Below are 57,671 nucleotides of genomic sequence, written 5' to 3'. Positions count from 1 at the left end.
CAACATCGCACAGGTTTTCCAGTTCCCGGTGATTTACGACACCATGACTGTGTATGAAAACCTTGCCTTCCCGTTGCGCAATCGCGGTGTCGATGAAAAACGCGTTGATGCCCGTGTACGCGAAATCGCCGGGATGCTTGATCTGACTGGTAAGCTTAAGCAAAAGGCACGCGGTCTGGGTGCGGATGAAAAACAGACGATCTCGCTGGGCCGTGGTCTGGTGCGGGATGATGTTTCGGCCATCCTGTTTGACGAACCGCTGACCGTGATTGACCCACATCTGAAATGGGTTCTGCGCCGCAAGCTTAAAGAAATTCACAACAAGCTGCGCCCGACGATGGTGTATGTCACCCACGATCAGGTCGAAGCACTTACTTTCGCTGACAAAGTCGTTGTCATGTATGGCGGCAAGGTCGTGCAGTTGGGCACCCCGCAGGAATTGTTTGAAAATCCGGCCCATACTTTTGTTGGGTACTTCATCGGAAGTCCGGGCATGAACATCATGGATTGCAACATCGATGATGGTGCTGCCTGGATTGACGGGCAGCGTATCGGTCTTTCCGATCGTCACCTTGAAGCGGTTTCCAAACAAAGCGGGAAGATCGAACTTGGTATTCGACCGGAATTCCTGAAACTTGAAACCGGCGACGTTGCCAAAGGCGATGGTGTTGAAGTCAACATCATCAAGGTCGAGGACCTTGGCCAATACAAAATCGCAACCACCCGCTTTGGCGCATCGGAAATCAAGGTCAAGCTTGGCGAAGATGCACAAATCATCGGCCAGTCCGGAATTCTGCGCTTTGCGCCGGAATGGACCAAGCTTTACGCCGACAGTCAGTTGGTCGCGTAGGGGGGAATGGGGAAATGAACAAAATCACCAACAACAAGGCCTGGTTCCTCGTCCTGCCGGTCTTCTTTATCGTCGCCATCAGCGCGATCATTCCGCTGATGACCGTTGTGAACTATTCGGTTCAGGACATTTTCGATCCACAGACCCGTTTCTTTGTAGGGACCGAATGGTTCGAACAGGTTCTGGCAGACAGCCGCCTGCATGATGCGCTGGTGCGTCAGATCATCTTTACACTCAGCGTGCTGTTCATCGAAATTCCACTGGGCATTGCGGTGGCATTGACCTTGCCACGCAAGGGCTGGGGTGTTTCGGCATCAATGGTCTTGCTTGCCCTGCCCCTGCTTATTCCATGGAATGTGGTTGGCACCATCTGGCAGATTTTCGGTCGTGCCGACATCGGTCTTGGTGGCTATGTCATCAATCTGATGGGCATTGATTATAACTATTCCCAAAATCCGATGGATGCGTGGGTCACGGTTCTGGTCATGGATGTCTGGCACTGGACCAGTTTGATTGTTCTTCTGTGCTATGCCGGTTTGCGCTCCATCCCGGATGCCTATTATCAGGCTGCCAAGATTGACGGTGCATCGCGCTGGGCCATTTTCCGCTTTATCCAACTTCCGAAAATGCAATCGGTTCTCGTGATTGGTGTGCTGCTGCGCTTTATGGACAGCTTCATGATCTATACCGAACCATTTGTCCTGACAGGTGGCGGGCCGGGAACAGCCACAACATTCCTGAGCCAGTTCTTGGTCACCATTGCCGTTGGTCAGTTTGACCTTGGTCCTGCAGCTGCATTCTCGCTGATCTACTTCCTGATCATTCTGCTGGTTTGCTGGGTTTTCTATACCGTCGTGATGAACGCCGGAAAGCGGGAGGAACAATAAAATGCAGTTCCAGAAACGTCATATCGGACTTCTACTTTATATCGTGTTCCTGTTGCTGCCGATTTACTGGCTGTTCAACATGTCGATCAAAACCAATACGGAAATTCTGGGCTCTATGACCTTGTTCCCGGACAATCCGACATTGGCAAACTATGCAACGATCCTGACCGATCCGGCCTGGTATTCGGGCTATATCAACTCGATGATCTATGTCGGGATCAATGTGGTCATTTCATTGGTTGTCGCTTTGCCTGCGGCTTATGCCTTCTCGCGGTTTAACTTTACCGGCGACAAGCATCTGTTCTTCTGGCTTCTGACCAACCGTATGGCACCGCCTGCTGTGTTCTTGCTGCCGTTTTTCCAGCTGTATTCAAGTGTCGGACTGTTTGACACCCATATTGCTGTGGCCCTTGCACATTGCCTGTTTAACGTGCCGCTTGCGGTCTGGATTTTGGAAGGCTTCATGTCTGGCATTCCAAAGGAAATCGATGAAACCGCCTATATCGACGGCTATTCGTTCCCGCGCTTCTTTACCACAATCTTCATTCCGTTGATCCGTTCAGGCATCGGGGTTACCGCCTTCTTCTGCTTTATGTTCAGCTGGGTGGAACTTCTTTTGGCCAGAACGCTGACCTCGGTCGATGCAAAACCGATCGTGGCCACCATGACCCGTACGGTTTCGGCTTCGGGACTGGATTGGGGTGTGCTTGCCGCAGCGGGTATTTTGACAATCGTTCCCGGCGCCTTGGTGATTTGGTTCGTTCGTAACTACATCGCCAAAGGTTTCGCGATGGGTCGCGTGTAATCGGAAAACAGGAGGAATATCAACATGACCTGGATGGCCTGGACCCCGATTACTGCAGCATTCTTTAGCTGCATCATCCTGACCTTGATCGGAATGGGAATTTGGCAGGCGGTTTCACCGACCGTTCCGCGCCGTGGCTTTTTGCCACTCGAAACAACGCGCGGGGATCGCCTGTTTATCAGTTTGCTTGGTGCAGCCTATATCCATCTGGGATGGCTGGCATTTACCGATGCCGCCCTTTGGATTGGGTCCATCATCGCCCTTGTATGGCTGCTTGTTGTCATGCGCTGGGGCTAAGACATCAGGAACGGTGCCGTGTCCTACAGCGGTTCCGTTCCTTCTGCACTCATATGCGGTGGGTACCCGTCTTCCCCCACTGCTCATGACCGGATCGACCGGACGCGAAAAAAGGAAGACGACCAGGGAGAAAACGACATGATCGTTAAAGCCAAAGGCGCCTCTAGCATTGTTAAAGGCAGTGCCGTTGCAGTCGCTCTTGGTCTTGCTGTGCTGGCAAACCCGGCCATGGCAGACCAATATACCGATGCAGCCAAGAAGTGGATCGACAGCGAGTTCCAGCCATCCAGCATTGATAAAGATGCCCAGATGGCAGAACTTGAATGGTTCATCAAGGCTGCTGAACCGTTTCGTGGCATGGACATCAATGTGGTGTCCGAAACCATCACCACGCATGAATATGAGTCAAAAGTTCTGGCAAAGGCTTTCTCGGAAATCACCGGGATTAACCTGACCCATGACCTGATTGGCGAAGGCGATGTTATCGAAAAACTGCAAACGCAAATGCAGTCAAACCGCAACATCTATGACGCGTATATCAATGACTCGGACCTGATCGGCACCCATTCGCGTTATGACGCAGTTGTGCCGCTGACCGATTTCATGGCTGGCGAAGGTAAAGACGTTACCTCTCCGACCCTTGATCTGGACGACTTCATCGGTCTTTCCTTCACCACGGGCCCGGATGGCAAGCTTTATCAGCTTCCTGATCAGCAGTTCGCGAACCTTTACTGGTTCCGGTATGACTGGTTCCAGCGTGAAGACCTGCAAAAGCAGTTCAAAGACAAATTCGGCTATGACCTTGGCGTTCCGGTAAACTGGTCTGCCTATGAAGACATCGCTGAATTCTTCACCAATGACGTGAAGGAAATCGACGGCAAAAAAGTCTATGGCCACATGGATTACGGTAAAAAAGACCCATCACTGGGTTGGCGCTTTACCGATGCGTGGCTGTCGATGGCTGGTGCTGGCGACAAGGGCATCCCGAACGGCCTTCCGGTTGATGAATGGGGTATCCGTGTAGAAGGTTGTGCACCGGCTGGTTCCAGTGTCACCCGTGGTGGTGCCGCAAACGGCCCGGCGGCTGTTTACGCGCTGACCAAATACATTGACTGGCTCAAAGCTTATGCTCCGCCAGAAGCCGCTGGCATGACGTTCGGCGAAGCTGGTCCGGTTCCGGCCCAGGGCCAGATTGCGCAGCAGATCTTCTGGTACACTGCCTTTACTGCCGATATGGCCAAAGCAGGCACGCCGGTTGTGAATGCCGATGGTACGCCGAAATGGCGTATGGCGCCGTCACCGCATGGCCCGTATTGGGAAGAAGGCATGAAGCTTGGTTATCAGGATGTGGGTTCCTGGACGCTGATGAAGTCCACCCCGCTTGAGCGCCGCAAAGCTGCATGGCTTTATGCACAGTTCGTAACCGCAAAATCGATCACGCTGAAAAAGACCCTGACCGGCCTGACGCCAATCCGTCAGTCTGATCTTGATACCCAGGCGATGACCGATATCGCACCAAACTGGGGTGGTCTGGTTGAATTCTATCGCTCACCTGCCCGTGTTCAGTGGTCGCCGACCGGCACCAACGTTCCGGATTATCCGAAACTGGCTCAGCTCTGGTGGCAGAACGTTGCCGAAGCTGTCACCGGGGAACGGACCCCGCAGGAAGCAATGGATAACCTTGCAACTGCAATGGACAGCGTCTTGCAGCGTCTGGAACGTGCAGGCATCGGTGGCGAATGTGCACCGAAGCTGAACGAAGAACGTGACGCCCAGTACTGGTTCGACCAGCCGGGTGCGCCAAAGGCACTTCTTGCCAATGAAAAACCGCAGGGTGAGACCGTTAAATATGACGATCTGATCGCGGAATGGAGTGCTGCCCAGTAATTCGGGCTTCACTACTGGGGGTGCCGGGGGTGATTTATCATCCCCGGCCATCCCACCAGAATTTCAAAATGCTTTTGTTTATCCATTTTCAAAACCAACCGATTTATTGCCAAGACAGAATGCTCAAAACCGTTATTACCTCCCTGCCATGAGCAACCTTCCGGGGCTGACACATCCCCTTATTTCTTCGTCAGTCCCGGCATTTTTTGCCCCGAACACAACAAGATGTCAGACAGAGTTTCATGAAAGATCCGGTTGTTTCAGTCACCAATTCACCAAAGGCCAAACAGCGCAGCAAGCTTGTGCATATTGCATCAATGACACTTGCGCTTGGCCTGATCGTTACGGGGCCTGCACACAGCGCATCCATGATGGATGATGCGATTGCCGCCTATCGCCATGGTGAATTTGAAAAATCAGCCGAAACGTTCAGCACCCTTGCCACCCAAGGGGACGCCACCGCGCAATATCTTCTGTCCTGCCAAATGATCAATGGGGCGGGCATGGATGCCAATGAAGATGCAGGCTGGGACATGATGAAACAGGCGGCAGGCAATCAAAACCCTGATGCCAGCGTTGTCATGGCCCGCAAACTTGAAGCCGAACAGGCGCCGCGTGATCTGGTGCGCGGCCTTTATCATCAGGCCGCCGATCAGAACCAGACTCAGGCCATGCTGTGGCTGGCCCTTGATGCCGTCGATCAGGGCAACAACGATGCCGCCAAATCCATGCTTGAACAGGCATGGGAACTTGGCGATCCGCGTGCCGCCACCCTTCTGGCCAACCGTTTTACCAAATCCGATAGCGGACGGTATCAGTATCTGCGTGCTGCTGCCCAGCGCGGTGAAATGCGTGCCGCGGCCTATCTCGCCGAAGAAGCCCGGTCAGTTAATGACACGGCCGAAGCGGTTGGATGGTGTGCGATTGCCACCGGACTTCCCGGCCATAACGAAGATGTCGACTGGAAAACCATTGGCGATGCGGTTGAAAAGAATTGCGGCGCATATGACAAGGATCTTGAACCCGCCGCCCGTGCGGAAAACCGCGAGAAGGTTGATCAGTTCCTCGCCCGGTTCTTTGAAGGTTATGAGCCTTGGACGCCTTGGCGGGCATGCAGCATTAACTAACGCGATCTCTATTTTCGCGATGGCACGCCTACAAAACTGGCAAGTGCTGCGGTAACGGTTTTAAGCTCGTCAGGTGTGTTGATGTTGGTAAACGGCGCAAGCCCGGAAACCAGATCGTCAAATACGACCTTTGGCGCATCAAGCGCCTGTAACGGTCCCCGCACCCGCCGATCATCAGCAGCAAGCTTTTCACCAATCACTTTGACGGCATCCCGGTGCCAGATGCTGGACAGATAATGATCGCGGTCCGCGTGGCTGGCGAAGGCGGCTTTAACGTTGGTGTTTTGGACAGCATTAAGTAATCGCTTGACCATATCGACCGGCACAATCGGGCAATCAACCGGGAAGGTCACAAGCCAAGCGGTATCTTCTGGCAACGCATCAAGCCCGCCCAAAATGCCGCCCAATGGTCCCTGCCCGGCTTGTGGTTTGTCGGCAACGACCGGCAAGCCGTAAGCTTTAAAAACATCCGCATCCTCGTTCGAGGAAATCATCACATCATCACATTGCACTTGGGCGACGTCGATCACGCGCGTCAGCAACGTTTTGCCACCAACCTCGCGGAACGGTTTGTTCCCGCCCATGCGCCTGCCTTCACCACCGGCAAGGATCAGTGCGGCGGTTTTTGGTTGCTTTGTTTTGTCGGTGAGGGCGGATGATGCCGTCATGATGTCGTCGCGATCCAAACCGTTCTGATTAATGACGAAAAGTCATAGCCATGTTGCCTTTATCGCAATTGCCTGTGTGATATTTGTCGCCTATAAATTTCACAAGCACAATGGCAACGTCGCGTAAAACGTTTGCCCGAAACCGGACGACCGGATTTCGTCATCAGACCATCGGGGACGGCCCCTTATACCAAGGAGGCCCCTAATGGCCTGGATTGCATTGATCATTGCCGGTGTTCTGGAAGTTTGCTGGGCATCCGGCCTGAAATATTCCGAAGGTTTCACCAAACCCGTTCCGACCATTTTCACCCTTGTCACCATGGCGGGCAGTTTCTGGCTGCTCGCACTTGCCATGCGGACCATTCCGCTGGGCACGGCCTATGCCATCTGGACCGGGATTGGTGCCGTTGGCGCGGTGATTTTCGGCATCATGGTTCTGGGTGAATCTGCCAATATCGGGCGCTTGATCGCCATCTGCCTGATCCTGTCTGGCATCGTGATGTTGAAGCTGTTTAGTCCGAGTTAAGCTAACGACCTACATACTTCAAATTACAAAACGGGGCAGCGATTGGCTGCCCCGTTTTCATTTTCAGACCGCCAAACGTGTTAGACGCCCGCAGGAATACCGCTGCGTTCAACTTTACGCGGCGAGGTAATTTCTTTCCATTTGGAAAGCGCCTTGTTCACGGCGGGATAGGGTTCGCGGCGGATGAACTCGCCGTCACCACATTTGGCAATGACAACGCCTTCTTCCGCGGCAATGCGGCCACGGCTGAGGGTATAGCGCGGAAGACCGGTGACTTCGTGGCCTTCAAACACGTTGTAATCAATTGCTGATTGCTGATGTTTGGCGGTGATGGTTTTCGAAACCTTCGGATCCCAGACCACAATATCTGCATCCGCCCCGACAAGGATTGCCCCTTTGCGCGGATAGACATTCAGGATCTTGGCAATATTGGTCGAAGTCACCGCGACGAATTCATTCATCGTCAAACGGCCGGTATTCACCCCATAGGTCCACAAAAGCGGCATGCGGTCTTCAAGGCCACCCGTCCCGTTCGGGATTTTGGTGAAATCGCCGACACCCATGCGTTTTTGTTCGGTGGTGAACGCACAATGGTCGGTGGCAACAACCTGAAGGCTGCCCGATGCCAGACCGTTCCACAAGCCATCCTGATGCAGCTTGCTGCGGAATGGCGGGGACATGACGCGGCGTGCGGCATGATCCCAATCGGCATTGGCATATTCGCTGTCATCAAGCACAAGATGCTGGATCAAAGGTTCACCAAAGACGCGCTTGCCGTTGGCGCGCGCACGACGGATGGCTTCGTGGGCCGGTTCACACGATACATGAACGATATAAAGCGGCACATTGGCCATATCGGCAATCATGATCGCACGGTTGCACGCCTCGCCTTCAACATCGACCGGGCGGGAATAGGCATGTGCTTCGGGCCCGTTATTGCCTTCGGCAAGCAATTTCTGCTGCAAGGTCGCAACCACATCGCCGTTTTCAGCATGAACAAGCGGCATCGCACCGAGTTCCGAACAGCGCGAGAAGGATGCAAACATTTCATCATCATCGACCATAAGCGCGCCCTTATAGGCCATGAAATGCTTGAATGTGTTGATGCCTTTTTCTTCGACGACAATTTTCATTTCGTCAAAGACCTGTTCGCTCCACCAGGTCACAGCCATGTGGAAAGAATAGTCACAAACCGCCTTGGACGATTTGTTATCCCATGCCTGTAATGCTTCAAGCAGCGACTGGTTCGGGGCCGGAAGACAGAAATCAACCACCATGGTCGTGCCACCGGCAACCGCGGCCTTGGTGCCGCTTTCAAAATCGTCTTCGGAATAGGTGCCCATAAAGGGCATTTCCATATGGGTGTGCGGATCAATCCCGCCGGGCATCACATAGCAGCCGTCGGCGTCAATCACCTTGTCCCCGGTCAGGTTGTCCCCGATGGCGGCAATCTTGCCGTCTTCGACCAAAATGTCGGATTTATATGTCAGATCGGCGGTAACAATGGTTCCGCCACGAATAACCATGGACATCGGTGGCTCCTTGTCTGTCTTTGGGGCGAAAAGTTGCGGGCAGTCCCGGCATTCCGCCAATTTCCCCGACATCGTCAGGGCGTAAATTCAAACGTCGGCTTTAAGGTAGATCCGTCCGGCGAACAGATGCCCGCCGGACGGTTCAAGATCGGATTACATCGCGCTCTTGTCGGTTACAGCATGGGTCCAGGCACCTTCCGGCTCCTTGGAGATCACCGGATCGGAACCACCAGACAGCAGGCTGTCAACGGTACGCTGATAGGCTGCTTCGTCCAGTTTGCCGCTGTCACCCAGCAGCTTGGCGATTTCCTGCATCATGCGAACCTGATGCTTTTCGGTCTGGGCACCGGTGGCATCGTTATCAAGAACGATCATTGCCGCGTCTTCCGGGTTTTCTTTTGCCCACATCCAGCCCTTCATGCTGGCATCGACAAAGCGTGCCATCTTGTCAACGAAAGCCGGATCTTTCAGCTTGTCTTCAAGAACATAAAGGCCGTCTTCAAGGGTTGCGACACCCTGATCTTCATATTTGAAGACCTTAAGGTCGTCGGCCGAAATACCGGCATCAATCACCTGCCAGTATTCGTTATAGGTCATGGTCGAAATGCAATCGGCCTGTTTCTGGATCAACGGATCAACGTTAAAGCCCTGTTTCAGGACGGTAACGCCTTTGTCCCCACCATCGGTCGGAATGCCAAGTTTCGACATCCAGCTTAAGAAAGGATATTCGTTGCCAAAGAACCAGACGCCAAGCGTCCGGCCCGGGAAGTCATCCGGGCTTTCAACACCGGTTTCCTTCAAGCAGGTCAGCATCATGCCCGATTTGGCAAATGGCTGTGCGATATTGACCAACGGAACGCCTTTTTCGCGCGATGCCAGAGCAGACGGCATCCAGTCAACAACCACATCTGCACCACCACCGGCAATAACCTGTGGCGGGGCAACATCCGGGCCACCCGGATTGATCGTTACGTCAAGATCAGCTTCTTCGTAGAAGCCTTTGTCGAGTGCCACATAATAGCCCGCAAACTGGGCCTGTGTGACCCATTTAAGCTGCAAGGTTACTTCATCTGCTGCCATCGCCGAAAACGATGAAAGCCCGAAACCCAACCCCAATGCAGTCGCAAATAATTTATTCATTCGTCGATGTCTCCTCAGGTTGTAGTCAAGTCCTCCCGGTGGGCCGTCTTTGATTGTGCCTTTAATGGCGACGTACCCTAAAAGACGGATGCCATGACGTTGCTTTTCTCTCGATATAAGCCACGGCTCCGTAGAAGGCAGTCCCCGCAAGGGCTGCCAATGCGATTTCCGCCCACACCATGTCGATATTCATCCTGCCCACCTCGGTCGAGATGCGGAAACCCATACCAACAATCGGGGTGCCGAAAAATTCGGCGACGATTGCACCAATCAGCGCAAGCGTGGAATTGATTTTAAGTGCGTTGAACACAAACGGCATCGCCGCTGGCAACCGCAGTCGGAAAAGCGTCGACCAATAGCCCGATGCATAGGTCGCCATCAGGTCCTTTTCCAGTTTCCCTGCCGCGTTCAATCCGGTCACGGTATTCACCAGCATCGGGAAAAAGGTCATGATCACGATAACTGCGGCCTTTGATTGCCAGTCAAAGCCAAACCACATCACCATGATCGGTGCGACGCCAATGATCGGCAAGGCCGAGACCATATTGCCAAGCGGCAAAAGACCGCGTTTCAGGAACGGCACACGGTCAACCGCAATCGCGACGATAAAGGCCGATCCGCAGCCCATGACATAGCCGCTGAGAACCGCCTTCACAAAGGTCTGATAGAAATCAGCCGCCATGATGTCGGTCGAGGTCACAAACCGAACGCCAATCATGCTGGGCGGTGGCAACAGAACCTGTGGCACGCCAAATCCGGCAACGACGACTTCCCAGACAAACAGCAACCAGACGCCGAATGCGACGGGCACAAAGATATTGGCTGATTGCTGTTTGGCCGTTTCAAGACTGCGGTAATTGGCAATCACATCAATCCCGCGCCAGACAAAGGCCCAAAGCGAGATGATAAACAACCAGAACCCCGTGCTGGCATAGCCAGCCACACCGTATTCATAAAGTGCGTCAATTGCCTGCCAGGCACCAAAGACCGCAACCGCCAGAACGATTACCGCATGCCAAACCGTGCGCACACCAATCCATGTGAATGCCGCCCCGGTGATCACGCAAAGCGCCATCGCACTGGCAAGACCGGTGATATCACCCACAAAGGCAACCTGTTTGCCGGTATCAAGATCAACACCCGCCAGCGGGAAGATCAGGGCCAGCAGGGCTGCAATTGCCGCGACCAGACAAAATCGATCAAGTTTTATCTGTGTCATGCGCCAACTCCCATGCGGGCCAGAACGCGCCGTTCGCACCAACCGACAATCATTACCATCATTGCCGCGACAAAGGCCGCGGTAAACAGGGCCGACCAGATTTGAATGGTTTGACCATAATAGGACCCTGCCAGAAGACGCGCGCCAAGGCCGGCCTGCGCACCGGTTGGCAATTCGCCAATGATCGCACCGACCAGACTGATCGCAATTGCGACTTTCAGGCTGGCAAACAGATAGGGCATGGCAGATGGCAAACGAAGCTGCCAGAAGGTCTGCCATTTCGAGGCATTATAGGTCCGCATCAGATCAAGCTGGATGACCTGCGGGGACCTGAGCCCCTTGACCATGCTGATCGTGATCGGGAAAAAACAAAGATAGGTCGAAATAACCGCCTTCGGGATCAGTCCCTTGATCCCGATTGCGCCCAGAACAACAATCACCATCGGCGCAATCGCAAGGATCGGAATGGTTTGCGATGAAATCACCCACGGCATCAGGCTTTTTTCAAGCGTCGTGACATGGACAATGCCGACCGCCAACAGAATGCCCAACAACGTTCCGCTGGCAAAGCCAAGCAGGGTCGAGGAAAGCGTCACCCAGCTGTGATAGACCAAGGACCGCTTTGACGTGATGTTGGTGGCAAAGATGGTCTTATACATTTCCTGAACGACTTGATGGGGGGCTGGCAGGATCGGGCGTTCCTGTGCCAGCGTATCTTCGATCAGCTGCGTCGTAGTCCAGGTTTGATCGGCCCGGTTATAGCGGTCAATCTGGGTCGGGGCATTCATGAAAATCGCCCCGACATACCACATGACCAGAAGCGCAATCATAATGACACACACCGGCCCCGTCTGGCCCGACATCATACGGGTCCAAAGCGACGGTCCGGCAATCGATCCGGTCAGGCTGGCTGTGTTACTCGTCATTGCCATGCCCCGCACGTAGCCCTTCACGAACACGATGGGCAATTTCAAGAAATTCCGGGGTTTCACGGATATCGAGAGTCCGGTCTTTGGGGAAGTTGGTTTCGATCACATCAATGATCCGGCCCGGACGCGGTGACATCACGACGATTTTGCTTGAAAGATACACCGCCTCGGGGATCGAGTGGGTGACAAATGCAACCGTCTTGTTGGTGCGCGCCCACAGCTTCAAAAGCTGTTCATTCAAATGGTCACGGACAATTTCATCAAGGGCCCCGAACGGTTCATCCATCAACAACAAATCGGCATCGAATGACAGCGCACGCGCAATGGAGGCCCGTTGCTGCATGCCGCCAGACAACTGCCATGGGAACTTCTTTTCAAACCCGTTCAGCTCAACAAGTTTCAAGGCGTCATGGGCACGTTTGATGCGCTCTTCCTTGGAAAGCTCCATGATTTCAAGCGGCAAGGTCACGTTGCGTTCAATGGAGCGCCACGGCAAAAGGGCGGGTGCCTGAAACACATAGCCATACGCACGGTTTTCACGTGCGGCTTCGGGCGAAACGCCATTGATCGAAATATCGCCGTCCGTTGCCTTTTCCAGATCGGCAATCACACGCAAAAGCGTTGTTTTCCCGCAGCCCGACGGGCCGATAAAGGAAACAAAATCGCCTTCGTCAATCGTCAGATCAACTTCGGAAAGCGCATAAACAGGTCCGTCAGCCGTCTGAAAAGTCAGCGACAGGTTTTTAATATCAACAACTGCTTTCTTTGATGCGGGCATCGCAGCAACATTATTGACGACTTCTTTTAGCGTCATGGGGTATCCCCTGATCGTATGTCTCTCTCGGAACCAAAAGTGTCTCTTTTGGCGCACTCAATGGAAGCTTCCCTCAGGGACGTTGCCCTGAACCTTGCCGACATTTACCCGGTCGTTGCCGGAATTGCGGAATAAACCCGCGTGTCGGTCAAAGCAAAACGGCAAACAGGTTTACCCGCTTGCCGGTCGTATGAAATCAATTCCCGTCCGTCAGGCGCGTATAGGTCGAAGGCCTGCGGTCGCGGAAGAACTGCCAATTATTGCGGATTTCGCGCACCATCGACATATCCATGTCATGGACCAGCAGTTCATCATTATCACGCGATGCCTGTGCTTCGATCTCGCCGCGTGGATTGACGAAATAGCTTTGGCCATAAAACTCGCCGATATCCCATGGGGCTTCGCGCCCGACCCGGTTGATCGCACCGATAAAGCAACCATTGGCTACCGCCGATGCGGGCTGTTCAAGTTTCCAGATATATTCCGAAACCCCGGCAACGGTCGCCGACGGATTGACGATATATTCCGCACCATTGAGTGCTAGCGCACGCCAACCTTCCGGGAAGTGGCGGTCATAGCAAATGTAAACACCAAGCTTGCAATACTGGGTTTCAAACACCGGCCAGTTCGATGCACCGGGTTTGAAGAAGAACTTCTCCCAGAAACCGGCAACATGGGGGATATGGGTTTTGCGGTATTTCCCAAGATAAGTCCCATCGGCGTCAATCACGGCAGCGGTGTTGTAATAAACCCCGGTAATGTCTTCCTCATAGATCGGAACGACAATGACCATTTTGTATTTGGCCGCCAGTTCGCACATCAGTTGCGTGGTTGGGCCATCGGGGATTTTTTCGGCTGCGGCATACCATTTCTTGTCCTGACTGGGACAGAAATACGGTTGCGTGAAAACTTCCTGAAAACACAGAACCTGCACACCTTTTTTACCCGCCTCTTCGATATAAGGCAGGTGTGCTTCAATCATGGCCTTGCGGATTTCTTCGGGCGTCTGATCTGTTGAGCCTTTCAGGCTCATTTGAATCAGGCCCCCTCTCAGCTTTGACATCCGAGATACCTCCTTGATCTGATATTTTATGCCCTTGCCGCTTATGCGGTCTGACGGACTTATGCCCAAGCGCGCCCCAAAGACCCTTTGTTTTTTTGGGTCATTTCCCAGATGGGACGCGATCAGAAAATCGCGAAACAGATGTTTCCTCAGAAGCGTTGCAGAACCGTTTTGTTTTTATCGGAACTGCAAGCAAGCACCCTTTGCCCATCCAAGGGCAAAGGGTTCAATGTCTTTGATCCTAGTCGATCTCTTTAAGCACTTCGCGCAGTGTTCCAAACAGCTCATCAATATGTGATTTCTCAATGATCAGCGGCGGAGACAGCGCAATGATATCGCCGGTGGTCCGGATCAGGATGCCTTTTTCAAATGCCTTGAGGAAGGCATTGAAAGCACGCTTGGTCGGGAATCCTTCGATCCCTTCAAGCTCGATCGCACCGATCAGGCCAAGGTTACGAACATCTTTGACCAATGGCAGGTCGATCAGGCTATGCACCGCATCTTCCCAATACTGGCCAAGTTCCTTGCCCTTGCCATACAGACCTTCTTCTTCATAGGTCTCAAGCGTTGCCATGGCCGCCGCACAGGCAACAGGATTGCCCGAATAGGTGTAACCGTGGAACAGCTCGATCATGTTTTCAGCACCGGTCATGAAGGCATCATGAATGGCATCCGTGGCAAACACGGCCCCCATCGGAATCGTCCCGTTGGTAAGACCTTTTGCGGTTGTGACCAGATCCGGCTGAACACCGAAATAATCCACGGCAAACGGCGCGCCAAGGCGACCAAAACCTGTAATGACTTCATCAAAGATCAACAAGATGCCATGCTTGGTGCAAATCTCGCGCAGGCGTTCAAGATAACCCTTTGGCGGGATCAGAACGCCGGTCGACCCTGCAACCGGTTCAACAATGACCGCCGCAATCGTTGACGGATCATGCAGCGCGCAAATGCGTTCAAGATCATCGGCAAGGAACGCACCATGTTCAGGCATTCCGCGTGTGACACCGTTTTCTTCGGGCAGATAGGTATGACGGATATGGTCAACACCACCCAGCATCTGGCCAAAGGTTTTGCGGTTACCCGAAATGCCGCCAACCGAAATGCCGCCAAAGTTCACACCGTGATAGCCGCGTTCGCGCCCGATCAGGCGGGTCCGCTGTCCATCACCACGTGCGCGGTGATAGGCCAGTGCGATCTTAAGCGCCGTCTCAACCGATTCAGAACCAGAGTTGGTATAGAAAACATGGTTGAGGTCGCCCGGCATCAACTGTGCCAAACGATTGGCCAGTTCGAACGCCTTGGGGTGGCCCATCTGGAAAGCAGGCGCATAGTCCAGCTCGTCCATCTGTGCTTTGACGGCTTCGACGATTTTTGGACGTTTGTGACCGGCGTTACAGCACCAAAGGCCTGCGGTCCCGTCCAGAATCTGGCGGTTATCGTCGGTCGTGTAATACATGCCATCGGCAGCGACCAGCATACGCGGCGTCTGCTTGAACTGGCGGTTGGCCGTAAACGGCATCCAGAATGCCGAAAGGTCATTCGGTCGGCTGATTTTCGTGGTGGCTGTCATAAAAGGTCTCCCGTACCTTTTTATTGCTTCCCTGATACCGGATCGGATGCGGGCATCTGACGTCCGATATCTGATATTTTGTCCCGACCTTAAATGTTCGATTTGGCGTGGTGACCAATATGTCGCACATTCACTGTCTGAGACGGCCTGCCAAGCAGGCAGGCAAAAATCGTTAGCATGAGACACGCCCATGCACTAGAGCTTTAACACGACCGGAGAATTGTTTCGAATATTCGACCGTCAAACACCATTTCAGCGACCCTGTTTTTTGTTTACGGCGTCTATTTTCTGTTTATCTTTCATCGGTGCTGTTCGATATTTCGGACAAAACCGACTCTTGACCTTGATCAAGAACGACGCGCATAAAAAAGTTTCTTTTGCATATTTACGGTAGAGGTTATTTTAACCTGACCAAACGGTCAAGATAAATGACGCAAATCAGAGAGCATGGATGACCTCATTTAAAACCGGCGCTAAACAGGACCATCAACCTGGCGTAAAACCCGCAGTAAACGGCGCGCATAAGGCTGCAATTCGTCAAGAAAACGAAGAGCAAATTCTTGCCGCTGCCGAACAGGTTTTTGCCGATTATGGCTTCAAGGGTGCGACCACCGCCCGCATCGCCGAAATGGCCAAAGTTCCGAAGGCCAATGTGCATTATTATTTCAGCACCAAGGAAGTGATCTATCGCCGGATCATGGAAGATGTCTGTGATCACTGGCTCCAGGCTGCCATGACGTTTGATAACAGTGCCGACCCGGCCGTCATCCTGCGCGGATATATCGAAGCCAAGATGGATTTATCGCGTGCCCGGCCCTATGGATCGCGTCTTTGGGCCCATGAAATCATCCGTGGTGCAAAGTTTTCATCTGATTATATCTCGACCACAGTCAAGAACTGGCTTGATAGCCGCGTTGTCGTGATCAAGGGCTGGATTGCCGAAGGCAAGATGGATGACATCGAACCCTATTCATTGATGTATATGATCTTTGCCACCACCCAGCATTACGCCGATTTCGGACGTCAGATTGAAATCTTCAACGATGACCAGCCACTAAGCGAAGAACAATTCGCCGAGGCAAAAGAAAACGTCGTTAGAATTATCCTTAAAGGCGTTGGGCTTAGCTGAAAAACCAACCAAACCTTTTCTAAAAGATAGCACACCCACCACTTCCGGATAGTTGTGCAATCATGCGCACGGACAAATCTTTAATGGCAGCCTTAGCTTCTATTGTCCGAGGTCCAGAATGGCGCGCCCGACCTTTTCCAAGTGCGCCGCCGGAATGTGTTTTGCTGTTTTAATCTCTGGCGGCCTGATTGCCGCGCTTGCCCCCACGGCACGCGCAGAGTCCCCTGTTATCCAATTGACTGAAAACACAACGGCCAACACCGGCTGTCGTGCCATGTCTGTCGGTGGTGCCAGTGGTTGGGAGCCGATTTCCTACATTGATCCGGAAGGTCGGCAAGGCGGCGTTGCGATTGATATCCTGAAACAATACAGCATGGATCACGGCATCCGGCTTGATCTGCTTTTGGACATTCCCTGGTCCCGGTCGATCCAGATGCTCGATAAGGGCGAAATTGACGTCATTTCAGGTGCGTATTTCACCGCCGAGCGCGACAGGATTTACACCTATAGCGAACCCTACATCTCCGACGATGTCATGGTTTTCCAGCATCGCGAAAATCAGTTTGAAGTCACCGGAATGCATGACCTGATCGGCTATCGCGGTGCCCGTCCGCAAGGTGGAAGCTACGGCGATTACATCGACAAATATGCCGAACACCGTCTGGATATGATGTTTTCACCGACCGGCGACCGCATTTTCAATGTGCTGCTTAGCGGGCGGGCCGACTATGTCATGCTGGGCCGATATGACGGCATGGCCAATATTTCCCGCGACAAACTGGCAAATGAAATCAAACCGGTCGAACCACCGATTGTCCGAAACGAAGTCCGTTTTCTGTTTTCGCGCAACAGCCCCTGTGCCCGCCATGTCGAAAACATCAATATTCTGATCGAAACACTTGATGAAGATGGCACGCTGCAAAGATGGACCGAAAGCCATCTGAGCGCTTCCACAGACAGCGGCAGTTGACCTAGCCCCAGAAGAAGCCCCCACACCCCCGCGCCCACCAGCCGGATAATGAAAAGCGGGGCGGGTTAAACCCGCCCCGCCCTGGGTGGCTGCATGGTCAGCCACGGGAGGTCCATTTAGCTGCGATCAATCGGACTTTGCCATCACCGTTTCATCGGCCTTGGCCAAAACAGCACTTAGAAGAACCTGGCCACCGGCATCGGACCAGTGTTTGTGAACTTCTTCGATTTCGTTGTGCGAAATGCCGTCGACACACGGGATAAAGATCATGGCAGTTGGGCAAACTTGCGCCAGATAACAGGCATCATGACCGGCACCCGATACGATTTCACGTGACGAGAACCCGCCAAGTTCGGCCCCCTTACGCACCGCATCGACGCAAGACGCATCAAACGGAACCGGGGCGTAGTAGAAAATTTGCTCGAACTCGGTTTCAAGGCCGATATCGCTGGCAATTTTTTCCACACCTTCGCGCAACGCCTTGTCCATATCGGCCAGAACCGCATCATCAGGATGACGGAAATCGACCGTGAAGAATACTTCGCCGGGGATCACGTTGCGTGAATTGGGATGGATTTGCATCATGCCCACCGTGGCACAGGCCAAGGGGGATCGATCCAGACCAATCTTGTTGACCAGATCGACAACACGTGCGGCACCAAGCAGCGCATCCTTGCGGGTTTTCATCGGGGTCGGTCCGGCATGGGCTTCGACACCGGTGAATTTGATTTCATACCACCGCTGTCCCTGGGCATCGGTGACAATACCAACGTCCTTGCCTTCGTCTTCAAGGATCGGGCCCTGTTCGATATGGGCTTCGAAATAGGCCCCCATCGGATGGGCATCAATGGTTGGCTCATCCGGGCCCATATAGCCAATGCGCTTCAGTTCTTCGCCCATGGTTTTGCCGTCAATATCGGCGCGTCCATGACCGTATTCCAGGTCAAAGACCTTGGCAAAAACGCCAGATGACACCATTGCCGGGGCAAAGCGTGATCCTTCTTCATTGGTCCATGACACCACCTCAATCGGGGCTTCGGTGTCGTATTTGGCTTCATTCAGAGTTCGGATCACTTCAAGCCCGGACAATACGCCATATACACCATCATATTTACCGCCGGTTGGCTGGCTATCAAGGTGGCTACCGATAACAATTGGCGGCAGATCGGGGTTCTTGCCTTCGCGACGGGCAAAGATATTGCCCATCTTGTCAATGCGGATCGAACAGCCTTCGGCCTCGCACCATTTGATGAACAGATCGCGGCTTTCACGGTCAAGATCGGTCAGGGCCAAACGGCAAACGCCGTCCTTTGGCGTTTTACCGATTTTGGCCATTTCCATCAGGCTATCCCAAAGGCGATCCCCGTCAATCGACAGATTACGTACACTGGGTTGAACAGTCATAAATTCGTCCTTCTTCCTTGGTGGCGCTGATGGCTTATTCTGCAGCCTGACTCATCGGATTGAGCGGATGTTCCGGCCATGTCATGGGTGGCTTGTCGGTTTTGACCGGCTCCATGGTGATACAATCAGGCACCGGGCAAATGTGATAGCAAAGGTTACAGCCAACGCATTCCTCATCGACCACTTCAAACACACGCCCGCCTTCGGGCTTGTTGGTCATGGTGATGGCCTGATGGGATGTATCTTCGCAGGCGATATGGCAACGGCCGCACTCAATGCAGTTATCAGGGTTGATCACTGCCTTGGTATCGTAATTCATGTTCAGCTCGTTCCAGTCAGCAACCTGTGGAACAGCCGCACGGGTGAATTGATCGACACTGGTATAGCCTTTGTCATCCATCCACTGGCTCATGCCATCGATCAGATCGTCCACCACGCGGAAACCATAGATCATCGCAGCGGTACAAACCTGAACCGCATTTGATCCCAGCGCCATGAACTCGACCGCGTCTTTCCACGTGGTGATGCCACCAATGCCGGAAATATCAAGGTTCCGGGTTTCTGGCGTGCGGGCGATTTCAGCCACCATGTTCAGGGCAATCGGTTTAACCGCCGATCCGCAATACCCGCCATGTGTGCCTTTGCCATCGACAACCGGTTCGGGGATCATGTTGTCGATATCAACCGAAATGATCGAGTTAACGGTGTTAATCAATGACACCGCATCCGCCCCGCCCTTATAGGCGGCCTCGGCCGACCACAGGATGTTGGTGATGTTTGGCGTCAGTTTGGTAAAGACCGGAATATCGACCGCTTCCTTGACCCAGCGGGTGACCTGTTCGACCATTTCCGGGACCTGCCCGATGGCCGATCCCATGCCGCGTTCGCACATGCCGTGCGGGCAGCCAAGGTTAAGCTCGATCCCGTGCACACCGCTTTCGGCGATCTGCTGGGCAAGATCTTTCCAGATTTTTTCTTCGATCGGGGCCATCATTGATCCGATGATGACGTGATCAGGATATTCTTTTCGGCATTCGCGGATTTCCTGAAGATTGACCGCCAATGGCCGATCAGAAATCAGTTCGATATTGTTGATGCCCAAAAGACGGCGATTCTGATCATGGTGCGCGCCATAGCGCGAGGACACGTTGATCACGGGCGGATCAATGCCAAGGGTTTTCCAGACAACCCCGCCCCAGCCTGCCTCAAAGGCACGCACGACGTTGTATTTTTTGTCCGTCGGCGGTGCGGATGCCAGCCAGAACGGGTTTAGTGAATCGATCCCGGCAATTTTGCAGCTTAGATCAGCCATTTTCTCTCTCCCTCTGACTGGTGCTCAGGCGCTGGTGGATTTAAGGAACGCATCAATGGCGATGGCGGCCTGTTTGCCGTCTTCAACCGATTGCACGGTCAAATCTTCACCACTTTTGATGCAGTCACCACCGGCAAACACACCGGCCGCAGTCGTTTGATAGGTTTTATCGACAACGATTTTGCCGCCGGTGATCTCCATCCCGGCAAGGTCATCGGTTTTGATTTTTTGTCCGATGGCCTTCAAAATCTGATCGGCACGCACTTCAAAGGTCTCACCCGTTCCAACCAGTTTGCCACTGGCATCAAGTTCGGTTTTTTCGAACTCCATACCCATCAGCTTGCCATTGGCCTTGATCGCAACCGGCTTGGCCCAATAGCGCACAACAACACCATTGGTTTTGGCCAGATCCTGTTCGAACTCGGTCGCGGACATGTTTTCCGCACCACGACGATAGACAAGGGTGACTTCTTCTGCCCCCAGACGTTTGGCCTGAACCGCGGCATCAATTGCGGTATTGCCACCACCAATGACGATCACGTTATTGCCCACCGGCATGTCGGATTTCGGTTCGGTCTGACGCAGTTGTTCGATGAATTTGATCGCGTCATCAACACCGGGGAATTCTTCGCCTTTAAGGCCAAGATTATTGGTCGATCCAAGACCGACACCAACAAACACCGCATCATAGGAATCCTGCAAGGCCGCGATGGAGATGTCTTTGCCAAGGGCTTTGTTATATTCGATGCGAATACCGCCAATTCCCAACAGGAATTCAACCTCGCGCTGGGCGAAATCATTGGTCATCTTATAGGCGGCCAAACCATATTCGTTTAAACCGCCCGGCTTTGCCTTGGCTTCAAACACCGTCACATTGTGACCAAGCATCGCCGCACGGTGCGCGCACGATAATCCGGCAGGCCCGGCACCGATCACGGCAATGCTTTTGCCGGTTTCGGCTGCACGTTTGAACGGATGGGGCAGATCGCGCGCCATCAGATGGTCAACGGCGAAACGCTGCAGGCTGCCGATTTCAACGGCGGTATCTTCGGCGACATTGCGCACACAGGCCTGTTCGCACAACACTTCGGTCGGGCATGCACGGGCACAGGTGCCGCCCATGATGTTGGCCGACAAAATGGTTTTTGCCGCGCCATCCGGGTTGCTTGTGCTGATCTTGCGGATGAAGCCTGGAATATCGATGGATGTCGGGCATGCGGTAACGCACGGCGCATCATAGCAATACAGGCAACGATTGCTTTCTGCCATTGCCTGTAGCGTGGAATAAGCCGGGTGCAGATCGGAAAACCCGTCATCTGCGTCATTATGGCCGATAGCACCATGGGCGGCACCGGACTTCTGAGCTTGCTTGGCCTGCAAGTTGGTCATGTGTTTTGTCTCCCTGCCAAAAAGGCGTCCTCTCCTGACGTCATCGAGAGACAAAACAAGAATGCAAATACGGATCGACCAACGGCCTGCATTTGACCCCACGGCGGGATCAGAATGGATTTATGGCGTTACGTGGACGGGCGCGGGCCCGACCAACCTTGGGTCTTCTCGTATCGACATTCTTGGCGTATCCGTCCGGCTTATGCCGGTTCCCAGTATTTAATCTGCCGTGCATTTATAGTTTCGGGGTTATCCCCGGTTGATTACACGTGCAGATGCCTCTCTCTGACGTAAACAGCATGTCCAATCCTGATCATTTGGTCAAGATTAAAAATTCACCGCTGAACCGAAAATCGTATTTCTTGGAATTTCGTTCTGAAAACCGCAGAAAACGGCCCTTGAAAAAGGTGTTCCCTTATCGTCATTGGACCCATAATTCCCCAGGCTGAGGGTATTTTTCACAAAATAATGATCTGTTTTGATCGATCAGCCTGATTTGAATATAGGCAAATGATGCAACCCGCCAGACAGTGCCCATTGATTAACCAGTCCTCATGAAATGCCGATCAATCCAACCGGGCAAGAAGGCAACACAGCCGGTTGCATGTACTTTTTTTCGATGTAATCACAAAATTTTTCCCAATACAGACATGTCTTTCAGCGGGATTTATGTTGTTTCGCGGCGAAAAACACCTATCAAACAGATAAGTGAAATCTACTATATTCAACTTTTTAGCGAAAATATTTCATTTTTATGTATCCTTTATCTGTGTCGCCTCAACTGGCGGCGGGGAATGCATATCGGGGAAACCGTCGTACCGCCGTCATTGACCATCGCGATCAGGTGCAAGTGAAATCATTGCATCACGTGCCGTGGGAGAATCACCTGACAACCCAGTCTCTGATCAGGAGAAGCACATGACAGATCAGCCGATACTCGTGGGCTATGACGGAACTGATGCAGCACAGCGTGCCGCAGAATTTGCCGGTCAACGCGCAGCAGCCGTGGGCTGTGCCGTTCATCTGGTTTTCGTTCTCGAATGGTCCCCTTACAGCTTCCTTTCAACAAAGGAACTGGAAGAACGACATCAAAGACGCACAGAAGAATTATCGCGGGCAGAGGAAACCCTCAAGCCTGCGTTGGAGGCTCTCGCTAAACTCAAAGTTCCGGTTACTTCGGAGGTCCGTTACGGCCATTCCGGCGAGTTGATCTGCTCGATAGCCATAGAAAAAAAGGCATCGCAGATCATTCTTGGCCGTAAGGGCGGCTCCGCCTTGGGTGCGCGGTTGCTGGGCAGCTTGCCCCTGACACTGGTTCAGGCATCGCCTGTTCCGGTCACGGTCGTTCCGTAAGGTAATCACCATAAACCGATAAACCGGAGAAACTTCATGTTCTGGAAAAAGACAGCAATGGCCAGCGCCGTTGCAGTGATGTCGGCCATTCTGCCGCATGTCGCCACCGCGCAGGAAGCCAGTTTCGACGAAAAAATCAACCAAGCCATCGCCCCCATTTCCAACGTTATCGCCGGGACAATATTCTATTCAATCCCGGTGGCTGGCACCGCCTTTCCGCTGATTGTCGGTTGGTTGGTGGTTGCTGCGACCATTTTCACCCTGTATTTCGGATTTGTGCAATTCCGCAAATTCGGCCACGCCATTTCACTGGTCAAAGGCGATTATTCCCACCCCGAAGATGCCGGGGAGGTTTCGCACTTTCAGGCCCTTGCCACCGCCCTTTCAGGCACGGTCGGGCTTGGCAATATTGCCGGTGTGGCCGTGGCGGTTTCCATCGGGGGGGCCGGCGCGACATTCTGGATGATCCTTGCCGGTTTGCTTGGCATGGCATCGAAATTCACCGAATGTACGCTCGGCGTTAAATACCGCAACGAATATGAAGATGGCCGGGTATCGGGTGGTCCGATGTATTACCTGTCCAAGGGGCTGGCCGAACAGGGTAAACCGGGACTGGGCAAGGTATTGGCCATTCTGTTTTCGATATGCTGCATCGGGGGTGCTGTTGGCGGAGGCAATATGTTCCAGGCCAATCAGGCCTTCCAGCAGGTCGTCAATGTCACCGGTGGTGAAAACAGCTTTTTGGCCGGATCGGGTTGGCTGTTTGGTCTTGTCATGGCGATCATTGTCGGTGTCGTGATCATTGGCGGGATCAAATCCATCGCCAAAGTGACCGAAAAAATCGTGCCTTTGATGGCGATCATTTATGTTACCGCCGGGCTGATCATTATCATCAGCAATATCTCGATGGTCGGCGATGCCTTTGCTCAAATCTTTGTCGGCGCCTTTACCGGTGCGGGTGTTGCCGGTGGTGTGGTTGGTGCGCTGATCCAGGGCTTTAAACGTGCAGCGTTCTCCAACGAAGCCGGTATTGGTTCGGCCGCAATTGCCCATGCGGCTGTCCGGACCAAAGAACCAATCACCGAGGGCTATGTCGCCCTTCTGGAACCGTTCATTGATACGGTGGTGATCTGCACCATGACCGCCCTTGTGATCACCATCAGTGGTGAATTGAATTCCGGTCTGACCGGTGTTGAGCTGACCTCGGCTGCCTTCGCATCGGCCTTTACGTGGTTCCCCTTGATCCTTGCATTGGCCGTGGTTCTATTTGCATTTTCGACCATGCTGTCATGGTCCTATTACGGGCTGAAAGGCTGGACCTATCTGGTGGGTGAAGGCAAAGGCAAGGAGATCATTTTCAAACTGTTCTTCTGCCTGTGCGTCATCGTCGGGGCATCCATGAGCCTGGGTCCGGTGATTGATTTCTCGGATTCCATGATCTTTGCCATGGCGATCCCCAACATCATCGGCCTGTATTTACTGATGCCGGTCGTACGTGGTGAGGCCAAACAATACTGGGCCAAAATCGAAAGGGGCGAGATTAAAAAGGTCAAATAGACCGAACTGAAATCGATCATCATTTGAAACACCCCTGCATATTCTGTGGGGGTGTTTTACGTTTGATATCCGTGTCCACACGGTGCCTTGCACCGATGACATGGCTGCTGATCATGCGGGTCCCTATGCAAGTTGGGGGAAATATGCGATTTTAATCGGCAATAAAGGCGTCTCATGATATGAAGCGCGCCAGCCCATATGACTTGGGCATGAGAGATTTTTCGCAGACGACCAATAGAAAAGACCCGCAAGTGATGAGTAATCAATCGCGCCGTTCCGAATTGCTGATGCCCGCAGGCTCGCTCGAAAAACTGAAAGTCGCTGTGCTGTATGGCGCTGATGCTGTTTATATGGGCACGCCAGACTTGTCGCTTCGGGTTAAAAGTCAGATGTCGTTGCAAGATGTTGTCGAAGGCATCGAATTTGCCCACGAACATGGTGTTCGCGTTTATCTGACGCTGAACCTGTTTTCGCACAACAAGGACATCGACAAGCTTCCGGAATATGTCGATACCGTGCGCAAAGTCCGCCCGGATGGCTTGATCGTTGCCGATCCCGGCGTGTTCATGTTTGTCCGCGAACATGCACCGGAACTTGATTTGCATGTATCGACACAGGCAAACGTCTGTTCCTGGCAGTCCGTCAAATTCTGGCAAAGCATCGGCGCCAAGCTCGTCGTTCTTGGACGCGAAGTTTCTTACGAGGAACTGACCGAAATCCGTGCGAAATGTATGGATATCAAGATCGAAGCATTCGTGCATGGTTCGATGTGCATGACCTATTCGGGTCGGTGTCTTTTGTCGAACTTCATGGCCGAACGTGGGGCGAACCAGGGCGCATGTGCCAATTCATGCCGCTGGAAATACAAAGTCCACATGAAGCTTAAGGACGGCACGGTCAAGGAACTCAAACTGACCGAAGAAAACCTTGAGATGTTTGACTTCTTCCTTGAAGAAGAAATGCGTCCGGGCGAATTGATGGAAATTCAGGAAGACGAGCGCGGCTCCTATATCCTCAATTCCCGTGATCTTTGCATCATGCCGAAACTTGAAGATTACCTGAAAATCGGCGTTGATAGCCTTAAGGTCGAAGGCCGTGGCAAAAGCCCGTATTACGCAGGCTTGGTGGCACGTGCCTATCGCATGGCGATTGATGACTGGTACGAAGATCCGGAAAACTGGTCGGCCGAGACCTATATGAAGGAACTTTCGACCATTCCGAACCGGGGCTATACCCTTGCCTTCCACGAAGGCCGCCTGACCAATTATGCCCATGGCTATGACACCAATAACAATGTGTCGGATTGGGAATTTGCAGGGATGATTTTGGAAGTCGAAGACGACGCCTTTATCATGTCGGTCAAAAACCGCATGTTGCCGGGCGACGTTATCGAATTTGTCCCGCCGCGTTCGCGCCAGACCGTTTTCATCCGCATGTATGAATTCATCGATGCCAAAACCGGCAAAGTCGGCGAAGCAGTTCATGCCAACACCCATCCGCGCATCCGCGTTCCGTTCTCCCTGTTTGAACAGGAAGACCCGGAATATCTGCGCAACGCCTTCCCGCCTATGACCATCGTGCGAAAAGAAAAAGCCCTTTCCGAAGACGAATGGCAGCGCCTGAAACTTGATCAGGAAGGCCACAAGATCGAAATGGGCAAAGGCAATGAAGAACGCTATGACGCGAAACGCGAAGCGCTTCAGACCGCCCTTGATGACCGCCAAAAAGAACGCACGTTCAGAACCCCGCGCGTTGGCACCAAAGGGTGCTGTGGCCGGGGTTGTAACGGGTGCCTGATCTTCTGGCACGATGAAAGCTATGCCAAGGCACGTGAAATCCTTGCCAAACGCAAACAGGGCGAGATGCTAGAACATGACGGCAAAACGATTGCCGCTGAATAAGCATCCTGCCCCTAAGCACCAATTAAAAACGGCAGCCTTTTAAAGGCTGCCGTTTTTTACATTCGGACGTCTCTGGGCTCAGGTCTCGCTACTGACTGGTCGCAGCATCCAAACGTTCCATTCGGCGCAGCGCAAACCATCCCATTGCAACGAAAACGATCAACAGCCCGACCGAGACAAAACCAAACCCGTCCTCGACCGCATCAATGATCACGTTGCCAAAGACATATCCAAGCCCAACCAAAACAGCACACCACAAAGCAGCAGAGGCTGCGTTCAGCCACGTAAAGACGCGCCAGCGCATGTGCCCCGTGCCCAACGGCAAAGCCCCAATGGTGCGCATCCCTTTGGGGTAGCGATATAAAAAGATATATGCCGTGCCGTATTTTTCTAACAGGCGGTTTCCACGCGCGACCCATGTCTTTGTTCTCGGCCAGCGGCGCTGCATTGCCTCACCATATCGCCGTGCCAACGCAAACCGAATTTCATCGCCAAGGTAACCACCCAAGAACGTCGCACCGATCACGGGAAGCGCCAACAGAACCTCGGAACTAACAAGCACACCGGCAAATAGCGGAAGCGCGCCGCTTTTTAAAAGGCAGTAGCCAAACAGAACCACATAAACCAACGTTGCGTTGATTTCGATCCAGTACAAAATCGCATCCATATAGAGCTATCTCCATACCTGTCATGCGGGCCATTGCATGGCGTTCAGTCACCGAAACTTACGCCGCAGACCAGATATCGGTTCACCTTGATTTCCACACCGGACATTCGAACAGGGGAAACAGGGCAAAATGCTTGAATATGACGGCAAAACGATTGCCGCTAAATAAGCATCGCCACGCACCAACTAAAAACGGCAGCCTTTAAAGACTGCCGTTTTGTTTTGCTTATTCAGTGGCCTTCAAGGCCCGTTCTTCAAGCTTGTCAATCCGGCGCAGACCAAACCATCCGACCGCGACAAAGACCAACAACAAGACCGGTCCGAGCAACATCAGATTATGCTCAAGAAGTTCTGACATACCCGCGCCAAGGCTGTAGCCAAGGGCGACGTAAATCCCGATCCAAAGCAGAAGCGACACGATGCTCAGCGGCAGAAAACGGATCAGCGACATCGAACTCATGCCGACCGGCAACATGCCAATCATGCGGATGGTGTTGGGATAACGGCATAAAAGGATATAGGCGACACCGTAATGCTCAAACAGGCGCATGGTCTTGCCCATCCAGCCTGCAAAGGATTTTGGCATTTTGGCAACAATCGTCTCGCCGTAGCGCCTTCCCAACCAAAAGCGCAACATATCCCCGGTAAAACCACCGGCAATCATCGCGGTCAATGATGGCACCAAAAGCAGGCTTTCCGATACCACCAGAATGCCGACAAACACCGGCAAGATGCTGCTTTTGCTGACGCAATAGGTGAAGATCAGGATATAGACCAGATCCTGATGATCCTGAATCCACAGATTAATCGTCTCTATCACGTCGATGCTCGCCTGCTTGATAAATGGGTATCGCGTTCTAAAGCACAGCCATCCAATAGACCAGTGTGCCACATCACATCTTGACTGCAGACCGGCAAACCAGACATGCCACCGGGATCATTGGTCAAGCTTCACGCCACTTCAAAACGGATCGGCTGGGCACCTTCCCAAAGGGTCATTTTACCAAGCTTCTCAAGGTCTTCGAGATTGCTGGTCACGGTAATGAAATGGTTGCCGGCAAGCTGGCCCATTTTTGATGCGAAATGCACCCCGCCATAAGCCAGCAGAATTTCGGTTTCGCTGATCCCGCCGGGATACAGAATGATCTGGCCCGGTGCCGGATAGCTGGTGTGGTTTTCATAGCCAACGCCAAACTGATAATCGCCCAGCGGCATCCAGACTCCCTCGCCGCTCCAGCGGACATGAACGGCTTTGCTTTCAAACGGCATGCGTTCAACAAAGGCCTTGCAGGTTTCCGGGGCCTTTCGGGTTTCCAGCACACCGTCAAAGGTGAACGGGCCAGCGGTGATTTTGATCTTGGTCATTGGTAATCCTATGAAATGAAGGTCATCCAGCCCAGCGCAAGCGCCAGACTGATCAATGTAATCGGCACGCCAAGGCGCGCATATTCGGCAAAGGAAATCACCGTTCCGGCTTTTTGCGCCTGTTCAACCGCAATGATATTGGCAACCGACCCGACAATCAGGAAATTTCCCGACAATGTGCTAAAAACGGCCAGACCATGCAACATGCTTTGGCTCCAGTCCGGGCCAAGTGACAATAACATCATGACCAACGGCACATTGCCGATGGTGTTTGATCCCGCCAGCGAAACCGCCGCCAGCACAGCCCAATGGTCAATTTGCAAGGCAACAAGAATATCGCGAAACAGTTTGGCAATTTCCGCGTCCTGTGACATCGCGCCGGTCACGATGAACAATCCGCAAAACAGCGCAAGCAAATGCCAATCCACCCGACCCAGAACCTGATCGGTTGGCAAACGGCGGCTGAGCAGCAAGATGGCAACCACCAAAAGCGACCAAAGGGCGCGGTCTTCGACAAAGATAAAGATCGCAATCACCGCAAGCGTCGCAACGACGGCCTTGGTCAGGATTTTCTTATCAAGAACCGGATGGTCCATAATGCCGTCTTGGGGCTTGAGTGCCGTCGCCCCGCCACCGGTCAACTGGGCGCGCATCATCGGGCTTCGCAGGATCAGGGCATAGACCGTGACCAGATCCATGGCCGCCGGGACGCCGCAAACCATCAGAAAACTGCCAAAACCCAGATTACCAAATTCGGCAATCATCAGGTTTTGCGGATTGCCAATCAATGTTGCCGCCGATCCGGCATTGGCTGCACAGGCAACCGCAATGACAAAGGGCTTGGGATCAAGCCCGCGTGCAACAACGCCGGAAATCAAAACCGGCGTTACCGCCCACACCACCACATCATTGGTCATCACCGCTGATAAAATACCGCAAACCGCAATAACCCCGGCCAGCAACCCACGCGGGCCGCAGCCAAGATTCGTAATCCGATGCCCGATCCAGTCAAAGAACCCGCTGGCGGCATATTGCGAGGACAACACCATCAATGTCAGCAAAACAGCAAGGGTGGCAAAATCAATCGCCGCCAAGGCGCCTTCACCGCTGATCGCACCGCTTAGTAAAAGGACCACCGCGCCAAACACGGCAATGCCCGTGCGGTTAATCGCAAGCCCCGGCCAACGGCCAAGCGCCATGCCGATATAAACACCGATAAACACGACTGCGATCAGCCAGTTCATGCGAAATCCCCCGATGACCACGGCACAGCGCACAGGTCTTGGACATGGCTACAGCGTCATTTTCAACCGGTCAATTGACTTTGCATTCATGCACAAATTGCAATGCCCCATACCAAAATGCAGTAACTGAACTTCTTGCAACCCGAAAAAATGGCCTTTTGAGCCATTTTTTGCGCCGCGGCATGACTTCTTCGATGATCCTGCGATTGTAGCATGACAAAACGCATGAAAATTTCACTTGCGCAGCAATTAGAACAGGCGTAAATCCCGCCTTGCCCAAAGTCGCACGTGCCTGTGGTGGTCTTACTTCAAGAACCCTGTAGGACTTACTTAAAGCAACGACGGTGTAGGGCTTTTTTGGTCTCAGGTGGTTGTCCAAATCCACCGACACTAAAGAGGCACACCATCATTGCCCACGTGCGGACGGGGAAACTCCCTTCCATAGCGAGGCAGACTTCGCAAGTTCCGGTAGGCGCCGGAACTATTCAGTTCGCAGGTAGTCCGCGTTATGCGCCTCCACCGCGCCGAAACGCATCAGGTATCTGCAGCTGCCATAATAGTGGAATGGGAGAACGCCCCAATGGCAACGCAGCGTATTATTGATTTTCTTGCTCAGAACCGACCAGAAGGCCCGTGCCTTGTTGTCGATCTTGACGTGGTTCAGCGTAACTACGAAACCTTCACCCGTGCCCTGCCTGACAGCCGCATTTTCTATGCGGTCAAAGCAAACCCGGCACCGGAAGTTCTGAGCCTGCTTGCCGATCTTGGCAGCAACTTTGACACTGCTTCTGTCGCCGAAATTGAAATGGCGATGGCTGCTGGTGCAACGTCCGAACGCATTTCATTTGGTAATACGATTAAAAAAGAACGCGACATTGCGCGTGCTTATGCCCTTGGCGTTCGTCTGTTCGCCGTTGATTGCGTCGAAGAAGTCGAAAAAATTGCCCGCGCTGCCCCGGCATCGCGCGTATTTTGCCGCATCCTGACCGATGGCGAAGGTGCCGAATGGCCGCTGTCGCGCAAATTCGGGTGCGCACCATCCATGGCACTCGAAGTGCTTGAGCATGCGCACCATATGGGTCTTGATGCCTATGGCGTGTCGTTCCATGTCGGATCGCAGCAGTGCAATCTTGAAGCATGGGATACCGCCCTTGGCGAAGCTTCCATGATCTTCCGTACCCTGGCCGATAAAGGCATCAATCTTCGCATGGTCAATATGGGCGGGGGCTTCCCGACCCGTTATCTGCGCGATGTGCCGAAAACCGAAGCCTATGGTTCGGCAATCGTTGACGCGCTTCACACCCATTTTGGCAATCACATGCCAGAAACCATCATCGAACCGGGCCGCGGCATGGTTGGCGATGCGGGCGTGATCAAAGCCGAAGTCGTTCTGATTTCGCGCAAACATGCCGATGATCCCGTGCGTTGGGTTTACCTTGATATCGGTAAATTCGGTGGTCTTGCCGAAACCATGGACGAAGCCATTCGCTATCCGATTACGACCCTTCATGATGGCGGCGATGTTGCCCCGTGTGTTCTGGCCGGTCCGACCTGTGACAGTGCAGACGTGTTATATGAAAAGAAACCTTATGATCTGCCGCTCGCACTGACGATCGGGGACGAGGTTCTGATCGAATCAACCGGTGCCTATACCACTACCTACGCATCTGTGGCGTTCAACGGCTTTTCGCCGCTGGCGTCCTATATCATCTGACCCCGTTCGGGAAAGATCAGGCCAATGATCATTATTGATCGCGAAGGCGCGCATTCGCATATTGAACGCGAAAAGCTGCTTGATCGCGTGATGGGTCAGGCGCGGTTCGGGAAATCGTCAGAAATCCTGCGCCGCAATCGGCTTCCGGCGGACGGTCTTGCGTTTGTTGCCTTTGACGACAAACACATGATCGGCACCGTTCGGTTGTGGAATGTCAATGCCGGTAACAGTGGCCCTGCCCTGTTGCTGGGTCCGTTGGCGGTTGAAAAGGCCTATAACGGGTCTGGTGTCGGGGCGGGTCTGGTCTATGCCGCACTCAACGCCGCACAATCAAGCGGCCATCGTTCGGTTCTTCTGGTTGGTGATCCGGACTATTACGCCCGCTTTGGCTTCCACGCCCAACCGGCAAACGGGCTTTTGATGCCCGGTCATTTTGATCGTCATCGGTTCCAGGCGATCAATCTGGGCAACGAAGACGTTCTAAGCGGGTCACAAGGGTTGCTTCGCGCAACCGGTGCCCGGACACATTGATAAACAAAACCCCGCAGCATGCTGCGGGGTTTGTTGTATTCAAAGCCGTGAGCTGAAGCTTCGCTTCAGCAGGTATTTTCAGACAACCAGCCGACAAATACGCCGTCCTGCTCGACCCGTTTATGGCTGAAACATTCACCGTTCGGATAAGCACCGTTTGCCGGGGTAAAGCGCACATCCTCTTCACCGGGCAGGATATTGGTGGTCGCCTCGACCAGTTCGGTATGGACGGTGCCCATGCCATCGGATGGCACCAAGCAATCATAGCGCCCGCCATTGCCATTGATCGTCCGCACCCCGACCATGCCGTGGTTCATCGGCCATGCTTTAAGCACCGACACAAGATCACCGGAATTCTGGGAAATACAGGCTGTGATCGCTGGCATCATTTCATCGAAAGACTGCGTCCAGATGCCGTTGCCTTCTGCCTTAAGATCATTAACCGTCACAACCGGAAAGTCACCGGGGGCCAAGGCAAGACTGACCGGGCTTGCCGAAACCGCGCAATGGGTTTTGCCCAGTGATGACTGCCAGATGGCATCTTCGCCCTTGCCGCGCAGTTCATACATTTCATTGCCATATCCATACCCAGAACCGGTGGAAATACGGGTCAGGGCAAGCGGTTCACGACCGGGGAATTCAACAATCGCGCGTTCGGCATCATTATCAAACGACACCGAAAAACGGCTTTGATCGTCACAGACAAATATTCTTGATCCCGCAAGCGGCATCGGCTTGGTGTTAAGCTGTGCCAACATCGCATCAATGCGGCTGAGTGCGACTTTGCTTTGCGATAAGGCGCCGCTGATTTCATGTTCATCCGGCGTACTTGCCGCGCCATTGACCGTTTTTGTGCCGCTGGCAAAGCGGCCTTGGGCGAATTCAAGTTTCAGGCTGTATTCAAGCGGTTTGTCGTCATTTTCCCCGCCGTAATTTACCCGCTTGGCATTCTCAGAAAACTGCAACAACTGGCCATTGCGGTAATAAAGCTTCACATCCGATGTGCCAAATTTGCCAAGATCGCGATGCTCATCAACCAGAAGCGGTTCCCCATCGGGCGATACATAGGCCTTGTAGGTCACCGTATGATCACTTGCGGCATACTGACCGGGAATAACCCGCATATCCGGCAGGCGGGCTTCGATCGCGGCAACATCGCGCGAAACATCGCTGCCATCGGTTTTACGGGCACCGTCAGATTGTGCGGTGGTAATCGGGCGGACCGTGATGTCAACATCACTTGGCGCATCGCGGGTCAGGACCGGATACATCTGATCATTGCGGAACAAGACATCGTCATTTTCCGTGACGATTGTTGCTTCGATTGCATAGGTAAAGCGCGGGTCAATCTTGCTTGCGTCATAGGGCAGGATAAACACCATCGGTGGATTGCCGACCGGCTGGCGCAAGGATGCAATTTCAACGGACGGCGCATCTGCCCGCGAAACATCAAGCAGGCGCACGACAAGGAATGTGCTATCGGGTGAAAGGGCAATCCGTTCACGATAACTGACCGACCCGGTCACCGTCGTCGTGTCGGTTTGCAGGCCGGCACAGCCGGACAATATGCCGATCATGCCGATTGCACAAAGCGTCCTTACCCACACGCTTGTGAAGAAATTTGGTTTCATTCTGACCCCGGTTTGCTCGTATTTTGGCAGTGGCGCTTATATTGCGCCCTTAATCGTGCCGCCAAACATACCGAAAACCAAGGCCAAAAATAGGCAAGGTTCTGTATTTGCCCATATTTAACCCGAATTACCGATCAAAGCCCGGCTTTGACCACCAGGATCACGTCGTTTGCGCCACATCACATCACAAGATGTTTTGGAAATGCACCAAGGGGTCGGGCGGGAAAGTCTTCCCGCCCTTAAAACCACACGGCCCGATGGTCAGACGTTTTTTTGGTCCTTAACCGGCAAACCGATAACAGGGCTGCCCGGCAACATCGGTCTGCATTGACAGGAGCGCGCCCTCTAACGGGTTACCGTTGCCTTCCAACCCGACTGCGGCGGATGTGATATAAAGCGTTTTCATATCCGGACCGCCAAATACGCAACTGGTCGGCTGGGTTACCGGCAGATCAATGATGCGATCAACGCTGCCTTCCGGGTTAAAGCGGATCAGACATCCCCCGCCCCAGCGCGCATTCCAGATATAGCCATCGGCATCCATTGCCGAACCATCCATATTGCCGCGATCCTGCGGGCCAAAGAACACGCGCGGATTGGACGGAACCCCGGTTGCCATGTCAAAATCATAGACATTCAGCGTGTTTTTGATCGTATCGCCAAAGAACATCTTTTTACCGTCAGCCGACCATAAAAGCGTATTGGAAATCCCGATATCGGATGCAAACCGCACGGCTTCCCCATCCGCACCAACCCGGTTCAACGTTCCGGTCGACACCGTAACCGGCAAATCCTCGCCGTTGGGACCAATGTTGTTTTCCATGGTGCCCAGCCAAAAACGCCCGGCCGGATCAACCCGGCTTTCATTTGATCGATTGCCCGGATAATCGGAATCGGGTGCGACAAACGGCGTGGTTTCGCCATTTTCCGGATCAAGAAACGCCAACCCGTCGGCAAGCGCGACCATCAGGCCATCATTTTCGCGCGGGACAATGGCTGCAACCGGCTGATCAAATGTCCAGCTGCGCGATCCCCCGTCATTGGGGCGCAGCGCATAAGCCGTTTTGCCGACAATATCGACCCAATACAGAACGCCGTCCTTGGCATCCCAATGCGGGCCTTCGCCCAGTGTGCAACGTAGGTTTGGCAATACGGTTTTCACGTTGGCCATGGTTTCTCCCTGAATATTTTGCGCGGTTTCCGCGTTGCCTTGTGCCGTCTTAGTCGATGCCAAAAGCACCGATGACGGATCAAAAATCATTAATTCATATTGCTACCCGGAATGGTCCGTTCTGAAAAGTCATTTTGTATGATGATTACAATCTGTGATGATTTTGCACCTTGCAATCGCAACTCGGTTGCATTTACTGCAAGTAATTGATAGGCATTCTCATATTGGGAAGGCCACGATCTGTAACCAACACAGCGCGTTACGATCACCGCAGTGCCCCATGACCTGTTTTGCGAGTTTCCAGCATATGTTCGATCTTACAAATGTCAGCTTTAAAAGCGACGGCAAAAACCCGAAAACGCTGCTTGATGACATCACGGTCAGCTTTCCGACCGGATCGTTTAGCGCGATTGTGGGCCATAACGGATCGGGCAAAAGCACCCTGCTGAAACTCCTTGCCCGCAAGAACAAAGCCCATTCGGGCAGCATCGCCCTTGATACACAGGTGCTTAGCAATCACGGCACACGTGATTTTGCGCGCAAGGTTGCCTATCTGCCGCAAAATCCCGTTGTTCCACCGCATTTAAGCGTGCGTGAACTGGTGGCGTTTGGCCGCTATCCGTGGCGCGGCGCCTTTGGCCGCTACCGCGCCGAAGACCACGCCAAGATCGATCAGGCCATGGAAATGACCCATGTGACCGGCTTCGCCGACCGATTGGTCGCAAGCCTTTCAGGGGGCGAGCGCCAACGTGTGTGGCTTTCAATGTTGTTGGCGCAAGACGCGCCGGTAATGTTGTTAGACGAGCCAACATCCGCCCTTGATGTCGGTCATCAGCGCGACATTTTGCATCTGATCGCGGACCTGAAAGACCAGATCAATCTGACCGTGATTGCGGTTTTGCATGACATCGACATGGTCGGGCGGTTTGCCGACCATATTCTGGCACTGCGCGCCGGGCGCACCTGTTGGCAGGGCACCGCGCAGGACTTCATGAAAGGTCCTGTCTTGCGCGACATTTTCCAAACCGAAATCAACGTTATCGCGGTGCCCGACAGCAACCGCTTCGTCAGCTATGTTGCATAGGAATGTAAATATGCAAAAACTTTCGCTTGGCCGGATGTCGGCCATCTGCATGATCGCACTGGGCGGCTTTGCACCGGTTACAGCCTATGCTGAAACATTCACCCACGAAATGGGTGAGGTAAGCTTTGAAACCACCCCGACCCGCTTTGCCGCATCAAACTGGTCGCTGACCGAAAGCCTTCTGGCATTGGGCATTGATCCGGTCGCCATTCCGGAATCCGATGCCTATCGCCTATGGGTGGTTGAACCGGAACTGCCTGCGAACTTTGCCGATCTTGGCACCCGCCGCGAACCAAATTTTGAGGCCCTTCGCGAAAGCAAACCCGATGCGGTCCTGATCAGTTCCGAAGTCGCGATGGCCTATGACAAGCTATCGGAATATGCGCCGACACTGGTCTATTCGATTTATAATACAAATGCGGATCAACCCGCCCTTGATCGTGCCGAAACGCTGCTGCGCAATCTTGGCAAACTCACCGGTAAATCCGACACAGCCGAAACCGTCATCGCATCGGTCAATGACCGGATCAAAGCCGCAGGTGAACGCATTCGTGCATCGGTTGGTGATGACGCAACATTTGCCATTGTCCGCATTCTTGATGACGCCCATTTCCGCATCCACGGCAAAAATTCGTTGTTCGGGTCTGTCATGGCACGTATGGGATTTGCCAATGCATGGACCGGGGATGTCAATGGTTGGGGCTTCCATAATGGCGATGTGTCCGACCTGGCGAAACTTGGCGATGTTCAATTTGCCCATGTTGAACCAGTTCCACCGGCCGCAAAGACAAAGCTGTTTAATTCCGCCATCTGGAAGGCGATGCCATTTGCCCGCAACGGTCATGTTTATGAAGTCGCATCAAGCTGGACCTTTGGCGGGGTGATATCGGGCGCACGGTTCGCCGAACAGCTTGCCGATGCCGTAATTGCCACCAACGGATCGTAAATTCATGATGCCATTTCGCACATTCCTTTGCGCTCTTACCCTGATTGCTGCCCTTGTGGGTTTTGGCTCAACGAATGCCATGGCCAACCCGATCAGCATTGAACATGAACGCGGGACATTGGCGCTAAATGCCCCGGCAAAGCGCGTTGCCACCATCAACTGGGCCTTTACCGAAACCCTGATCACCCTTGGCCTTGATCCGGTCGCCCTTGCCGATGCAGGTGACTATGTCGACTGGGTTTCCAAACCGGAATTGCCTGCCGACTTTATCGATCTGGGGCAACGGGCATCGCCCAATCTTGAAGCCCTGCGCGCAGCCAAACCCGATCTGATCATCACCATCCCCGATATCGGCATGGCCTATGACAAGCTTGCGGAAATCGCCCCGGTTCTTGAACTCAACCTGTTTGACGAAAAACGCCCGGCCTTTGACACCGCACGCGAAACCTTTGCCAAAATCGCCAAGGCAACCGGGCGCGAAGCACAGGCAGACGCCTATCTTAAACAGGTTGATGAAAAGCTTGCAGAATACGGCGCACGTATCCGTTCCGTGATCGGCCCGGATCAGAAAGTAAACATCGTTTACTTCTTTGATGAAAGCAACATGGGCATTTATGGCAAAACATCCATGCCCGGTTCCGTCCTTACTGCGATGAATGTGCCGCTTGCCTATGAGGGTGAGGTCAATAAATGGGGCTTTGCCCGTGGCGGGCTTGAAATCATTGCCCCGTTCGCAAAGGAAACGCTGGTCTATACCAACCCGGTGCCTGAGGTGGTTCTGAAAAAGATATGGAACTCCCCGATGTGGAACGTGATGGATTTTGTCCGGAATAAACGGGTCTATGAATTGCCTGTGGTCTGGGCATATGGCGGGGTGCCCTCGGCCCTTCGGTTTGCCGAACTTCTGACCGAAAGCCTTGAAAACGGCCCCCGTCAATGACCCGTACGTTCCATCGGACTCCCAACCTTCTGCTAGCAGCCCTTGGTCTGCTGTCGATGGGTGTTCTAATCCTTGATTTCTGGCCGTTCCTGCAAAATGGATTGGCCGGTCAGGTGATGTTTACACCCGATGAAACCGATTTTGATCAGATCCTGTTTCATTACAGCACCCTGCCCCGTCTTGCGATGGCGTTTCTGTGTGGGGCGGGTCTTGCATTGGCCGGGGCAGCAATCCAGACGGTTTTGCGCAATCCGTTGGCATCGCCAACCACCCTTGGCGTCGGGGCCGGTGTTGAATTTGCCCTGACCATTTTCATTCTGATTGCGCCTGCATCGCTTGCACTGTTTCAAGAAGCCTTTGCCCTTGCTGGCGGGATGATTGCACTGGGGGCGGTTTATCTGATCGCGGCAAAGCGCGGCAATGCCACACTTTGGCTGATCCTGGCGGGGATGATTGTCAATCTGTTGCTGCAATCAGGCACGCAGATTTTGCTTCTGTTTAACGAACAATATCTACAATCGGTCTTTATGTGGGGGGCCGGTGATCTGGCCCAGAATGGGTGGGAAGACACGCAGTTTGTCTTGCCCCGCATCTTGATCGGCATGGCGGCTGTATTATTGCTATCCCGCCCGCTTGATCTTTTGGCCCTTGGCGATGATACGGCAAACTCACTGGGGGCCAAGGTCACGGCCCTGCGCCTTCTCATCCTTGGTTTTGCAGTTTTCATAACCGCATCGGTGATTTCAGCCGCGGGCATGATTGGCTTTATCGGGCTGGCTGTTCCCGCTGCCTTGCGCATTGCCGGATTAACCCGGTCGCGCGATCTTATGATCTATTCGGTTCTAACCGGTGGCTTCACGCTTTTGGTGATTGATTTCATCGTCCGCCAATTCAATGGTCTTGGTGGCGATGTCTTGCCGACCGGGGCGGCAACCGCCCTTTTTGGCGCACCGTTCATCATATTGATCTTGCGCAAAGCCAAGATCATGCCCGGCAGCCAAAGCGAAGATCAGCACAGCGATCAGGAAATCACATCAAAAACCGGGCTTAGTGTTCTTTTGACCGCCCTTCTTGTGATCGGCCTGGTGTTCTCGCTGTACGTATCGCTTGATGGTAACGGGTTTGCCGTTCTGGGCTGGACGGTTAATTGGAGCGACAGCAGCTTTGACATCATCACCGGCCGGGCTGAGCGAACCTTTGCCGCAATGATTTGCGGGGCGGCATTGGCTGTATCGGGTACCTTGATCCAGCGTGTTGGGCGCAACCCGCTGGCCAGCCCGGAAATCACCGGGGTCAGTTCTGCCACCGCCCTTGCGATCATTCTTGCCCTGACCGTTTTCGGCTTTGCCCAGCGTGCTGATCTCATGATTATCGGCGCTGCGGGCGGTATTATCTCGCTGATCGTTCTGTTGGCCCTGTGCCGTAAATTCACCCATGCGCCGCATTACATGCTGCTCAACGGTCTGGCGCTAACCGCCATTCTGGGTGCGATTGTCCGGATCGTCTTGACCCGCAGCGGTACACAGACATCGATGCTGATGTCGTGGTTGGCCGGTACGACTTATTTCACCAATATGGACGAGGTGATGATTGTCGCAGGTGTGACCGGTATATTGCTGATCATCGCGATTGCCCTGCGCCGGCCGCTTGAACTGGCGTCCCTTGGCACGGATCAATCGGTATCGCTTGGTCTTGGCATCACGACATTCCAGTTTGCCATGATGTTGCTGGCCGCCATTCTGGCCGCGGCGGCAACGCTTCTTGTCGGACCGCTCAGCTTTGTCGGCCTGATGGCCCCGCATCTGGCACGGGTGGCGGGATACCGCCTTGCGGGCGGGCATTTGCTGGGATCGGTTCTGATCGGGGTCAATGTCATGATGGTCGCCGAATGGCTGGCAAGGAACCTGCTTTATCCCGCCCAATTGCCGACCGGATTGATCGCCGCAATGATCGGCACCAGTTATTTCCTGCTTCTGGCAGCGCGCAAACGATAACGAGCAAAGGCGTCGTGGGCTCCCCTGACGCCTGTGTTGCCGGGTCCTTCCGTCGGCATCAGTTTGACGGGATATAGTCACCGTCAAACTTGATCAGATCATCTTTGATTTCATACCAATCGGGTTTGGATGCGGTATGGATATGAACCGACGGGCGAACTTTCGGATCATCATCCAGTGCGGATGCCGCAACCACATAGATTTTCTCCGACGACATATCGCCAAGCGACGTCCCGCATTCCTTACAAAAGCTGCGTTCAAACTTTCCATCCGGCCCTTTGTAGAGGCCAATCGACTCTTTACCTGAGAGCAGATGAAAATCATCGACCTTGCCAATCACCACCGCAGAAAACACCCCCGCAGCCTTACGACAGCGTGAACAGTGACAATAACTCAGCGATGACTGCTCACCGGAAATCTCGAACCTGACATTCCCACACAGACAGCTTCCCTTGATCATTTCACATCCCGATTTTATGCTTCAAAGGAATAGAACATAACATGAACATTTAGCGCCTGCCAGCAAGAATCCCCCTGATGCTCGTCCATCACGCTTCTTGGTTTCGCCCACCCAATTCAGGCGGCCAATTCTTTGCCATCTCTAATGCGCTATCCAGTGTTGGCGCATGTTTCATTGGAAATGGCAGCATGCGGGCGAAGTTGCTGTTTTCAACATCTTCGGCATGATCATGCATATGGCCATCACCGTGATGGTGATCTTGTTCGACACGGATCACACCCTTGGCAAACACCGCCAGACGGTCGCGGTTTTGCTTAAACCATGCAGCGGCCTGTTTGCGGGTTTCGTGATCCTGCCCCGTCATGCCTTTGACCAGCATGATCAGAACGGCCGGTTCGCTGCGTTGTGCAAAATCATCAAGCGCCCTGATATAGGCAGCCCCATCAGCGGGGCTTTGCGCATCGATCATTTCAAACAGAACGATATCGGTTCCATGGGTGCTTGATCTGAACATCTGTTCCCTTAATGCCAATGGCCCGGCGGATTTCCCGCCGGGCCTGAATTCAAATGGAATAGGATTTAAAATTCGCGCCGGAAGCCCATCATGATCGTTCGACCATGCCCGGCCACCGAATAGCCGCGCAGCGCACTTGCCGCCGGATTTTCATAGCTGGCATCAAAAATGTTTTCGACACCCAGTCGCGCCGTCCCGCCCAACACCGGATAATGCGCGGAAAGGTTAAAGACGAGGCTGGAGTCAATTTTGGCATCATCGATCTTGCTGCGCGGTGCGGTATAGGTCCCGTCAAAACGCATATTCAGATCATCCCAGACATAACTGTCGACATATCCGGTAAAGCGGAACGGCGACGGGATGCGGTTATTGGGAAGCCATTCCTCAAGATCGCCGTCCTTGTCCTTGTCGTAACGACCTTCGACATAGGATGCCAGTGCACCGATATAGGTATCTTCACTGATATCATATTCCGCCGTCAGTTCCGCACCGATGATGCGTTCCTTCTGCTGGCTGAGCTTGTTGGTTGCAGAGTCAAAGGTGTCGCCACGTTCATTGGTGCTCATATAGACAGCACCGGTGGTACGGAAATCCTGACCGGAATAACGTGTTGCGATCTCATAGGTTTTGACCTTGGATGCATCGACGTCGAGGCTTGCGAAGTTAAGTGGTGCACCGGAAATGCCTGCACGACGGGTATAGGCGCCAATGTCAGGGACAGAGAAACCTTCGCTATAGCTAAAAGATGTATCAAGCTTCTCGGTCCAGTGAACGACCGCAGACGCGTTATATGTCACGGCGTTATAGCTGGTATTTCCGCCGGTGAACTGAGCTGCGGCAATCGGTGTCGTCCGGTTATAAAGATAGTTAGGACGCAGATAGTCATCGACGGTCAGATCGAACTTTTCGTAGCGGACACCTCCGGACAGATCAACAAACCGGGTTACCGGTGCGCTAAGCTGTGCAAATACAGCTTTGCCATCCTGCTCCATCGGCGCACCGATATCGCGACCGCTGACCGAACGGTATTTGACATCGTCAAAGGTCAAATCCCCGCCCCATGTCAGGGTCATACCGTCATAGACTGAATCAAGACTGGTATCGGTCGAAAGCTTAAGCCCGTATTTGACCGTATCAATTACCGACTGCCCCAACGGATCAAGGGCGCTTGTATTGTTGGCTAGTGCAAGCTGGAAGTTGTTGTGGGTTGCGTCAAAGTCAGACAATGCTGCCTGTTTGTAGCTGTCATTGTAAAACAGCTTCAGATCACCTTTGCCGACCCTGCCGAAGTCATATTCGTAGCCGCCGGTGAAATACTGACTTTCATCTTCAAGCGGCTGTCCGGTATAGGCCTTGTCATAATTGACAGAAACCGGATCAGTGGTGAGATCCGTGAAATAGTCGATATCCTGACGGAAACGCACAACTTCGGTCGAGAAGAACAAGCGATGACCTTCGGTAACCGTTACACCAGCCTTGCCAAAGACGTTCAGGTCTTCGTTATTGTCAAAGCCGCCCTGTCCCAGCATGGCATCTGAGGGCACCTGATTACCATAACCGTCATAGGCATTGCCGGTCTTGGACGCCGTGATGCTGCCCGCCAAATCAACTGCGCCAACGCCACCACTTCCCGACAATGTCAGTGAAGGTGCGAAACTTTCGCCGATATCGTCCGTGTAGCTTCTGACATGACCATCCACCACAAAGGTGTTTTCACCAACTTGTCCGGTTTTGGTGATGATGTTGATCGTTGCCCCGGTTGCGCCGTCCCCATTCATGGCATTTGATCCGGGAATGACTTCGATACTTTCGATCTGGGCAACATCGATCAAGGATAGAATACGGCTTGAATTACGCAGCGGTGTGTTGCGCGAAATCCCGTCAACAAGAACCTGAACATCGCGGCCACGGAAGGTTTCTGTACTGCCAATCAGGCTTTGATCATCAAACATGAAGCCCGGCACAGAATTGCGAATGACGTTGGTAACGTCACTGGTTTTGGCAAGCTGGGCTTCGATCTGTTCGCGGCCAATGACCACGACCGTTGGCGACATGGACGAGATTGACCGACGCGAACGGGTGGCACTGACAACCACGTTTGGCAACGTCACCGAACTTTCGGTTCCTTGTGCTGTGATTGGAAAGACACGCACACTGTCATCGGTGATAAATTCAAAGCTATGCCCGCTTCCTGCCAGCAAAACCGATAATGCCTGCGTCACGTCGAGTTCCCCGGAAATCGACTGTGCCTGAAGCCCCGAAAGATCGCCCTGCACGATCAGTTGCAGACCGAACTGTGCGGCCAATTGATCCAGAGACGCGCGCAAATTTCCGGCGTCTATGGTGATCGCTTGTGTATCGGTTGCGCTTGCCTGCGCATTTGCCGATGTCATTGAAACGCCGAATGAAACGCCCAACACGGCCGCAACCAGCGCACTGGTCCCCAACAGACGTGCCTTTGTCATTTTCGTATTTTTCACGATTTAACCCCAAAATCACAAATAATAATGCAACTCACTATTATCCTCATGACGCATGGGGTCAGGTTTTGAGGATGTCTTTTTTGCTATTTTTTTGAAATAATTTCGAAACCGCCGGGAAATGAATGCTTCGTAAGGCCATAAGCCGCCAGCAATGCGGCAATCGCACTTTGTGGTTTGGCAAGATCGAAGCTTCCGGTGACATAGATGTCATCCATCAGCGGATCAAGAACGTAGCTTTCACCGTCCATCAATGGAGCAATTTTCGCCAGCAATTCTTCAAGCGGCATGTCCTGTGCGATCCAGCGTCCATTCCGCCATGCCGCGAGCCGATCAATATCATATGCGCCATAGCGCATATCACCCTGCAGCCCCTGCCATGCGGTCTGCCCGGCACTCAGCCGTGCCAGACGCGCATCCCGGTTAGCAAGATCAACCACACCTTCGCGGACTTCGACCCGTGGATGCCCCGCCCAGTTAGAGGCAGCAAATTCCGTTCCCACCGCCTGTGCGGTCAAATCACCAACGCGCACACGTAACGGGCGGGCGGCATCCTTGGCAACCTTGATATAAATGCCGCCTTGCAAAACCGCGATATGCCGGAATTCTGGTGAATAGTCGATATTGACCCGCGTTCCCGGCTCCATCCATATCTCGGATCCATCGGACAAATCATGGATTTGCGATATGGCACTGATCGAATTTTCCGCCACCAGATCAGGATCCGGACGCACGGCACCAAGAACAAACAGCCCGACAATCAACATACAGGTCGCCAAGGCCAGCATTGGCCGGAATCGACGATTTTTCGGCCGCATTCCCGGAAAACGCCCCGGCCCGCCGCCAAGGGCACCAAGACGTTCAAGATCATCGCGAATGCCCGCAAGGTCGGTTTCCGTCAGCGGACGGCGCGGTGTGTTTGATCCGCCCAATGATGCAGGATTTGCATCAGGTGCCTGCGTCCGGCGATCTGCCGCGACTATTTCCATGCTGTGCCAGGTTTGACGCGCATGTGCCAACAAGGCTGCATTGTTCGGAGATACGGCCTGCCATTGATCAAACGCCAACTGTTCATTCTGGCCAAGGCCATCACCATCCAGCCGGATTGCCCAGAAATCAGCAATGTCTTCGTCGCATGTGCAATCAGTCGGATAACGAAACTCTGTCATGGCAATTTTGCGGTCCGGCCTTTGATTAATGGTCGAGCAATGGGCTTGCACCCGTTTATATGACGTTCAGCGCACGCCAAAGAGGATGTTTAGTTTTCATGTCTCGCCAACACCTCGCGGCAATGCTTTAACGCAGTTCGCAAATGCTTTTCCACCATATTACGACTGACGCCAAGCTTTTGCGCAGCTTCTGCCGGGGTAAGGTGATCGCGCTTACATAACAGAAACGCTTCACTGCAGCGCGGCGGCAAATCTTTGATCGCGGCAGCAATGATATCAAGACGCTGTCGGTCAGAACTGATTTGTTCAGGTGTCGCGCCATGATCATTTGCGCCCTTCATCTCGGCAATGTCGGCGGGATCGGTGAATTCCAACGGATTGCGTTTGTTCCGGCGCAAAACGTCAATCGCCAGATTGGTCGCCATGCGCATCAAATAGGCTGGTGGGTTTTCAACTTCTTTGGGGTCAAGGTCACGACGGCGCAATTGCACGTAAAGATCCTGCAAAACGTCATGGCTTTCTTCGCGTGTCGGCAGATATTTCTGAACCTGACGCAAAAGACGCGCGTGATATTGTTGATAAATTCCGTCCCACAAACGGTCGCGGACCGTCATACGCACACACCGGCATTAACAATAATGATAACTATTATCATTTTCAGTGTGGTTATAATTGATGACACACTATCGTCAACCCAAAAACAAAAGGCCCGCATCAAGCGGACCTTTTATCGAACCGGATTTCACGGCAAATCAGTCTTCAAAATGTCCGTTTGAAGCAAACGGCCCACCTTGATAAATCACAGCCTTATCGTGGCGGTCTTCCGGGCCAAAGGCAGCTTCGATCTCTGCACGGAACTTTTCCGAGCTGTCTTTTGGTTTCCAGCCAAGGAAGTCGGCGTGATCGTTGCTCCACCATTTGGATTTGTTGTCCGAGACACCATACACCACCAAATGACCGGTCATCGGGGCATCAAAGATCGCCTTCATCAGCGATATAAAATCGCCCGGGCTCATCCAGGTGGACAACATCCGGCGGTTAAGCGGCTTTTCAAAGCACGAACCGATGCGCACACTGACGGTTTCGACATCGAACTTGTCGTAATAGTAGCTTGCCACCGCTTCGCCGTAGCATTTGGTCACGCCATACAAGCTATCAGGGCGCTGTGCGGATGTGTCATCAAGTTTGGTGGTGCGTTCATGGAAGCCAATTGCATGGTTGGAACTGGCAAACATGATCCGGCCAACACCGTTTTGGCGGGCGGCTTCATAAATGTTGTAGGTCCCGGCAAGATTGGCCTGAAGCAGATCGTCAAATGCCGCCTCGATGGAAATCCCGCCAAGATGGATGATGCCATCAACATCCTTGGTCAGGTCAATCACCGCTGCACGGTCAGACAAATCGCACTGCACGACTTCTTCGTTCGGCCCGGCCGGGTCCATCGGCGAAATATCCGACAGACGAATGACATCGGCATAGCCTTTAAGCCCTTCGCGGCAGATTTTCCCAAGGTTGCCGGCTGCACCGGTAATCAGCAAACGTTTCATCTTTATCCTCTTTGATATGCGTCTTTAACCGCGATCAATTGCTGCCAAACACAAGGTTGGGCAAGGTCAATGACACCGCGGGAATATAGGTTGTCAGAATAAGGGCGGTCAAAATCGCCAGATAAAATGGCCAGATTGTCCGAACCGCCTGTTCGATTTTAACCCCGCCAATGGCACAGCCGACAAACAGGCACGATCCCACCGGCGGCGTACACAGGCCAAGGCCCAAATTCATCATCAACACCATGCCGAACTGGATCGGGTCCATGCCAAACTGAACCGCCAGCGGCAGGAAAATCGGCGTACAGATCAGGATCAAGGCCGCCATATCCATGATCATGCCGGCAATCAGCAACATGACATTGATCAGTAGCAGAACCATGATCGGATTATCGGTGATTGATGTAATGGCATGGGCCAACTCATCAGGTACGCGATAAAATGCCAGCATATAACCATAAGCCGACGCACAGCCCACCAAAAGCATCACAAGTGACGTGGTCTTGGCCGATTGTTTGACCGCGGCGATAAAGCCTTCCCAACTCAGTTCCCGGTAGACAAACCCGGTAATGATCAGCGCATAGGCAACCCCGATTGCACCGGATTCCGTTACGGTGAATACACCGCTTAGTACCCCGCCGACAATGATCACAGCGGTAAAGAATCCCGGAATTGCGCGCACGGCCGTGCGCCAGACAACACCCCAACCGGGGAACGGTTGCGACGGATAACCATGCTTGATCGCGACAAGCCATGTGGCAAGACCAAGCAACAGACACATCATGATGCCCGGCACCACGCCAGCCATAAACAGCTTGGAAATCGAAATCCCCCCGCCTGCGGCCACCGCATAAAGGATCATGTTGTGGCTGGGCGGGATCATGATCCCGGCAATCGATGACGTCACCGTAACGTTGACCGCATAATCCGCGCGGTAGCCTTCCTTTTTCATCACCGGGATCAGGATCGAACCCAAGGCAGATGTATCAGCCACAGCCGATCCGGAAATGCCACCAAACAGCATGGATGAAAACACGTTCACAATGCCAAGGCCGCCACGGCGACTGCCGACAAGGGCGGTGGCAAATTGCACAAGCCGGTTGGCAATCCCGCCATGGAGCATCAATTCCCCAGCAAAGATAAAGAACGGAATGGCCAGAAGGGAAAAGGCGCTGATACCAGACCCGATGCGTTGAAACGCAATCAGGGTCGGCAAACCTTCAAAGAAAAACGCCCCAAGGGCAGCAATGCCAAGTGCGATGGCAACGGGCATACCAATGATAATACCAATGGCAAACAGGCCCAGAAGAATGGTCATGCCCATTTATTCAGCGTCCTTGTTAAGCAAATCATCGTGATAAAAACTGGCTTTGGAAATGGCTTTCCAGCGGGTGATGATTTTAAGGATATGCACGATGCTGTAAAACGTGATCCCTGCCCCGCACACGGCCATTGGCAATGACCGCCACCCATCCGACACATGAATGATCGGCATTTTCTTGGCCCAGTTAAACGCCATCAGATCAATCCCGCCAACCATCATCCAGTAACCAAACCACGCCATGGCGGCATAGCTGATCGCGGCAACCACTGCGGCAATTTTCGGCGGCAGGGCATCACGGAAGAATGAAACGGAAAGATGGCTGTTGTCGCGCATGCCTGCCGCAGCAACCGGGAACGTGATCAGAACAATCAGGATCAAGGAGACCTGTTCGACCCAGGTTGGCGTTTCGTTCAAAACATAACGGCCAAAAACCAGCCAGGCGAAACTCGGGATCAGGGCAACAAGTGACAAACCGCCAATAAGGTTCAGCACCCCGGCGATCCCGCCGCCGAAACGGTCGATCAATTTGGTGAAGCTCGATAACATCTATGCGCCGCCAGAATATGATTAATCAGCAATAAAAAAACAGAATAAGCCCTGACAGAAAGAAGGGCGACGATTATATCGCCGCCCTTGCAAAGCTTAAGTCTTACTTCTGTGCATCCTGGATGGCTTTGACCAGATCGGCCAGCTCCGGGTTGCTTTTGGCAAAGCTGTCATAGACAGGCTGCATCGCGTCCTGGAAAGCCTGTTTGTCGGCAATCTCGTTAACTTCGATGCCAGCAGCAATGACTTTTTCTTTGGACTGTTCTGCACGTTCTGCCCATGCCGCACGCTGTACGGTAACCGATGCATCAGCAGCTTCGTGAACGACTTTCTTTTCGTCGGCAGACAGGCTGTCATAAAGGGCTTTGTTGATGCACAGGCATTCCGGCAAGATCAGGTGCTGGGTAACCGAGTAGTATTTGGCAGCTTCAAAGTGACCCGAGCTGTCATAGGACGGATAGTTGTTTTCCGCACCATCGATCACACCGGTTTTCAGCGACTGGTAAACTTCACCATAGGCCATCGGCGTTGCGTTACCGCCAAGGGCTGCGACCATCTGAACATAAAGATCGTTGCTCATCACGCGGAACTTAAGACCTTTAAGGTCTTCTGGCGTGTTGATCGGGTGTTTGGTGTTATAGAAAGAACGCGCACCGGAATCATACCAGCCAAGCGGCTGCAGGCCGGCTTTGATCAGGCCATCCGCAATCTGCTGACCGGCAGGACCGTCCATGACTTTGTGCATGGCATCGACGTTTTTAAAGATGAAGGGCAGCGAAACAACGTTTGCTTCCGGTGCAACTTCACCCAATGGGCCGAGATTGAAAACAGCCCAGTCCAGACCACCAAGACGAACCTGCTGAATCGCGTCAGGCTGGTTGCCCAGAACGCCGCCATGGTAAACCTTGGCTTCCAGATCGCCGCCGGATTTTTCATTGATGATCTTGGCGAATTCTTCCATGCCGGTCGAAACCGGATATTCTGGCGGATGAATGTTCCAGCCACGCCATTCTTTGGCCTGTGCGCCGGATGCCAGTGCAACCGAAACGGCCGCTGCGGCAATCGTCAGGGTCGTGGTTTTAAGAAAATTGTTCATTTAGAGTCCTCCCGAGACTGATGTGTCTACTGCGTTAAAGCCTTATTTTCCCTAATCGGGACTTGTTGTTGTTATTCAACCTTACAGGTTGTTAGTTGTATTTACAATTCTAAGGTAGATTAACAACTAGTCTAATAGTCATTGCGCACCGATTGTTATTGTGGCGTCGCAAATAGCCATCCCGGCAGAACCACCTGCCGGGATAAAAGGCAGGTCCGATATCGTGATCGGACTAAGCCACACGCAATGCACCATCGCCATAGGCATTGCGGATGACCTCGGCCAACATGTCGTGCTCGTGATCTGTAAGATCGATCAGCGGACTGCGCACCGGACCGGTATCGCGTCCGATAACCCGCATCCCTGCCTTGACGATGGCAACGGCGTATCCTTTGCCGCGATTACGGATATCAAGATACGGATAGAAGAATTCGGTCAGAACCCGGTTCATCGTCGCATCATCGTCACGCGTCAGCGCATCATAAAAATCAAGCGCCTGCTGTGGCAGGAAGTTGAAAATCGCCGATGAATAAGTTGTAACACCAGCAGCCTTATAGGCCTTGGCAAAGACTTCTGCCGTCGGCATACCACCGATATAAGACAGGCGATCGCCCATCACGGTGCAAACCTTGGTCACCATTTCGATATTGCCGTGACCATCCTTGAACCCGACAAGATTCGGGCAAACGTCACACAATTTCGACAGCGTTTCGGCGGTGATGATCGAATTATCGCGGTTGTAAACAATCACGCCGATCTTGACAGCATCGCATACGGCCTTGACCCGGGCAAACAGACCTTCCTGTTCGGCACCGACAAGATATTGCGGCAACAACAAAAGACCATCCGCACCGGCGGCTTCGCACTCTTTGGCCAGTTCAACCGCCATTGCCGTGCCATAACCACAACCGGCAATGATCGGTGTATCACCGGCAACTTCCTTGGCAGCGCGCACGGTGGCAACGACCTCAGCCGGGGTCAACGAGAAAAATTCACCCGTCCCGCCTGCGGCAAACAACGCCGTTGCAGGGAACTGTGCCAACCAACCGACATGCGCGCGGAAAGCGTTCAGATCAAGCCCGCCCTGGGCATCAAAAGGCGTCACCGGGAATGACAGCAACCCGGCACCAATGGCCTTTTTCATCTCAAGATAATGCATCAAGCGTCCTTCAAATCTCAAATACGTCAAAACAACTATGATGATTTTATAAATTCATCATATCACTTTGTCAAACATATTACCCAAACAGCGCCAAGGGCGCAGAAAACTGCGCAACACAAGGGTTTTATTGACCTGATGACAGGATTGAACTTTGGTATGATGACTTGAATATGGGCGATATTCGGGCGAATCGGATCAATTGATATGATGACTTCCGCCTTTAAGCCCGTTAGGGTCGCCCTATCACCCCTTTAAACCCATAATCGAGAAGACCGGGAATGACCGACATTAACGCCGCCAGCCGCATCCTTGCCGATGCCTTTCTCAATCACACGCTGATTGATCCCCTGCCGGAAGATATCGCGCCAACAAGCTTTGAGCAGGCCTATGACATTCAACGTGCGACCCTTGCGCTGACCGGCGCCAAGCAGGCCGGATGGAAACTGGCCGTGGCGACACGGGCTGCACAGGAAAAGATTGGCGCAGATGGCCCCTTGATCGGGCCGTTGCTTGACGGGCGTATTCTTGGCGATGGCGCCAAGCTGACCACAGCAGATCTGCATTACCCCAATATCGAAGCCGAAATTGCCGTGGTGATGAAAAGCACCCCGGCCGCCGATGCGACATCAAGCGATATCCTTGATCATATCGAAAGCATCCATCTGGCCATCGAAATCGCAGATCGACGCTATGACGTAAAACAGAACCCTGTTCAAACGCTCGCCGATCTGAACTCGACCGGATATTTCGTGCTGGGGCAGGAAATTGAAAACTGGCGCGATCTTGGTTTCATTGGCGGCACTGTCACCACCAAAAGTGACGGTGAAATCCTTGCCACCAATGATGATCCCGATGCATGGCCTGAAATTTTCGGCGGCCTTGAATATCTGGTCGGATATCTTGGCAAGCGCGGCGAAAGCCTAAAGGCGGGCGATGTGATTACAACCGGTGCCTGCGCGCTTCCGACCATCAGCCCGCATGGCAAGATCGAAGCCATCTTTGACGGGTTGGGCATGGTCACGGCGGAAATCAGCAAAGTCTGAAGAATCTGAAAAGCTGATCCCGCCCCGCCAAACCAGCACCCCTTACGATAAAAGCCATGCAGTTTCCCGCATGGCTTTTATTTTGGTTAAGTCCGCCGGATTTCGCGGTGATATCACCCAGCTTCGCGGAAGCGCGAAACCGGCACACCCGGCACTTCGACGCGCAGAGATACAAGCTTACCTGCATGCGGAAACTCGGCGCGTTTTTCAGCACTGTAATTTTCCTGATGGCTGGTGACATACAGCGTTTTCATGTCCGGCCCGCCAAAACACGGCATGGTCGGATTGGGCATCGGCATGGGGATGGATGTGATCAATGTGCCATCCGGGGCAAAACCGTTCAAATTGCCTGCCGACACACCTGCCGACCAATAACACCCTTCCATATCAACCGCGCCGCCATCCGGGCGACCCAGCGTATCATCAAGATCAAGATAGCGCGTGCAGTTGGAAATATTGCCGGTTTGAACATCAAAGTCCCAGCGATTGACCCATGGCCCGCGGGAGTCCGAATGATACATCATCGCGCCATCTGGCGACCATGCAATGCCATTCGATATTTTGAACCCGGTGGCCTTTTTCTCGATCTTGCCATCAGCCGTGATGCGATACAGCGATGCAATCGCCTGCTTATCGGCATTGTCATCCATGGTGCCGACCCAGAACGCGCCATCCGGCCCGATTTTGCCGTCGTTGGTGCGGCTGTGAATGCCGTCTTCAATGGTGGCAAGCGGGGTGCGTTCGTCCGTTTCCGGGTCGAGATACACAATCTCCTTACGCAGGGCGACAATGATGCGGCCCGCATCTGTCAGACCAAAACAGCCAAGCTCACTTTCGAACTTCCAGACTTTACGCGCGCCGGTTTTGACATCAAGCGCATGAAGCTGACCGTTCAGAATATCGGTCCAGTAAAGCCGGTCATTCTGCGCATCCCAATTCGGACATTCCGCCAGTGTAAATGTCTCATCACTGAGAATTTCCGGCTGATAAGCAGCCCCGTTCGTACCCGACATTGCAACACCCTTTAAAGTCATATGATCAATTTCACTGCCCAACGGTTTGCCGTTCACCGGCCCCACTTGTCAATAAAATTAGCCATTTTTCTTTACAGGGACGATATCAAAGGCCGATCAAAACGCTGTTAAATCGCGCACGGCTTTCCGTTATTTCCCGGTCGTTACAGCCGGAAAACCTTGGCCTGATGACGGCGCAGGAAGGTGTTGAAAATCACATATCGCGGGCGTGATCGGTGACGCGCTGGCGGGCCTGATGAAGATGATAGCGCATCAAAAGTTCGGCACTATCGGCATCGCGGCCCAGGATCGCATCATAAATCTGACGATGTTCGCGAAGAACCTTTTGCCCCCGTTCGGCCGATCCGCCGCGCGTGATGTTCAATGCGACATTCATTGATTTGGACATCACGCCATGCAGGGAATTCAGGATCGTGACGAAAATTTCATTGCCGCTCGCACGCGCAATGGCCATGTGGAAATCAAGATCGGCCTTATCGGCAATATCCCCCGCCCCAATGCCGTCTTCCAGCATTTTCAGGGCGTTCTCGATATCACGGTGATGGCGCAGGCTGGCCCGTTCGGCCGCCATGCGTGCGGTTGTACCCTCAATCGCAGCGCGTGCTTCAAAACAGCGCAAAAGCCCGGCGACATCATTGACCCCGCCAAACTCGATCAAGCCTTGTGGCGGGCGTTTTTTAACAAACGATCCGACCCCTTGGCGGGCATAGACCAACCCGTCGGATTGCAGTTTGCGCAACGCTTCGCGGACAACCGGGCGCGACACGCCAAAGGATGCGCAAATCTCGTTCTCGGAGGGAAGCTTGGTCCCCTCGCCCAGATTACCCGAAACAATCTGTTCAAGGATCTGACCATAAAGCTGATCCGCAAGCTTTTCGCGTTTTTGAACTTTCAGCAGCAACTCGGCCATGCCCCGCCCCGAACTTGTTATCTTGTAAAACTTACTTGTAAGTTTTATCGGGAAACACCAACCGGGTAAAGCCCCCGCACACCCGGCCCAAGATCAATCGACCAAAGAATAATCCCGCTTTGCCGGAACTGCGATGTCGTCATCATCAACAAGCCCGCTTTCGGGTTTTGCCAACAAAGACGGCGTCAATGTCATGCTACCGGTCAGTGTCTGGTTGTTATCAAGCACAACCAGATCGCCAAATTCCTTGAATTCGGGATGATTATGGACATTTGGCACATGGGTAACCGGCTCAACACAGAAGGTTTTACCGTCTTCGGGAATGTAAAATTGCAGGTTGGACATCGTGTCGCTGGCGGTCATATGCAGGCTATAGCCTGCTTCATCCCAAATCATCTCCGCTTCGCGTTCCCAGCCGGTGTAATGAACATCAAGTCCATGATGATGGCGGATCATTTTGCCATCTGAAAAATCACGGCCAAGGTCAATCACCGTACGTCGGGTCGGTAGCATGTCTTCGTCAGTGGCAAAACAATCAGACGCGACAAAGGAAACCGATGCATCTTCGCCACCGGGGAACCACGGATGCAAGCCAATGCCATAGGGCATCGGCGTTCTGCCCAGATGGCGCACACCGATTTCAAGCGTCACATCAATTTCAGTGACCTTGAATTCCTGCCAGGCCACATAGACAAAGCCGCTTTTGGCATCGTCATGTTTGTGGTTAAAGCGCAAACGATCAACAGTCGGGCGTTCGATTTTCCATTCCGCCCCCCGGCCAAAGCCGTGAATGGCATGCGGGCTGGGCGGACGGTTCGCCGGAACCTTGACGATATGACCATCAAAATCAAATTCGGAAAAGGCCAACCGATTGGCAAAGGGCACCATCGGGAAACATCCCAGACTGGATGGATTGCCCGAATTCAAGGCCTGCTCGCTCACAGGGCGCAACAGGTTAATCACGCCATTGCCATCCGGGCGCACCCAGTCAATCCGCGATATCGCACCACCCTGCGGCACGATCCCGATCTGAAAAGGTCCACTGTTCCAACGATATTCCGGTTCGCCCTTTTTGGACATGCAGGTGCCTCAATTCCGTTCAAAATCATATGATGACTTTACATCACCGGTCAGGTTCGACTATTTCAAGATGGTACTGCCACTTGCGCCAACCAAACCTTAACGCCTGTGGTCAATTTTATATCCGATTGTTTTATACCGGATTTATCGGACACGCAAAATGAACAAGACGACCGCATCAAACACACCGCGCAAAGTTTCGCTGACGGAAAAAGTCATTGCCAGTTTGCGTCAGGAAATTGAAAGCGGTCAACGCGAACCGGGCAGCAAACTTCCAACCGAACCGGTCCTGACCGAACGGTTTGGTGTCAGCCGCACCGTCATCCGCGAAGCGATTGCCGCCTTAAAAGCCGACGGCCTTCTTGAACCGCGCCAAGGGGCCGGTGTGTTTGTTTTGGCCCCCGAATCGCGCAGCAACGACAAATCGATTTTTGCCGTTGACTACGCGCAAGTGTCCGACGTTCTGGAAATTCTTGAACTGCGCATGGCGGTAGAGATCGAGGCTGCAGGCCTTGCCTGCACGCGAAGCTCCGTCGCCCAGCAGGCCAAAATCTATGAGGCAATGGCAAAGATGGAGGCCGCTCTGGAAAAAGGCGATCCCACCGAACCGGCCGACTTTGAATTCCATAGCGCAATTTCCGCCGCCACCAACAATCGCCGCTTTGCCGAATTTTTGGAACATCTCGGCGATAAGACCATCCCGCGTGCACAATTGCGCCGCCGCCCGCCAGAAGCCGAAGATCAAAAGGCCTATATGCACATGATCATGGGCGAACATCGCAAGATTTTTGATGCGATTGCGGCCCGCGAAGATGATGTTGCGCGCAAAGCCATGCGCGACCATCTCAGCCAAAGCCAGACCCGCTATCAAAAACTCCTGACCCAACGATAATCATCGGGCTTACCGTTTAAATACAGCCACCCTGCCGGGCTTACTCACCAAGCACAGGGTTTTGGCTTTTGATCAGGGCGAAATGGCCTTGGCCAAAACACTCATATCGGCAAGAACGATGTCCGCCCCCGCGTCATAAAGCCGGTTTGCCGCGACGACCTCATCCCCGGCATAATGCCCGCCACCCACAAAGCCGATGCATTTCATGCCTGCGGCAACGGCCGCCGTTACACCGGCAACGGAATCCTCAATCACGATCGCCTGTTTGGGGGAAAAGCCCATATCGGCTGCTGCATGTAAAAACAGATCAGGGGCCGGTTTGCCGTTTTTGACGAAATCGGCACTGTAAATGCGGTCTTCAAACCACGGGCCAAGACCGGTCACGTCCATGGTCTTTTCCAACCGTTCGACCGAACTGCTTGATGAAATGCAAAAGGCAACTTTCCGCTTGGTCAGTGCATCCAGAACCCCGTCAATGTCGCGGATTTTGGTCAGCTCCGTTTCATAGCGGGCAAACAGTTTTTTATAGAAGAACGGCTTGAATTCGGAACGGACGTCTTTTCCGGACTCGACGCGAATATGTTCAATCGGTGCCGCACTTGATCGCCCGGTAAAGCGGTCTGATACTTCTTGCAATGTCAAAGGCGCACCAAAATGGGCCAGTACATCAACAAGTGTCGCAAGCGAGATCGGCTCGCTGTTCACAAGCACGCCGTCACAGTCAAACAGAACAACAGCGCATCGATCAAACAGCTTTTTGACCGTCGCAACGGTGTGGGGCGTGGCGTCCTGTCCGATATAGGTTTTGGTTCCGTTTCCGGTATCGTTTCCGTGTTCGTTTCCTGGGGCCATGTTGAACCTGGCTTGTTTCATTTATGGGGTTAGGGTCTGAACCCAATTGAATGCTTGAAATGGTCGCGAGGAATTTGTGCGGATATCAGGAGCTTTACCGCAGCAAGGCTCGCTGCCTTGGAAGGTGAAGCGACGCAATAGCCCGTGCAAATTCCTCCGATCCGAAGGACATCAGGACAATCGGCGACCTGCTGCGTCAATCTCCTTGCACGGGGAATGCCCCGCGCCGCGGCGATTTCCTTGCATGTCTTGATTGTTCTGATGCCATTTTAAACATTCAATTGGGTTCAGACCCTGAACAACCTATCGAATGGAATGTTTCAGCGTCAACAAAAATGAACATTTGACCAATAGATGAACTTTTGATCAACTCGCATCCAGAAAGACCAGACAAAAGAACATCCGGCAGACGTGACACGGTCCCAACAGCCGGGGGAAAGCGGAGGAATACCCATCATGAGTCCCCAAGATTCTTGTTTTATTGGCGTGGATGTTGGCACCGGCAGCGCCCGTGCAGGCGTATTTGACGCCAGCGGAAAACTGCTGGGCAGTGCCGCCCACCCGATTGCAATGAACCGTCCGAAACCCGATTTTGTCGAACAGGATTCGGAAAATATCTGGCAATCGGTTTGCCAATCGGTACGCGATTCCTTAAAAAAATCCGGTGTCGCACCCGATAAAATTGCCGCGATTGGCTTTGATGCCACCTGTTCGCTTGTTATCCGTGATCAGGATAACCGACCGCTTGGTGTTACCCCAAATGGGGCTGATAACTGGGATGTGATTGTCTGGATGGATCACCGCGCCGTGCGCGAAGCCGAAGAATGCACTTTAAGCGGATCACGGGTGCTGGAATTCATTGGCGGCACCATGTCCCCGGAAATGGAAATTCCCAAACTGATGTGGCTGAAACGCCATCATCAAAGCGCCTGGCAGAAAATGGGCGCGGCCTATGATCTCGCTGATTTCCTGTCTTTCCGTGCGACCCAAAGCAACGCGCGGTCTTGCTGTACCGTCACCTGCAAATGGACCTATCTGGCCCATCATGATTGCCCATGGGATCAGGATTTCCTGTCAACAATCGGCATGGATGATCTCAATGACAAGATCAACATGCATGACACCGCATTGGCGGTTGGTGATCTGATTGGTCCGCTATCGGAACAAGGCGCATCTGATCTTGGCCTGACCACCAATTGTGTGGTTGGCGCAGGCTTGATTGATGCCCATGCCGGCGCACTTGGCACCCTTGGCGAATATCTTGATGGCAATCTGGATCAGCATTTTGCAATGATTGCCGGAACGTCAACCTGTCATATGGCGCTTTCAAAACAACCACGCTTTATCAAAGGCGTATGGGGTCCGTATCTTGGGGCGATTGCGCCAAATCTTTGGCTGAACGAAGGCGGTCAATCGGCCACGGGTGCCTTGCTGGATCATGTGGTTGCCATGCATCCGTTTTCCCATGGCATGGGGCGTGATGCCCATAAACTGGCCGGGGAAAAATTGATGCCGATGATGGCCAGGACAACCGATCTTGCCCCGCGCCTTCATGTTTTGCCCGATTTCCATGGCAACCGGTCCCCGCTTGCCGATCCGGAAGCCCTTGGCGTGATTTCCGGCCTGACACTGGATCAAAGCGAAGAAAGCTTCCTGAAACTTTATTGGGCGACCGCCTGCGCAATTGCCTATGGCACACGTCATATCATCGATGCGTTAAATGATACCGGATATGACATCACCCACATTCATCTAAGCGGCGGTCACACCGCCAGTGCGGTCTTGGTAAAACTCTATGCCGATGTCACGGGATGTCACGTTGTGATGTCTGATTGTGAAGAACCGGTATTGCTGGGCTCCGCCATGCTGGCCGCAGGGGCGCTGGATCCGGATGGTGGCCTTGCCAAGGCAGCCCGCAAGATGGCGGGCAAGGAAACATCCCA

Annotated in this window: 52 protein-coding genes (2 of these 52 cut by a window edge); 21 read left to right on the top strand and 31 right to left on the bottom strand. The window is 53.2% G+C overall.

Annotated elements, in window-relative coordinates; genetic code table 11:
* From RIC05_RS07770 to RIC05_RS07745, 6 genes are all read left to right on the top strand, one after another.
* A protein-coding gene (locus RIC05_RS07770; protein WP_350046613.1) for an ABC transporter ATP-binding protein crosses the window boundary here: on the top strand, positions 1–850 show its 3' portion. It extends 242 nt beyond the left edge of the window; only the last 850 of its 1,092 coding nucleotides appear in the window; the start codon falls outside the window, past its left edge; its stop codon occupies positions 848–850.
* A gap of 14 nt (positions 851–864) precedes the next feature.
* A complete protein-coding gene (locus RIC05_RS07765) occupies positions 865–1,737 on the top strand; it encodes a carbohydrate ABC transporter permease (RefSeq protein ID WP_350040801.1) in 873 nt (290 codons plus the stop codon).
* A gap of 1 nt (position 1,738) precedes the next feature.
* Entirely contained in the window at positions 1,739–2,542 is an 804-nt protein-coding gene (locus RIC05_RS07760; protein WP_350046612.1) for a carbohydrate ABC transporter permease, read from the top strand.
* A gap of 24 nt (positions 2,543–2,566) precedes the next feature.
* Positions 2,567–2,839: a DUF2160 domain-containing protein gene (locus RIC05_RS07755; RefSeq protein WP_350040803.1), complete on the top strand. Its 273-nt coding sequence runs from the start codon at positions 2,567–2,569 to the stop codon at positions 2,837–2,839.
* A gap of 138 nt (positions 2,840–2,977) precedes the next feature.
* A complete protein-coding gene (locus RIC05_RS07750; protein WP_350046611.1) occupies positions 2,978–4,726 on the top strand; it encodes an ABC transporter substrate-binding protein in 1,749 nt (582 codons plus the stop codon).
* 242 nt (positions 4,727–4,968) lie between these two features.
* Positions 4,969–5,853, top strand: coding sequence for an SEL1-like repeat protein (locus RIC05_RS07745; RefSeq protein ID WP_350046610.1), 885 nt, complete (start codon positions 4,969–4,971; stop codon positions 5,851–5,853).
* Between the two features lie 8 nt (positions 5,854–5,861).
* Here RIC05_RS07745 and mobA read toward each other — a convergent pair whose 3' ends face one another.
* A complete protein-coding gene (gene mobA, locus RIC05_RS07740) occupies positions 5,862–6,521 on the bottom strand; it encodes a molybdenum cofactor guanylyltransferase MobA (protein ID WP_350046609.1) in 660 nt (219 codons plus the stop codon).
* Between the two features lie 205 nt (positions 6,522–6,726).
* On the opposite strand from mobA, the gene sugE reads away from it, so the two are divergent.
* Positions 6,727–7,047, top strand: a complete 321-nt coding sequence (gene sugE / locus RIC05_RS07735) for a quaternary ammonium compound efflux SMR transporter SugE (RefSeq protein WP_350046608.1) — start codon at positions 6,727–6,729, stop codon at positions 7,045–7,047.
* Positions 7,048–7,127: 80 nt separating this feature from the next.
* Here sugE and hydA read toward each other — a convergent pair whose 3' ends face one another.
* From hydA to aptA, 7 genes are all read right to left on the bottom strand, one after another.
* On the bottom strand, positions 7,128–8,579 hold the full coding sequence (gene hydA, locus RIC05_RS07730) for a dihydropyrimidinase (protein ID WP_350046607.1): 1,452 nt from the start codon (positions 8,577–8,579) through the stop codon (positions 7,128–7,130).
* A gap of 153 nt (positions 8,580–8,732) precedes the next feature.
* A complete protein-coding gene (locus RIC05_RS07725; protein WP_350046606.1) occupies positions 8,733–9,719 on the bottom strand; it encodes an ABC transporter substrate-binding protein in 987 nt (328 codons plus the stop codon).
* 61 nt (positions 9,720–9,780) lie between these two features.
* A complete protein-coding gene (locus RIC05_RS07720; protein ID WP_350040812.1) occupies positions 9,781–10,938 on the bottom strand; it encodes an ABC transporter permease in 1,158 nt (385 codons plus the stop codon).
* A complete protein-coding gene (locus tag RIC05_RS07715; RefSeq protein ID WP_350046605.1) occupies positions 10,935–11,864 on the bottom strand; it encodes an ABC transporter permease in 930 nt (309 codons plus the stop codon). Before RIC05_RS07715 ends, RIC05_RS07720 begins: the two co-directional genes overlap by 4 nt.
* Entirely contained in the window at positions 11,854–12,645 is a 792-nt protein-coding gene (locus RIC05_RS07710) for an ABC transporter ATP-binding protein (RefSeq protein WP_350046626.1), read from the bottom strand. The genes RIC05_RS07715 and RIC05_RS07710 overlap by 11 nt, the downstream gene beginning before the upstream one ends.
* A gap of 232 nt (positions 12,646–12,877) precedes the next feature.
* Complete coding sequence (locus RIC05_RS07705) at positions 12,878–13,714, bottom strand: nitrilase-related carbon-nitrogen hydrolase (RefSeq protein ID WP_350046604.1); 837 nt, start codon at positions 13,712–13,714, stop codon at positions 12,878–12,880.
* Positions 13,715–13,985: 271 nt separating this feature from the next.
* Complete coding sequence (gene aptA, locus RIC05_RS07700) at positions 13,986–15,317, bottom strand: omega-aminotransferase AptA (protein ID WP_350046603.1); 1,332 nt, start codon at positions 15,315–15,317, stop codon at positions 13,986–13,988.
* 451 nt (positions 15,318–15,768) lie between these two features.
* Between aptA and RIC05_RS07695 the strand changes: the two genes are divergently transcribed.
* A complete protein-coding gene (locus tag RIC05_RS07695) occupies positions 15,769–16,446 on the top strand; it encodes a TetR/AcrR family transcriptional regulator (RefSeq protein ID WP_350041777.1) in 678 nt (225 codons plus the stop codon).
* Between the two features lie 118 nt (positions 16,447–16,564).
* Complete coding sequence (locus tag RIC05_RS07690; protein ID WP_350046602.1) at positions 16,565–17,416, top strand: substrate-binding periplasmic protein; 852 nt, start codon at positions 16,565–16,567, stop codon at positions 17,414–17,416.
* Positions 17,417–17,542: 126 nt separating this feature from the next.
* Here RIC05_RS07690 and RIC05_RS07685 read toward each other — a convergent pair whose 3' ends face one another.
* The 3 genes from RIC05_RS07685 to RIC05_RS07675 are packed head-to-tail and all read right to left on the bottom strand — an operon-like array spanning position 17,543 to position 21,521.
* On the bottom strand, positions 17,543–18,820 hold the full coding sequence (locus RIC05_RS07685; RefSeq protein WP_350046601.1) for a Zn-dependent hydrolase: 1,278 nt from the start codon (positions 18,818–18,820) through the stop codon (positions 17,543–17,545).
* A gap of 34 nt (positions 18,821–18,854) precedes the next feature.
* Entirely contained in the window at positions 18,855–20,132 is a 1,278-nt protein-coding gene (gene preA / locus RIC05_RS07680) for an NAD-dependent dihydropyrimidine dehydrogenase subunit PreA (RefSeq protein ID WP_350046600.1), read from the bottom strand.
* Between the two features lie 24 nt (positions 20,133–20,156).
* The gene (locus RIC05_RS07675; RefSeq protein ID WP_350046599.1) at positions 20,157–21,521 is read right to left on the bottom strand and encodes an NAD(P)-dependent oxidoreductase; all 1,365 of its coding nucleotides are present in this window, start codon (positions 21,519–21,521) and stop codon (positions 20,157–20,159) included.
* Between the two features lie 918 nt (positions 21,522–22,439).
* On the opposite strand from RIC05_RS07675, the gene RIC05_RS07670 reads away from it, so the two are divergent.
* From RIC05_RS07670 to RIC05_RS07660, 3 genes are all read left to right on the top strand, one after another.
* Positions 22,440–22,874 carry a universal stress protein gene (locus RIC05_RS07670; protein ID WP_350046598.1) on the top strand — a complete coding sequence of 145 codons (435 nt, stop codon included), beginning with the start codon at positions 22,440–22,442 and terminating at the stop codon, positions 22,872–22,874.
* A 36-nt stretch (positions 22,875–22,910) separates the two neighbouring features.
* A complete protein-coding gene (locus RIC05_RS07665; protein ID WP_350046597.1) occupies positions 22,911–24,431 on the top strand; it encodes an alanine/glycine:cation symporter family protein in 1,521 nt (506 codons plus the stop codon).
* Positions 24,432–24,685: 254 nt separating this feature from the next.
* Positions 24,686–26,332: a U32 family peptidase gene (locus RIC05_RS07660; protein ID WP_350041785.1), complete on the top strand. Its 1,647-nt coding sequence runs from the start codon at positions 24,686–24,688 to the stop codon at positions 26,330–26,332.
* 88 nt (positions 26,333–26,420) lie between these two features.
* On the opposite strand, the gene RIC05_RS07655 is transcribed toward RIC05_RS07660, so the two are convergent.
* The 4 genes from RIC05_RS07655 to RIC05_RS07640 all read right to left on the bottom strand — a co-directional run bounded on the left by RIC05_RS07655 (position 26,421) and on the right by RIC05_RS07640 (position 29,608).
* The gene (locus RIC05_RS07655; RefSeq protein ID WP_350046596.1) at positions 26,421–26,999 is read right to left on the bottom strand and encodes a DedA family protein; all 579 of its coding nucleotides are present in this window, start codon (positions 26,997–26,999) and stop codon (positions 26,421–26,423) included.
* A gap of 226 nt (positions 27,000–27,225) precedes the next feature.
* Positions 27,226–27,819: a DedA family protein gene (locus tag RIC05_RS07650; protein ID WP_350041787.1), complete on the bottom strand. Its 594-nt coding sequence runs from the start codon at positions 27,817–27,819 to the stop codon at positions 27,226–27,228.
* A 131-nt stretch (positions 27,820–27,950) separates the two neighbouring features.
* Complete coding sequence (locus RIC05_RS07645; RefSeq protein WP_350046595.1) at positions 27,951–28,364, bottom strand: DUF3830 family protein; 414 nt, start codon at positions 28,362–28,364, stop codon at positions 27,951–27,953.
* An 8-nt stretch (positions 28,365–28,372) separates the two neighbouring features.
* Entirely contained in the window at positions 28,373–29,608 is a 1,236-nt protein-coding gene (locus RIC05_RS07640) for an SLC13 family permease (protein ID WP_350046594.1), read from the bottom strand.
* Positions 29,609–30,188: 580 nt separating this feature from the next.
* Here RIC05_RS07640 and RIC05_RS07635 point away from each other — a divergent pair.
* Positions 30,189–31,322, top strand: a complete 1,134-nt coding sequence (locus tag RIC05_RS07635) for a type III PLP-dependent enzyme (RefSeq protein ID WP_350046593.1) — start codon at positions 30,189–30,191, stop codon at positions 31,320–31,322.
* A 24-nt stretch (positions 31,323–31,346) separates the two neighbouring features.
* On the top strand, positions 31,347–31,853 hold the full coding sequence (locus RIC05_RS07630) for a GNAT family N-acetyltransferase (RefSeq protein ID WP_350046592.1): 507 nt from the start codon (positions 31,347–31,349) through the stop codon (positions 31,851–31,853).
* Positions 31,854–31,918: 65 nt separating this feature from the next.
* On the opposite strand, the gene RIC05_RS07625 is transcribed toward RIC05_RS07630, so the two are convergent.
* On the bottom strand, positions 31,919–33,484 hold the full coding sequence (locus tag RIC05_RS07625) for a YbaY family lipoprotein (protein WP_350046591.1): 1,566 nt from the start codon (positions 33,482–33,484) through the stop codon (positions 31,919–31,921).
* Positions 33,485–33,764: 280 nt separating this feature from the next.
* The gene (locus RIC05_RS07620; protein WP_350046590.1) at positions 33,765–34,655 is read right to left on the bottom strand and encodes an SMP-30/gluconolactonase/LRE family protein; all 891 of its coding nucleotides are present in this window, start codon (positions 34,653–34,655) and stop codon (positions 33,765–33,767) included.
* A gap of 307 nt (positions 34,656–34,962) precedes the next feature.
* On the opposite strand from RIC05_RS07620, the gene RIC05_RS07615 reads away from it, so the two are divergent.
* The 4 genes from RIC05_RS07615 to fhuB are packed head-to-tail and all read left to right on the top strand — an operon-like array spanning position 34,963 to position 39,619.
* The gene (locus RIC05_RS07615) at positions 34,963–35,739 is read left to right on the top strand and encodes an ABC transporter ATP-binding protein (protein WP_350041798.1); all 777 of its coding nucleotides are present in this window, start codon (positions 34,963–34,965) and stop codon (positions 35,737–35,739) included.
* Between the two features lie 10 nt (positions 35,740–35,749).
* Positions 35,750–36,685 (top strand): ABC transporter substrate-binding protein, encoded by a 936-nt coding sequence (locus tag RIC05_RS07610; RefSeq protein WP_350046589.1) that lies wholly within the window; start codon positions 35,750–35,752, stop codon positions 36,683–36,685.
* A gap of 4 nt (positions 36,686–36,689) precedes the next feature.
* Positions 36,690–37,625: an ABC transporter substrate-binding protein gene (locus tag RIC05_RS07605; protein ID WP_350046588.1), complete on the top strand. Its 936-nt coding sequence runs from the start codon at positions 36,690–36,692 to the stop codon at positions 37,623–37,625.
* Complete coding sequence (fhuB, locus tag RIC05_RS07600) at positions 37,622–39,619, top strand: Fe(3+)-hydroxamate ABC transporter permease FhuB (protein WP_350046587.1); 1,998 nt, start codon at positions 37,622–37,624, stop codon at positions 39,617–39,619. Before RIC05_RS07605 ends, fhuB begins: the two co-directional genes overlap by 4 nt.
* Before the next feature lie 58 nt (positions 39,620–39,677).
* Here fhuB and RIC05_RS07595 read toward each other — a convergent pair whose 3' ends face one another.
* From RIC05_RS07595 to kdgD, 10 genes are all read right to left on the bottom strand, one after another.
* The gene (locus RIC05_RS07595) at positions 39,678–40,079 is read right to left on the bottom strand and encodes a GFA family protein (RefSeq protein WP_350046586.1); all 402 of its coding nucleotides are present in this window, start codon (positions 40,077–40,079) and stop codon (positions 39,678–39,680) included.
* A gap of 88 nt (positions 40,080–40,167) precedes the next feature.
* Positions 40,168–40,593 carry a hypothetical protein gene (locus RIC05_RS07590; RefSeq protein WP_350046585.1) on the bottom strand — a complete coding sequence of 142 codons (426 nt, stop codon included), beginning with the start codon at positions 40,591–40,593 and terminating at the stop codon, positions 40,168–40,170.
* Between the two features lie 65 nt (positions 40,594–40,658).
* Positions 40,659–43,073 carry a TonB-dependent receptor gene (locus RIC05_RS07585; RefSeq protein ID WP_350046584.1) on the bottom strand — a complete coding sequence of 805 codons (2,415 nt, stop codon included), beginning with the start codon at positions 43,071–43,073 and terminating at the stop codon, positions 40,659–40,661.
* A gap of 86 nt (positions 43,074–43,159) precedes the next feature.
* The gene (locus RIC05_RS07580) at positions 43,160–44,242 is read right to left on the bottom strand and encodes a FecR family protein (RefSeq protein WP_350046583.1); all 1,083 of its coding nucleotides are present in this window, start codon (positions 44,240–44,242) and stop codon (positions 43,160–43,162) included.
* A gap of 89 nt (positions 44,243–44,331) precedes the next feature.
* Positions 44,332–44,856, bottom strand: a complete 525-nt coding sequence (locus tag RIC05_RS07575) for an RNA polymerase sigma factor (protein ID WP_350046582.1) — start codon at positions 44,854–44,856, stop codon at positions 44,332–44,334.
* A gap of 138 nt (positions 44,857–44,994) precedes the next feature.
* Positions 44,995–45,789, bottom strand: coding sequence for an NAD-dependent epimerase/dehydratase family protein (locus RIC05_RS07570; protein WP_350046581.1), 795 nt, complete (start codon positions 45,787–45,789; stop codon positions 44,995–44,997).
* 34 nt (positions 45,790–45,823) lie between these two features.
* Positions 45,824–47,113: a TRAP transporter large permease gene (locus tag RIC05_RS07565; RefSeq protein ID WP_350041808.1), complete on the bottom strand. Its 1,290-nt coding sequence runs from the start codon at positions 47,111–47,113 to the stop codon at positions 45,824–45,826.
* Positions 47,114–47,659 (bottom strand): TRAP transporter small permease, encoded by a 546-nt coding sequence (locus RIC05_RS07560; RefSeq protein ID WP_350041809.1) that lies wholly within the window; start codon positions 47,657–47,659, stop codon positions 47,114–47,116.
* 103 nt (positions 47,660–47,762) lie between these two features.
* Positions 47,763–48,755 (bottom strand): TRAP transporter substrate-binding protein, encoded by a 993-nt coding sequence (locus RIC05_RS07555; protein WP_350046580.1) that lies wholly within the window; start codon positions 48,753–48,755, stop codon positions 47,763–47,765.
* Positions 48,756–48,987: 232 nt separating this feature from the next.
* Positions 48,988–49,914, bottom strand: a complete 927-nt coding sequence (gene kdgD / locus RIC05_RS07550) for a 5-dehydro-4-deoxyglucarate dehydratase (protein ID WP_350046579.1) — start codon at positions 49,912–49,914, stop codon at positions 48,988–48,990.
* A 281-nt stretch (positions 49,915–50,195) separates the two neighbouring features.
* Here kdgD and RIC05_RS07545 point away from each other — a divergent pair, with 281 nt between their 5' ends.
* Positions 50,196–50,960 carry a 2-keto-4-pentenoate hydratase gene (locus RIC05_RS07545; protein WP_350046578.1) on the top strand — a complete coding sequence of 255 codons (765 nt, stop codon included), beginning with the start codon at positions 50,196–50,198 and terminating at the stop codon, positions 50,958–50,960.
* Between the two features lie 113 nt (positions 50,961–51,073).
* Here RIC05_RS07545 and RIC05_RS07540 read toward each other — a convergent pair whose 3' ends face one another.
* From RIC05_RS07540 to RIC05_RS07530, 3 genes are all read right to left on the bottom strand, one after another.
* Positions 51,074–51,973, bottom strand: a complete 900-nt coding sequence (locus tag RIC05_RS07540; RefSeq protein WP_350046577.1) for an SMP-30/gluconolactonase/LRE family protein — start codon at positions 51,971–51,973, stop codon at positions 51,074–51,076.
* 214 nt (positions 51,974–52,187) lie between these two features.
* A complete protein-coding gene (locus RIC05_RS07535; protein WP_350046576.1) occupies positions 52,188–52,904 on the bottom strand; it encodes a FadR/GntR family transcriptional regulator in 717 nt (238 codons plus the stop codon).
* A gap of 93 nt (positions 52,905–52,997) precedes the next feature.
* Positions 52,998–53,984 (bottom strand): aldose epimerase family protein, encoded by a 987-nt coding sequence (locus RIC05_RS07530; protein ID WP_350046575.1) that lies wholly within the window; start codon positions 53,982–53,984, stop codon positions 52,998–53,000.
* 160 nt (positions 53,985–54,144) lie between these two features.
* Between RIC05_RS07530 and RIC05_RS07525 the strand changes: the two genes are divergently transcribed.
* Positions 54,145–54,876 carry a FadR/GntR family transcriptional regulator gene (locus RIC05_RS07525; RefSeq protein WP_350041816.1) on the top strand — a complete coding sequence of 244 codons (732 nt, stop codon included), beginning with the start codon at positions 54,145–54,147 and terminating at the stop codon, positions 54,874–54,876.
* Positions 54,877–54,948: 72 nt separating this feature from the next.
* Here the strand turns inward: RIC05_RS07525 and RIC05_RS07520 are convergent, their stop codons facing one another.
* The gene (locus tag RIC05_RS07520; protein WP_350046574.1) at positions 54,949–55,728 is read right to left on the bottom strand and encodes an HAD-IA family hydrolase; all 780 of its coding nucleotides are present in this window, start codon (positions 55,726–55,728) and stop codon (positions 54,949–54,951) included.
* Between the two features lie 456 nt (positions 55,729–56,184).
* Between RIC05_RS07520 and RIC05_RS07515 the strand changes: the two genes are divergently transcribed.
* Positions 56,185–57,671, top strand: partial view of an FGGY-family carbohydrate kinase gene (locus RIC05_RS07515; protein WP_350046573.1) — the 5' portion only. Its footprint extends 103 nt past the window's final position; 1,487 of the gene's 1,590 nt are visible here — the first part of the coding sequence; its start codon is at positions 56,185–56,187; its stop codon lies beyond the right edge, outside the window.

The sequence above is a fragment of the Thalassospira sp. genome (assembly GCF_040218635.1).
Taxonomy (GTDB): Bacteria; Pseudomonadota; Alphaproteobacteria; order Rhodospirillales; family Thalassospiraceae; genus Thalassospira.
This window is presented reverse-complemented; position numbering and strand designations above follow the sequence as displayed.

Excerpts from the sequence above, each read along its gene's own strand:
- RIC05_RS07765 (WP_350040801.1), top strand. The coding sequence starts at position 865 with ATGAACAAAATCACCAACAACAAGGCCTGGTTCCTCGTCCTGCCGGTC.
- RIC05_RS07760 (WP_350046612.1), top strand. The coding sequence starts at position 1,739 with ATGCAGTTCCAGAAACGTCATATCGGACTTCTACTTTATATCGTGTTC.
- RIC05_RS07755 (WP_350040803.1), top strand. The coding sequence starts at position 2,567 with ATGACCTGGATGGCCTGGACCCCGATTACTGCAGCATTCTTTAGCTGC.
- RIC05_RS07750 (WP_350046611.1), top strand. The coding sequence starts at position 2,978 with ATGATCGTTAAAGCCAAAGGCGCCTCTAGCATTGTTAAAGGCAGTGCC.
- RIC05_RS07745 (WP_350046610.1), top strand. The coding sequence starts at position 4,969 with ATGAAAGATCCGGTTGTTTCAGTCACCAATTCACCAAAGGCCAAACAG.
- mobA (WP_350046609.1), bottom strand. The coding sequence starts at position 6,521 with ATGACGGCATCATCCGCCCTCACCGACAAAACAAAGCAACCAAAAACC.
- sugE (WP_350046608.1), top strand. The coding sequence starts at position 6,727 with ATGGCCTGGATTGCATTGATCATTGCCGGTGTTCTGGAAGTTTGCTGG.
- hydA (WP_350046607.1), bottom strand. The coding sequence starts at position 8,579 with ATGTCCATGGTTATTCGTGGCGGAACCATTGTTACCGCCGATCTGACA.
- RIC05_RS07725 (WP_350046606.1), bottom strand. The coding sequence starts at position 9,719 with ATGAATAAATTATTTGCGACTGCATTGGGGTTGGGTTTCGGGCTTTCA.
- RIC05_RS07720 (WP_350040812.1), bottom strand. The coding sequence starts at position 10,938 with ATGACACAGATAAAACTTGATCGATTTTGTCTGGTCGCGGCAATTGCA.
- RIC05_RS07715 (WP_350046605.1), bottom strand. The coding sequence starts at position 11,864 with ATGACGAGTAACACAGCCAGCCTGACCGGATCGATTGCCGGACCGTCG.
- RIC05_RS07710 (WP_350046626.1), bottom strand. The coding sequence starts at position 12,645 with ATGCCCGCATCAAAGAAAGCAGTTGTTGATATTAAAAACCTGTCGCTG.
- RIC05_RS07705 (WP_350046604.1), bottom strand. The coding sequence starts at position 13,714 with ATGAGCCTGAAAGGCTCAACAGATCAGACGCCCGAAGAAATCCGCAAG.
- aptA (WP_350046603.1), bottom strand. The coding sequence starts at position 15,317 with ATGACAGCCACCACGAAAATCAGCCGACCGAATGACCTTTCGGCATTC.
- RIC05_RS07695 (WP_350041777.1), top strand. The coding sequence starts at position 15,769 with ATGACCTCATTTAAAACCGGCGCTAAACAGGACCATCAACCTGGCGTA.
- RIC05_RS07690 (WP_350046602.1), top strand. The coding sequence starts at position 16,565 with ATGGCGCGCCCGACCTTTTCCAAGTGCGCCGCCGGAATGTGTTTTGCT.
- RIC05_RS07685 (WP_350046601.1), bottom strand. The coding sequence starts at position 18,820 with ATGACTGTTCAACCCAGTGTACGTAATCTGTCGATTGACGGGGATCGC.
- preA (WP_350046600.1), bottom strand. The coding sequence starts at position 20,132 with ATGGCTGATCTAAGCTGCAAAATTGCCGGGATCGATTCACTAAACCCG.
- RIC05_RS07675 (WP_350046599.1), bottom strand. The coding sequence starts at position 21,521 with ATGACCAACTTGCAGGCCAAGCAAGCTCAGAAGTCCGGTGCCGCCCAT.
- RIC05_RS07670 (WP_350046598.1), top strand. The coding sequence starts at position 22,440 with ATGACAGATCAGCCGATACTCGTGGGCTATGACGGAACTGATGCAGCA.
- RIC05_RS07665 (WP_350046597.1), top strand. The coding sequence starts at position 22,911 with ATGTTCTGGAAAAAGACAGCAATGGCCAGCGCCGTTGCAGTGATGTCG.
- RIC05_RS07660 (WP_350041785.1), top strand. The coding sequence starts at position 24,686 with ATGAGTAATCAATCGCGCCGTTCCGAATTGCTGATGCCCGCAGGCTCG.
- RIC05_RS07655 (WP_350046596.1), bottom strand. The coding sequence starts at position 26,999 with ATGGATGCGATTTTGTACTGGATCGAAATCAACGCAACGTTGGTTTAT.
- RIC05_RS07645 (WP_350046595.1), bottom strand. The coding sequence starts at position 28,364 with ATGACCAAGATCAAAATCACCGCTGGCCCGTTCACCTTTGACGGTGTG.
- RIC05_RS07640 (WP_350046594.1), bottom strand. The coding sequence starts at position 29,608 with ATGAACTGGCTGATCGCAGTCGTGTTTATCGGTGTTTATATCGGCATG.
- RIC05_RS07635 (WP_350046593.1), top strand. The coding sequence starts at position 30,189 with ATGGCAACGCAGCGTATTATTGATTTTCTTGCTCAGAACCGACCAGAA.
- RIC05_RS07630 (WP_350046592.1), top strand. The coding sequence starts at position 31,347 with ATGATCATTATTGATCGCGAAGGCGCGCATTCGCATATTGAACGCGAA.
- RIC05_RS07625 (WP_350046591.1), bottom strand. The coding sequence starts at position 33,484 with ATGAAACCAAATTTCTTCACAAGCGTGTGGGTAAGGACGCTTTGTGCA.
- RIC05_RS07620 (WP_350046590.1), bottom strand. The coding sequence starts at position 34,655 with ATGGCCAACGTGAAAACCGTATTGCCAAACCTACGTTGCACACTGGGC.
- RIC05_RS07615 (WP_350041798.1), top strand. The coding sequence starts at position 34,963 with ATGTTCGATCTTACAAATGTCAGCTTTAAAAGCGACGGCAAAAACCCG.
- RIC05_RS07610 (WP_350046589.1), top strand. The coding sequence starts at position 35,750 with ATGCAAAAACTTTCGCTTGGCCGGATGTCGGCCATCTGCATGATCGCA.
- RIC05_RS07605 (WP_350046588.1), top strand. The coding sequence starts at position 36,690 with ATGATGCCATTTCGCACATTCCTTTGCGCTCTTACCCTGATTGCTGCC.
- fhuB (WP_350046587.1), top strand. The coding sequence starts at position 37,622 with ATGACCCGTACGTTCCATCGGACTCCCAACCTTCTGCTAGCAGCCCTT.
- RIC05_RS07595 (WP_350046586.1), bottom strand. The coding sequence starts at position 40,079 with ATGATCAAGGGAAGCTGTCTGTGTGGGAATGTCAGGTTCGAGATTTCC.
- RIC05_RS07590 (WP_350046585.1), bottom strand. The coding sequence starts at position 40,593 with ATGTTCAGATCAAGCACCCATGGAACCGATATCGTTCTGTTTGAAATG.
- RIC05_RS07580 (WP_350046583.1), bottom strand. The coding sequence starts at position 44,242 with ATGACAGAGTTTCGTTATCCGACTGATTGCACATGCGACGAAGACATT.
- RIC05_RS07575 (WP_350046582.1), bottom strand. The coding sequence starts at position 44,856 with ATGACGGTCCGCGACCGTTTGTGGGACGGAATTTATCAACAATATCAC.
- RIC05_RS07570 (WP_350046581.1), bottom strand. The coding sequence starts at position 45,789 with ATGAAACGTTTGCTGATTACCGGTGCAGCCGGCAACCTTGGGAAAATC.
- RIC05_RS07565 (WP_350041808.1), bottom strand. The coding sequence starts at position 47,113 with ATGGGCATGACCATTCTTCTGGGCCTGTTTGCCATTGGTATTATCATT.
- RIC05_RS07560 (WP_350041809.1), bottom strand. The coding sequence starts at position 47,659 with ATGTTATCGAGCTTCACCAAATTGATCGACCGTTTCGGCGGCGGGATC.
- RIC05_RS07555 (WP_350046580.1), bottom strand. The coding sequence starts at position 48,755 with ATGAACAATTTTCTTAAAACCACGACCCTGACGATTGCCGCAGCGGCC.
- kdgD (WP_350046579.1), bottom strand. The coding sequence starts at position 49,914 with ATGCATTATCTTGAGATGAAAAAGGCCATTGGTGCCGGGTTGCTGTCA.
- RIC05_RS07545 (WP_350046578.1), top strand. The coding sequence starts at position 50,196 with ATGACCGACATTAACGCCGCCAGCCGCATCCTTGCCGATGCCTTTCTC.
- RIC05_RS07540 (WP_350046577.1), bottom strand. The coding sequence starts at position 51,973 with ATGTCGGGTACGAACGGGGCTGCTTATCAGCCGGAAATTCTCAGTGAT.
- RIC05_RS07535 (WP_350046576.1), bottom strand. The coding sequence starts at position 52,904 with ATGGCCGAGTTGCTGCTGAAAGTTCAAAAACGCGAAAAGCTTGCGGAT.
- RIC05_RS07530 (WP_350046575.1), bottom strand. The coding sequence starts at position 53,984 with ATGTCCAAAAAGGGCGAACCGGAATATCGTTGGAACAGTGGACCTTTT.
- RIC05_RS07525 (WP_350041816.1), top strand. The coding sequence starts at position 54,145 with ATGAACAAGACGACCGCATCAAACACACCGCGCAAAGTTTCGCTGACG.
- RIC05_RS07520 (WP_350046574.1), bottom strand. The coding sequence starts at position 55,728 with ATGGCCCCAGGAAACGAACACGGAAACGATACCGGAAACGGAACCAAA.